51 protein-coding genes (2 of these 51 cut by a window edge) are annotated in these 56007 nt (G+C 72.9%); 17 read left to right on the top strand and 34 right to left on the bottom strand.

Going from position 1 to position 56007, the window contains the following annotated elements:
- Positions 1-828, top strand: partial view of a flavin-containing monooxygenase gene (locus tag ACIQMV_RS24130; RefSeq protein ID WP_402595408.1) — the 3' portion only. Its footprint begins 387 nt before the window's first position; the window shows 828 of its 1215 coding nt (coding positions 388-1215); its start codon lies beyond the left edge, outside the window; its stop codon occupies positions 826-828.
- Between the two features lie 41 nt (positions 829-869).
- Here the strand turns inward: ACIQMV_RS24130 and ACIQMV_RS24125 are convergent, their stop codons facing one another.
- Entirely contained in the window at positions 870-2183 is a 1314-nt protein-coding gene (locus ACIQMV_RS24125; RefSeq protein ID WP_402595406.1) for an MFS transporter, read from the bottom strand.
- A gap of 71 nt (positions 2184-2254) precedes the next feature.
- Between ACIQMV_RS24125 and ACIQMV_RS24120 the strand changes: the two genes are divergently transcribed.
- Positions 2255-3271: a GlxA family transcriptional regulator gene (locus ACIQMV_RS24120; RefSeq protein WP_402595404.1), complete on the top strand. Its 1017-nt coding sequence runs from the start codon at positions 2255-2257 to the stop codon at positions 3269-3271.
- Between the two features lie 381 nt (positions 3272-3652).
- Here ACIQMV_RS24120 and ACIQMV_RS24115 read toward each other — a convergent pair whose 3' ends face one another.
- From ACIQMV_RS24115 to ACIQMV_RS24105, 3 genes are all read right to left on the bottom strand, one after another.
- Entirely contained in the window at positions 3653-4162 is a 510-nt protein-coding gene (locus ACIQMV_RS24115) for an ATP-binding protein (protein ID WP_402595521.1), read from the bottom strand.
- A gap of 704 nt (positions 4163-4866) precedes the next feature.
- Entirely contained in the window at positions 4867-5379 is a 513-nt protein-coding gene (locus tag ACIQMV_RS24110; RefSeq protein ID WP_141360223.1) for an EF-hand domain-containing protein, read from the bottom strand.
- 143 nt (positions 5380-5522) lie between these two features.
- Positions 5523-5891, bottom strand: coding sequence for an STAS domain-containing protein (locus ACIQMV_RS24105; protein ID WP_401777469.1), 369 nt, complete (start codon positions 5889-5891; stop codon positions 5523-5525).
- Between the two features lie 416 nt (positions 5892-6307).
- On the opposite strand from ACIQMV_RS24105, the gene ACIQMV_RS24100 reads away from it, so the two are divergent.
- Positions 6308-6889 (top strand): RNA polymerase sigma factor, encoded by a 582-nt coding sequence (locus ACIQMV_RS24100; RefSeq protein WP_225074653.1) that lies wholly within the window; start codon positions 6308-6310, stop codon positions 6887-6889.
- Positions 6886-8049: a maleylpyruvate isomerase N-terminal domain-containing protein gene (locus tag ACIQMV_RS24095; protein ID WP_402595401.1), complete on the top strand. Its 1164-nt coding sequence runs from the start codon at positions 6886-6888 to the stop codon at positions 8047-8049. The genes ACIQMV_RS24100 and ACIQMV_RS24095 overlap by 4 nt, the downstream gene beginning before the upstream one ends.
- Before the next feature lie 43 nt (positions 8050-8092).
- Here ACIQMV_RS24095 and purU read toward each other — a convergent pair whose 3' ends face one another.
- On the bottom strand, positions 8093-8977 hold the full coding sequence (purU, locus tag ACIQMV_RS24090; RefSeq protein ID WP_402595399.1) for a formyltetrahydrofolate deformylase: 885 nt from the start codon (positions 8975-8977) through the stop codon (positions 8093-8095).
- Positions 8978-9023: 46 nt separating this feature from the next.
- A complete protein-coding gene (locus ACIQMV_RS24085) occupies positions 9024-9524 on the bottom strand; it encodes a hypothetical protein (RefSeq protein ID WP_141360218.1) in 501 nt (166 codons plus the stop codon).
- A gap of 117 nt (positions 9525-9641) precedes the next feature.
- On the opposite strand from ACIQMV_RS24085, the gene ACIQMV_RS24080 reads away from it, so the two are divergent.
- Positions 9642-10943, top strand: coding sequence for an ABC transporter substrate-binding protein (locus ACIQMV_RS24080; RefSeq protein WP_401777458.1), 1302 nt, complete (start codon positions 9642-9644; stop codon positions 10941-10943).
- Positions 10944-10965: 22 nt separating this feature from the next.
- On the opposite strand, the gene ACIQMV_RS24075 is transcribed toward ACIQMV_RS24080, so the two are convergent.
- A complete protein-coding gene (locus ACIQMV_RS24075; RefSeq protein ID WP_402595397.1) occupies positions 10966-12618 on the bottom strand; it encodes a hypothetical protein in 1653 nt (550 codons plus the stop codon).
- Between the two features lie 188 nt (positions 12619-12806).
- Positions 12807-14192: a transcriptional regulator gene (locus tag ACIQMV_RS24070; protein ID WP_402595396.1), complete on the bottom strand. Its 1386-nt coding sequence runs from the start codon at positions 14190-14192 to the stop codon at positions 12807-12809.
- A gap of 328 nt (positions 14193-14520) precedes the next feature.
- Here ACIQMV_RS24070 and ACIQMV_RS24065 point away from each other — a divergent pair, with 328 nt between their 5' ends.
- From ACIQMV_RS24065 to ACIQMV_RS24055, 3 genes are all read left to right on the top strand, one after another.
- Positions 14521-15195 (top strand): bifunctional DNA primase/polymerase, encoded by a 675-nt coding sequence (locus ACIQMV_RS24065; RefSeq protein WP_402595395.1) that lies wholly within the window; start codon positions 14521-14523, stop codon positions 15193-15195.
- Between the two features lie 128 nt (positions 15196-15323).
- A complete protein-coding gene (locus tag ACIQMV_RS24060) occupies positions 15324-16121 on the top strand; it encodes an ABC transporter ATP-binding protein (RefSeq protein ID WP_402595393.1) in 798 nt (265 codons plus the stop codon).
- Positions 16118-17728: a transporter gene (locus tag ACIQMV_RS24055; protein ID WP_253266135.1), complete on the top strand. Its 1611-nt coding sequence runs from the start codon at positions 16118-16120 to the stop codon at positions 17726-17728. The genes ACIQMV_RS24060 and ACIQMV_RS24055 overlap by 4 nt, the downstream gene beginning before the upstream one ends.
- A gap of 12 nt (positions 17729-17740) precedes the next feature.
- Here the strand turns inward: ACIQMV_RS24055 and ACIQMV_RS24050 are convergent, their stop codons facing one another.
- From ACIQMV_RS24050 to pdxH, 6 genes are all read right to left on the bottom strand, one after another.
- On the bottom strand, positions 17741-18586 hold the full coding sequence (locus ACIQMV_RS24050; RefSeq protein ID WP_402595391.1) for a class I SAM-dependent methyltransferase: 846 nt from the start codon (positions 18584-18586) through the stop codon (positions 17741-17743).
- The gene (locus ACIQMV_RS24045; protein ID WP_141360211.1) at positions 18583-19485 is read right to left on the bottom strand and encodes an alpha/beta fold hydrolase; all 903 of its coding nucleotides are present in this window, start codon (positions 19483-19485) and stop codon (positions 18583-18585) included. Before ACIQMV_RS24045 ends, ACIQMV_RS24050 begins: the two co-directional genes overlap by 4 nt.
- A gap of 455 nt (positions 19486-19940) precedes the next feature.
- Positions 19941-20633 (bottom strand): metal-dependent transcriptional regulator, encoded by a 693-nt coding sequence (locus tag ACIQMV_RS24040; protein WP_141360210.1) that lies wholly within the window; start codon positions 20631-20633, stop codon positions 19941-19943.
- Positions 20634-21052: 419 nt separating this feature from the next.
- A complete protein-coding gene (locus ACIQMV_RS24035; RefSeq protein WP_402595388.1) occupies positions 21053-22483 on the bottom strand; it encodes a PAS domain-containing protein in 1431 nt (476 codons plus the stop codon).
- 361 nt (positions 22484-22844) lie between these two features.
- Positions 22845-23600, bottom strand: coding sequence for an SIS domain-containing protein (locus ACIQMV_RS24030; RefSeq protein ID WP_402595386.1), 756 nt, complete (start codon positions 23598-23600; stop codon positions 22845-22847).
- A gap of 94 nt (positions 23601-23694) precedes the next feature.
- Positions 23695-24372, bottom strand: a complete 678-nt coding sequence (gene pdxH / locus ACIQMV_RS24025; RefSeq protein WP_402595384.1) for a pyridoxamine 5'-phosphate oxidase — start codon at positions 24370-24372, stop codon at positions 23695-23697.
- Positions 24373-24753: 381 nt separating this feature from the next.
- Between pdxH and ACIQMV_RS24020 the strand changes: the two genes are divergently transcribed.
- Positions 24754-25854 (top strand): citrate synthase 2, encoded by a 1101-nt coding sequence (locus ACIQMV_RS24020; RefSeq protein WP_141360206.1) that lies wholly within the window; start codon positions 24754-24756, stop codon positions 25852-25854.
- A gap of 49 nt (positions 25855-25903) precedes the next feature.
- Here ACIQMV_RS24020 and ACIQMV_RS24015 read toward each other — a convergent pair whose 3' ends face one another.
- The 11 genes from ACIQMV_RS24015 to ACIQMV_RS23965 all read right to left on the bottom strand — a co-directional run bounded on the left by ACIQMV_RS24015 (position 25904) and on the right by ACIQMV_RS23965 (position 41673).
- Positions 25904-26932 carry an isopenicillin N synthase family dioxygenase gene (locus tag ACIQMV_RS24015; RefSeq protein ID WP_402595382.1) on the bottom strand — a complete coding sequence of 343 codons (1029 nt, stop codon included), beginning with the start codon at positions 26930-26932 and terminating at the stop codon, positions 25904-25906.
- 247 nt (positions 26933-27179) lie between these two features.
- Complete coding sequence (locus ACIQMV_RS24010) at positions 27180-27809, bottom strand: TetR/AcrR family transcriptional regulator (RefSeq protein WP_398226090.1); 630 nt, start codon at positions 27807-27809, stop codon at positions 27180-27182.
- The gene (locus tag ACIQMV_RS24005; protein WP_141360203.1) at positions 27797-28531 is read right to left on the bottom strand and encodes an enoyl-CoA hydratase family protein; all 735 of its coding nucleotides are present in this window, start codon (positions 28529-28531) and stop codon (positions 27797-27799) included. The genes ACIQMV_RS24010 and ACIQMV_RS24005 overlap by 13 nt, the downstream gene beginning before the upstream one ends.
- Positions 28528-30129: a 4-coumarate--CoA ligase family protein gene (locus ACIQMV_RS24000; protein WP_402595379.1), complete on the bottom strand. Its 1602-nt coding sequence runs from the start codon at positions 30127-30129 to the stop codon at positions 28528-28530. The genes ACIQMV_RS24005 and ACIQMV_RS24000 overlap by 4 nt, the downstream gene beginning before the upstream one ends.
- Before the next feature lie 27 nt (positions 30130-30156).
- On the bottom strand, positions 30157-31347 hold the full coding sequence (locus tag ACIQMV_RS23995) for an acyl-CoA dehydrogenase family protein (protein WP_402595377.1): 1191 nt from the start codon (positions 31345-31347) through the stop codon (positions 30157-30159).
- A gap of 40 nt (positions 31348-31387) precedes the next feature.
- Complete coding sequence (locus tag ACIQMV_RS23990) at positions 31388-33280, bottom strand: acetyl/propionyl/methylcrotonyl-CoA carboxylase subunit alpha (protein WP_402595375.1); 1893 nt, start codon at positions 33278-33280, stop codon at positions 31388-31390.
- 8 nt (positions 33281-33288) lie between these two features.
- Positions 33289-34887, bottom strand: coding sequence for an acyl-CoA carboxylase subunit beta (locus tag ACIQMV_RS23985; RefSeq protein WP_402595373.1), 1599 nt, complete (start codon positions 34885-34887; stop codon positions 33289-33291).
- The gene (locus ACIQMV_RS23980; protein WP_402595371.1) at positions 34884-36602 is read right to left on the bottom strand and encodes an acyclic terpene utilization AtuA family protein; all 1719 of its coding nucleotides are present in this window, start codon (positions 36600-36602) and stop codon (positions 34884-34886) included. Before ACIQMV_RS23980 ends, ACIQMV_RS23985 begins: the two co-directional genes overlap by 4 nt.
- Positions 36599-37393, bottom strand: coding sequence for a TIGR03084 family metal-binding protein (locus ACIQMV_RS23975; RefSeq protein ID WP_402595369.1), 795 nt, complete (start codon positions 37391-37393; stop codon positions 36599-36601). The genes ACIQMV_RS23980 and ACIQMV_RS23975 overlap by 4 nt, the downstream gene beginning before the upstream one ends.
- Before the next feature lie 89 nt (positions 37394-37482).
- On the bottom strand, positions 37483-38439 hold the full coding sequence (locus ACIQMV_RS23970; RefSeq protein ID WP_402595368.1) for an EamA family transporter: 957 nt from the start codon (positions 38437-38439) through the stop codon (positions 37483-37485).
- Between the two features lie 309 nt (positions 38440-38748).
- Positions 38749-41673 carry an FAD-binding and (Fe-S)-binding domain-containing protein gene (locus tag ACIQMV_RS23965; protein ID WP_402595366.1) on the bottom strand — a complete coding sequence of 975 codons (2925 nt, stop codon included), beginning with the start codon at positions 41671-41673 and terminating at the stop codon, positions 38749-38751.
- Positions 41674-41763: 90 nt separating this feature from the next.
- Between ACIQMV_RS23965 and serC the strand changes: the two genes are divergently transcribed.
- Together serC and ACIQMV_RS23955 are read left to right on the top strand one after the other, a co-directional pair.
- On the top strand, positions 41764-42882 hold the full coding sequence (gene serC / locus ACIQMV_RS23960) for a phosphoserine transaminase (protein ID WP_402595365.1): 1119 nt from the start codon (positions 41764-41766) through the stop codon (positions 42880-42882).
- Between the two features lie 97 nt (positions 42883-42979).
- Positions 42980-43252, top strand: a complete 273-nt coding sequence (locus tag ACIQMV_RS23955) for a hypothetical protein (protein WP_402595364.1) — start codon at positions 42980-42982, stop codon at positions 43250-43252.
- Here the strand turns inward: ACIQMV_RS23955 and ACIQMV_RS23950 are convergent.
- The 3 genes from ACIQMV_RS23950 to ACIQMV_RS23940 all read right to left on the bottom strand — a co-directional run bounded on the left by ACIQMV_RS23950 (position 43235) and on the right by ACIQMV_RS23940 (position 47067).
- Complete coding sequence (locus tag ACIQMV_RS23950) at positions 43235-44152, bottom strand: endonuclease/exonuclease/phosphatase family protein (RefSeq protein WP_402595362.1); 918 nt, start codon at positions 44150-44152, stop codon at positions 43235-43237. The genes ACIQMV_RS23955 and ACIQMV_RS23950 overlap by 18 nt on opposite strands.
- A 310-nt stretch (positions 44153-44462) precedes the next feature.
- Positions 44463-45989: a cellulase family glycosylhydrolase gene (locus ACIQMV_RS23945; RefSeq protein ID WP_402595360.1), complete on the bottom strand. Its 1527-nt coding sequence runs from the start codon at positions 45987-45989 to the stop codon at positions 44463-44465.
- A 97-nt stretch (positions 45990-46086) separates the two neighbouring features.
- Positions 46087-47067 (bottom strand): WD40 repeat domain-containing protein, encoded by a 981-nt coding sequence (locus ACIQMV_RS23940; RefSeq protein ID WP_402595359.1) that lies wholly within the window; start codon positions 47065-47067, stop codon positions 46087-46089.
- Positions 47068-47155: 88 nt separating this feature from the next.
- On the opposite strand from ACIQMV_RS23940, the gene ACIQMV_RS23935 reads away from it, so the two are divergent.
- The 3 genes from ACIQMV_RS23935 to ACIQMV_RS23925 all read left to right on the top strand — a co-directional run bounded on the left by ACIQMV_RS23935 (position 47156) and on the right by ACIQMV_RS23925 (position 49101).
- A complete protein-coding gene (locus tag ACIQMV_RS23935; RefSeq protein ID WP_402595357.1) occupies positions 47156-47830 on the top strand; it encodes a GDSL-type esterase/lipase family protein in 675 nt (224 codons plus the stop codon).
- A gap of 67 nt (positions 47831-47897) precedes the next feature.
- Positions 47898-48035 (top strand): hypothetical protein, encoded by a 138-nt coding sequence (locus ACIQMV_RS23930; protein ID WP_402595356.1) that lies wholly within the window; start codon positions 47898-47900, stop codon positions 48033-48035.
- 70 nt (positions 48036-48105) lie between these two features.
- Entirely contained in the window at positions 48106-49101 is a 996-nt protein-coding gene (locus ACIQMV_RS23925) for an aldo/keto reductase (RefSeq protein ID WP_402595354.1), read from the top strand.
- Between the two features lie 154 nt (positions 49102-49255).
- Here the strand turns inward: ACIQMV_RS23925 and thpR are convergent, their stop codons facing one another.
- The gene (gene thpR / locus ACIQMV_RS23920; RefSeq protein ID WP_402595352.1) at positions 49256-49828 is read right to left on the bottom strand and encodes an RNA 2',3'-cyclic phosphodiesterase; all 573 of its coding nucleotides are present in this window, start codon (positions 49826-49828) and stop codon (positions 49256-49258) included.
- Positions 49829-49932: 104 nt separating this feature from the next.
- Here thpR and ACIQMV_RS23915 point away from each other — a divergent pair, with 104 nt between their 5' ends.
- Positions 49933-50520, top strand: coding sequence for a Uma2 family endonuclease (locus tag ACIQMV_RS23915; protein ID WP_402595350.1), 588 nt, complete (start codon positions 49933-49935; stop codon positions 50518-50520).
- A 12-nt stretch (positions 50521-50532) separates the two neighbouring features.
- Here the strand turns inward: ACIQMV_RS23915 and ACIQMV_RS23910 are convergent, their stop codons facing one another.
- Positions 50533-51894, bottom strand: a complete 1362-nt coding sequence (locus ACIQMV_RS23910) for an MFS transporter (protein WP_402595348.1) — start codon at positions 51892-51894, stop codon at positions 50533-50535.
- Positions 51895-51943: 49 nt separating this feature from the next.
- The gene (locus ACIQMV_RS23905) at positions 51944-52381 is read right to left on the bottom strand and encodes a MarR family winged helix-turn-helix transcriptional regulator (protein ID WP_100568981.1); all 438 of its coding nucleotides are present in this window, start codon (positions 52379-52381) and stop codon (positions 51944-51946) included.
- A 153-nt stretch (positions 52382-52534) separates the two neighbouring features.
- Between ACIQMV_RS23905 and ACIQMV_RS23900 the strand changes: the two genes are divergently transcribed.
- Complete coding sequence (locus ACIQMV_RS23900) at positions 52535-52717, top strand: ribbon-helix-helix protein, CopG family (protein ID WP_141360185.1); 183 nt, start codon at positions 52535-52537, stop codon at positions 52715-52717.
- A 22-nt stretch (positions 52718-52739) separates the two neighbouring features.
- Here the strand turns inward: ACIQMV_RS23900 and ACIQMV_RS23895 are convergent, their stop codons facing one another.
- Entirely contained in the window at positions 52740-54191 is a 1452-nt protein-coding gene (locus tag ACIQMV_RS23895) for an NCS2 family permease (protein WP_225074617.1), read from the bottom strand.
- A 249-nt stretch (positions 54192-54440) separates the two neighbouring features.
- Here ACIQMV_RS23895 and ACIQMV_RS23890 point away from each other — a divergent pair, with 249 nt between their 5' ends.
- Complete coding sequence (locus ACIQMV_RS23890; protein ID WP_401777382.1) at positions 54441-54725, top strand: DUF2530 domain-containing protein; 285 nt, start codon at positions 54441-54443, stop codon at positions 54723-54725.
- A 90-nt stretch (positions 54726-54815) separates the two neighbouring features.
- Here the strand turns inward: ACIQMV_RS23890 and ACIQMV_RS23885 are convergent, their stop codons facing one another.
- A complete protein-coding gene (locus ACIQMV_RS23885) occupies positions 54816-55757 on the bottom strand; it encodes a sugar kinase (RefSeq protein WP_402595519.1) in 942 nt (313 codons plus the stop codon).
- Between the two features lie 5 nt (positions 55758-55762).
- A protein-coding gene (locus tag ACIQMV_RS23880; RefSeq protein ID WP_402595345.1) for a bifunctional 4-hydroxy-2-oxoglutarate aldolase/2-dehydro-3-deoxy-phosphogluconate aldolase crosses the window boundary here: on the bottom strand, positions 55763-56007 show its end. It continues 406 nt past the right edge of the window; only the last 245 of its 651 coding nucleotides appear in the window; the start codon falls outside the window, past its right edge; it ends in the stop codon at positions 55763-55765.

Below are 56007 nucleotides of genomic sequence, written 5' to 3'. Positions count from 1 at the left end.
CGGGAGCTGACCGGCGGCGCGGTGGTCGTCGCCACCGGCCACAACCACACGCCCCGCGTGCCCGACTGGTCCGGCCGGGAGACGTACCAGGGCGGCCCCGGCGAACTCGTGCACGCCCGCGAGTACCGCAACGCCGAGCCGTACGCCGGGCGTGACGTGCTCGTCGTCGGCGTCGGCAACACCGGCGCCGAGATAGCCGTGGACCTGGTGGAGGGCGGGGCCTCGCGCGTACGGCTGTCGGTGCGCACCGCCCCGCACATCGTGCGCCGGTCGACCGCCGGGTGGGCCGCCCAGTACACCGGGGTGCTCGTACGGCGGCTGCCGGTCCGGCTCGTCGACGTGCTCGCGCGACCGCTCGCCAGGCTGAGCGTGCCGGACCTCTCCGCGCACGGCCTGCCCCGTCCCCGCACCGGCCTGTACTCGCGGGTCGAGGAGGGCTCGATCCCGGTCCAGGACGCCGGTCTCGTCGACGCGGTCCGCAAGGGCAGGGTCGAGATCGTGGCCGCCGTGGAGGGCTTCGAGAGCGGCAAGGTCCTCCTCGCCGACGGCACGCGCATCCAGCCGCACGCCGTCGTCGCCGCCACCGGCTACGTCCGCGCACTGGAAGGGCTGGTCGGCCATCTGGACGTGCTCGACTCCCGTGGCAGGCCGGTCGTCCGCGGCCGCCGCACGCCGAAGAACGCGCCCGGCCTGTACTTCACCGGCTTCACCAACCCCATCAGCGGCATGCTCCGCGAACTGGCGCTGGACGCCGAGAGGATCGCCGGGGCCATCGCGAAGGAGAGCGCCCGCAAGGGCGGCCGCCGGGTCTCCCGGCTGCCGGACTGACGATCCCCGACGCCCTGCCGGAAGCGTTGCCGCCGGACGCCTCACACGGCCGCGGGGCTCAAAACCGTCGGCCGCCGCCTGATCACCAGCGCCATCAGGGCCGCCGCGGCGCACAGCGCGCCCGAGGCGTACCAGACCACGTCGTAGGAGCCGAAGACGTCCCGCGCGAGACCGCCGAGGTAGGCGACCAGCGCCGCCCCGACCTGGTGGGAGGCGAGCACCCAGCCGAAGACGATCGCGCTGTCCTCGCCGTAGTGCTCCCGGCACAGGGCGAGGGTGGGCGGCACGGTGGCGACCCAGTCGAGGCCGTAGAAGACGATGAAGAAGATCATCGGCGGGTGCACGCTCGGCGCGAGCAGCATCGGCAGGAACAGCAGCGAGACACCGCGCAGCGCGTAGTACACGGCCAGCAGGCGGCGCGGTTCGAAGCGGTCGGTGAACCAGCCCGAGGCGATCGTGCCGGCCACGTCGAACACGCCGATGACCGCGAGCAGCGAGGCGGCCGCCGTGATGGGCATGCCGTGGTCGTGGGCGGCGGGCACGAAGTGGGTCTGGATCAGGCCGTTGGTGGAGGCGCCGCAGATGGCGAAGGTGCCGGCCAGCAGCCAGAAGGGGCCGGTGCGCACCGCCGAGGACAGGACGGCCAGGGTGCGGCGGGCGGCCCCGGGCACGGGCTCCGGCTTCGGTACGAACTCGTCGGCGCCGTACGGCTTGACGCCCACGTCCGCCGGATGGTCGCGCAGCAGCAGCCAGACGAAGGGGACGACGGCGAGGGCCGCGAGCGACACCGTGACCGCGGCCGGGCGCCAGCCGTGCGACTGGACGGTCCAGGACAGGAACGGCAGGAAGATCAGCTGGCCGGAGGCGGAGGCGGCGGTGAGGATGCCGGTGACCAGGCCGCGCCGCACGGTGAACCAGCGGTTGGTGACCGTCGCCGCGAAGGCGAGCGCCATCGAGCCGGTGCCGAGACCGACCAGCAGGCCCCAGCACAGCCACAGCTGCCAGGCGGCGGTCATCCACACGGTCAGGCCGGAGCCGACGGCGATCACCGTGAGCGCGGCGGCGACCACCCGGCGGATGCCGAAGCGGTCCATGAGCGCGGCGGCGAAGGGCGCGGTGAGCCCGTACAGCGCGAGGTTGATCGAGACCGCGGCGCCGATCGTGCCCCGCGACCAGCCGAACTCCTGGTGCAGCGGGTCGATGAGCAGGCCGGGCAGCGAGCGGAAGGCCGCGGCGCCGGTGATCGTGACGAAGGTGACGGCGGCGACGAACCACGCTCGGTGGACGCGGGCCGCACGGCGGGCGGACGGCGTCCGGGCCGCGGTGGCGGACGCGGGTTCGGTTGTCTGGGTCACGCCATAGAGCTTCCGGTACCGGCCGGATCTCCTCCACTGGCCCGAAGGACATCATTCGCTAGGATCGGGCCATGGACAGGCTCACGGAGTTCCGCGCGCACCGCGTCGTCGTCCTCGCCCTCGACGGGCTGCTGCCCTTCGAGCTGGGCATCCCGCACCGGATCTTCGGACGGCCCGTGGACGCCGCCGGACGGCATCTGTACGAGGTCGTCACCTGCTCGATCCGTCCTCCCGGGCCGGTGGACACGGACGCCGACTTCTCGATCCACGTACCGCACGGGCCGGAGATCCTGGCCACCGCCGACACCGTGATCGTCCCGGCCTCGTACGAACTCGGCCCGGTCTACGAGAAGGGGGTGCTGACCGAGGAGCTGGCCGCCGCCCTGACGCACATCCGGCCCGGCACCCGGCTCGCCTCCATCTGCACGGGCGTGTACGTGCTGGCCGCGGCGGGGCGTCTGGACGGGCGGCGCGCCACGACGCACTGGGCCGACGCCGATCGCTTCCAGCGGGTCTTCCCACAGGTCGAGGTGGACGCGGACGTGCTGTTCATCGACGATGGCGACGTGCTGACCTCGGCGGGCGTCGCGGCCGGGATCGACCTGTGCCTGCACATGGTGCGCCGCGACCACGGCACCGCGGTCGCCAACGAGGTGGCCCGGCGGACCGTCGTGCCGCCGCACCGCGACGGCGGTCAGGCGCAGTACATCCACCGGCCGGTGCCCGACCCGCAGTTGGCCACCACGACCACCGCGCGCGCATGGGCGCTGGGCCGCCTGCACGAGCCCATCCGGTTGCAGGACATGGCCGCGCGGGAGGCGATGTCGGTACGGACCTTCACCCGGCGCTTCCGTGAGGAGGCCGGGGTCAGTCCGGGGCAGTGGCTCACCCAGCAGCGCGTCGAACGGGCCCGGCACCTGCTGGAGTCCACGGACCTGTCCGTGGACCGGGTGGCCCGGGACGCCGGCTTCGGCACGGCCCAGTCGATGCGGCAGCATCTCCAGACGGCGCTCGGGGTGACGCCGACGACCTACCGGCGGACCTTCCGGGTGAGCGGCTCCGCCGCGCGGACCGGGGCGGAGGCCTGACACCCGGCGAGTTGTCCACAACCTGTGGACAGGCATCCGGGCGCTCCGGAGGGCAGGGCGAACCCGGCTGGCGGCGCGCCCCTGCCCGCCCCGAACACGGCGGCGCGCGCCGCCCTCCGATCCCGGCGCGCCGGCCCCACCCCCTCGGACCCTGAAGGGACCGGTCGGCGCCGACATCACGACCCGCACTCGTCGAGGACTTCCGGTGCCCCAGCCCTCGTCGTCCCCTCGCGGCGAATCGCTGCCCACCAGCGTGATCAAGCGGACACGCCGCGTCAACACCGCCTTGGCGATTTGCCCGTTATGCCCCATGACAATGGGATGCGCACAGAAGCATGTCCCGGCGCACGGCCCCGCCGCCGGGACACCGGGAAACCCGCCCTACACCGCCCCGTACGCCAGACCCCCGTAGGTCCTGTAGGCCCCGTAGGCCAGGCCCTCGTACGCCGGGGCCGTGCGGCCGCAGTTGCTCGCCGCCGCCGTCTCCGCCGCGTCCACCGCCGTGGCACAGCGGTCGAGTTCGCACCAGATGCGCTTGCCCACACCCTCCGGGCACCAGCCCCACCGGTCGGCGAGGCCGTCGACGAGGGCGAGGCCGCGACCGCCGGTCGACTCGTCGCCCGGGCAGCGCGGCACGGGAGCCCGGGTGCTGGCGTCGGCCACCTCCAGGCGCACGGTGGCCGCCCCGGCCGGTTCCCCGGACAGGAACAGCCGCAGCACGGCCGGGCAACCGGTGTGCACCACGGCGTTGGTGACCAGTTCGGAGACGAGCAGGACCAGGGTCTCGGCGAGCGGCTCGTCCGCCGCTATCCCCGACCCGGCGAGCCGGGAGCGGGCCCAACGCCGGGCCCGCCCCACCTCCGCGGGGTCGGGCCGGATCTCCAGCTGCACTTGAAGCACCTGCACCGCTCACACCATCCGAACCGGCGGACACACAGCCTCGCGCCTCACGAGGCCACGATCGTAGCCATTTTCTGCATGGCCAGAACAACAGCCAGAGCAAAGGGTCACGGAACGTGACTCCCTTGGGAGACAGCATGGTTGACGTACCGTCACCGCAACAAGCGCTTCGGGCATATTCCAGCGCGAAGGAGTACCCGTGCGGCATACTGTGCGACGCTCGTCATGGGATGGCTCGGGCTCGGAACCACTCGCATCCCACACAAGGTACCCGAGCACGACGGCGACTCCGGGACGTGACGAGTCGCGCGCGGGACACCACCCGACATCAACGCTCCGTGATGAAGCAGTGCCACGATCGGTGACATTCGCGCCCGGGAGACCACGTCGGCGGAGCCGTCCCGGACCGCCGATGCCACCGCACGCGGCACGACAGGCGGGCACGACACGCGGCGGTCCCGTGCGCGGGCGGCCGGGCCGCGTCGATGTCCGCGAGGCCCGCCGGCGGCCTGGGCCGCGGCCTGCCGCACGGCCCGGAAGGCACCGATCGGCGCTCCGAACTGCTCACGCGCCCGGGCGTGTTGCACAACCCGGCCGCTACGCACGCACGGCAACGGCCTCCGCGGCTTGAGGCGCCGCGAAGGGGGCTCAAGTACCGGCTGTTCGGGGGCTGTTCGGCTGTGGTGGGGGGAGTGTTACTCGGGGACGGTGAAGTAGCGGGCGAGGGCGGGCACGATCTCCTGCTCGCCCACCCTGCCGTCGCCGTCGGTGTCGAGCGCGGCGGCGATGGGCCGGGCGGCCCCCTCGGGCACGCCGAGCACCCGGAGCACACGCACGGTGTCCTCGATGGTGGCGGCGCCGTCGCCGTCGGCGTCCGCGACGGCCAGGGCGGCGTGCAGGAAGGGACGGGCGATCTCGGCGAACCGCTCGGGGTTGTCGCGCAGGCGCTTGACCGCGCCTGTCACGAACTCCTCCCGGGTGATGCGCTGGTCGCCGTCGCGGTCGGCGATCCCGGCCATGCCCTGCCAGAAGGCCTCCGCGCCCGCGTACAGGGCCTGGCCCTTGTCGGAGCGGGCGGCGGTGGCGAACTCGGCGAGCAGCGAGCGGGCCGCCACGATGAAGTCCTCGCGGTCGATGTAGCCGTTGCCGTCCTGGTCGAAGGTGGCGAACCGCGCCGCGATCCTGCGCTCGTACTCGCTGCTGACCATGTCTTACGGGCCGCCTTACGTGTGGGGTTGCGTCTGGCAGGGAGCGTACGACGGGAAGAGCGGCCCGGGGCACCAAAACCACGGTTGTGCCAAGACCGGGGGAATTCCGGGACAGCGGCGCTCGACTCGCGAGGGCCGGCCGGTCAGGCGGACAGCGGCTCGTCGTCCACCGCGGCCGCGACGTCCGGATAGACGTCGAAGAGGCGCCGGACACCGAGCGCGCCGAGGACCCGGTTGACGTGGGAGCCGTCGACCGCGCCGCGGGCCGGGAGTATCAGGCGCAGCCGGCCCTGGCAGGAGCGGATCAGACGGCGGGCGGCGATGAGCACGCCGACGCCGCTGGAATCGCAGAAGAAGACCTCGGAGAGGTCCAGGACGAGGTCGTGACGCCCCTGGGCCACCACCTCGTGCACTCTCTGGCGCAGCACCGGCGAGGTCACGAGGTCCAGTTCGCCGGCGACCCGGAGCACGCTCCACCCGCCCTGTTCGTCGTCGGTCACCTTGAACGCCACGGCCCGCCCTCCGTCAGCCGGAACTTCCCCGGAACCGCTCGGAAACGGAACCAGTCCCTACGCTTCTTTCCGCGCGGCTGCCCAGCGGCCGTTCCCTCAAACGCCGTGGAGCAAACCGAGACCGTTCGGTCAGGGGCTTGTTTCGGTCACCTTCGGTCGTGTTCGATCTGAGTTGACCTGAAAGCGAAAGACCAGGCGGGACAGAAGGGTCAAGTCACCTGACAAAGGTCATAACACTCCTGGCTTCCCCTACCACCAGCGGCTCTTCAGGGGGCGCGCATTGTCATAAAGGGGCGTGCGCTGTCGGGCATGCCGACTACATTCGGGGAGACCACGTCGGACACGCTGGACACACACGCCGGACGGGAACGAACCGGGACGCAGGTCGCGGCACGGCCGGGCGCGGAGGGGGCCGCATGGCGAAGAAGGACTCACCGCCCCACTGGGACCGCGGGATGCAGCAGCGGCTCGTGCGCGGAGAGGCGGCCGCCCTCGGTGAGCTCTACGACCGTTTCGCCTCGCTCGTGCACGGTCTGGCCCACCGGGTCCTGGGCGACGAGCGGGCCGCCGACCAGATCACCCGCGAGGTGTTCGCCCACGTCTGGGAGCACCCCGACGCCTACGACCCCCGGCAGGGCCCGCTGCGCGCCTGGGTGGCCGGGCTGACCCACCGGCTCGCCGTGCGGCGGCTGCGCACCACCGAGACCGCCGCGCTGGCCCGCGGCGGGCCGGGCTCCGCCGAGGAACTGGAGCACAGGGTGTGCCGCGCCTCCGCCGCCGCCCGCGCCGACTACATCGTCCACGCCATGCCGGCCCCACTGCGCGCCGCCCTGGAACTGGCCTACTTCCAGCGCCGCGACTACCGGCAGACCGCCGCCGACCTCGGCGTCACCGAGGACGAGGCCCGCCGCCGCCTCCGCCTGGGCCTCCAGCTCCTCTCCACCGCCCATCACACGGACACCCCCGACGCGCCCTCCGGCTACGGAGGCGCCGCATGACCTGGAACGACCCCCCGGAACCGGCGGAGCCGAAGGACCGGGGTGTGCTGGAACATCCCGTGCTGAAGTCGCTGCTCGGGGCATGGGCGCTGGCCGCGTGTTCGCCGGAGGAGACGGCGGCCGTGGAGGAGCACCTCGGCGAGTGCGGCGACTGCGCGGAGGAGGCGCTGGGGCTGCGGGAGGCGGTCGGGCTGCTGCACCGGCCCGACACCCTCGACCTGGACCCGGGGCTGCGCACACGGGTCCTGGAGAGCTGTCTCGAACGGCGGCCGCCGCACCTCCCGGTGCCCGGCTGGGCGGCGCCCTACGACGCGGAGACCGCGCGCCTGGACGCGCTGCTCCAGGACATAGGCGACTCCGAGTGGCACGCGCCGGTGCGGCTGCGCTGGTTCGAGGGCGAGGACGCCACCAGCCGGCACACCACCGTCGCCGGGGTCATCGCGCATCTGATGAGCGTCGACGGGCTGGTCGCGGTGGCACTCGGCCTGGACGACCCGCTCGGCGACGCGACCACCGCCGCGGACGGCCCCACCCCCGCGGAGCGCACCGAGGCGTACTGGCGGGCCGCGCACTCCCCGCCGGCACGTTCGGTGCGGACGCCGTGGCGGGAGCAGACGCACGCCCTGGTACGGACGGTCTCCTTCGCCGCGAACGGCGCGAAGGAACCTTCGGTGCCGTACGGCGCCTTCGAACTGCCGCTGCCCGACGCGATGCTGGACCGCGCCTTCGAGTGCTGGGTGCACGCCGAGGACATCGCGGAGGCGGTGGACTACCCGTACGACCCGCCGGCCCCGCGCCATCTGCACCGCATGATCGACCTCGCCGCCCGGATGCTGCCGGGTGTGCTGGCCGCCCGGCGGCGGGCCGGGCTCGCCTCCCCCGCCCGCGCCCGGCACCTGGTGACCGCGGGCGAACCCGGGCGCAGTCTGCGGTTGGAGGTCGAGGGGCTGGGCGGCGGCCAGTGGCTGATCCCGCTCGACTCGCCCGGAGCGATGGGATCCGCGGACCACGAGGTGGCCCATGTGGCGCTGGACGGCGTGGAGTTCTGCCGGCTGGCGGCGGGGCACGTGGCCCCGCGGGAGGCGGCGGCCGGTCAGGTCGGCGACCGTGAGGCGATCCGGGACGTGCTGTGCGCGGCGGCGGCGCTCAGCCGCATGTGAGACCGCCGCCGGCCGGCATCGCGGGCGGCCTCCCCGGGCCGCGCTACGCGAAGACCACCGTCCGGCGGCCGTTCAGCAGGATCCGGCGCTCCGCGTGCCACTTGACCGCGCGCGCCAGCGCCTGGCACTCCACGTCCCGGCCGATCGCGACCAGCTGGTCCGGGTCGACGTCGTGGCCCACCCGCTCGACCTCCTGCTCGATGATCGGGCCCTCGTCGAGGTCGGCGGTCACATAGTGCGCCGTCGCTCCGATCAGCTTCACGCCCCGGGCGTGCGCCTGGTGGTACGGCTTGGCGCCCTTGAAGCTCGGCAGGAAGGAGTGGTGGATGTTGATGATCCGGCCGCTGAGCTGCTTGCACAGGTCGTCGGAGAGGACCTGCATGTAACGGGCGAGGACGACCAGTTCGACCTTCTCCTCGCGCACGATCTCGAGCAGCCGTTCCTCGGCCTCGGACTTGGTCTCCCTGGTCATCGGGATGTGGTGGAAGGGGATGTCGTACGACCCCACCAGCTCGGCGAAGTCGGTGTGGTTGGACACCACCGCCGCGATCTCCACCGGCAGCGCGCCGATCCGGGCGCGGAAGAGCAGGTCGTTCAGGCAGTGCCCGAACCTGCTGACCATCAGCACGACGCGCATCTTCTCGTCGGCCCGGTGGATCTGCCAGTCCATTCCGAAGGAGTCGCCGATCGCCGCGAAGCTGGCGCGCAGCTTGTCCACCGTCACCGGCGCGTCGGCCGAGAAGTGGACCCGCATGAAGAACAGTCCCGTGTCGTGGTCGCCGAACTGCTGGCTGTCCTCGATGTTGCAACCCGTCATGAACAGGTAGCTGGACACCGCGTGCACGATGCCCTGCTTGTCCGGGCAGGAGAGGATGAGGACGTACTGTTCGGCCTGCGCCGCGGCGGCGCGGGAGGACTGCTCGCTCATGCGGGACAGGGTCTCACGTCCGGGCCCGTGCGGGGCCCGTCGTCCGCTAAGCGGACCGTGTCATGATCCGCAGCACCTCCAGGCTGCGGGGCGGCGTGTCCGGCTCGTCGCCGTCGCTCGCCGCGAGGCGCACATGCGCGTCACGGGCCGCCCGCACCGCCTCCGGCCAGGCGTGATGGTCGAGGTAGGCGGACACCGGCGCGTCCGGACCGACCTGGTGCATGATGCGCAGCACCCGCAGGACCGCGGTGTCGACGAGCGCCGCCTCCTGGGAGTCCCGGAAGATCGTGCCGATGTACTTCTCGGCGGACCAGTTGTCCAGCCAGGTGTCCTCGACCAGGCGGTAGACGGCGTCGGTCACGTCGCCGTACCCTTCGACGCCTGCCAGCCAGACGTCCCGCTGGAACACCGGGTCGGAGAGCATGTGCAGCGCGGAGCGCACATTGCTGCGCCAGCGCCACCACGGCATGTCGTTGAGTGGCATGCCGCCCATGGTGGAGGAGCGACGGCCGCGACGGGAAGAGTTCTCCGAACCTTGCACGGTCATCGATCGTACGTTCCCCGCCCCAGGGGCCCCACCTGCCCCCGTAATTCACCCATACGTCACCACTCATTGACCGAGAGTCATCAACGGGTTGGTGATGTGACGGAATCGTGCGTGAGCATGACCGGCAGGCGAAGCTCCCGTGGCACATTCCTCCCCACCCTCACCCGGTCCGTGAGAAGAACCCTGCTGCCGGCCTGGGCTCTCCTGGCGTGTGCCTCGCTCGCCGCCGGCTGCGGCATCGTCCCCGGTGCCACGGGGGGCTCCGGGGGCGGTTCCGTCACCGTGATGACGTGGGCGCCGGAGAACACCCGGGCGACCAACAAGCCCGGCATGCCCGCCATGGCCCGCGCCTACGCCCGCTGGGTGAACTCCCACGGCGGTATCGCCGGCCGCAAGCTCAAGGTCCTGACCTGCAACGAAGGCAACGACAGCGTGGCCGCGGCGAAGTGCGCCCGGCGCGCCGTCAAGGAGAACGCGGTCGCCGTCGTGGGCTCGTACAGCCAGTACAGCGACTCCTTCTTCCCGCCCCTGGAGAGCGCCGGCATCCCGTACATCGGCGGCTACGGCGTCACCACCACCGAGTTCACCCGCGCCCTGTCCTACCCCGTCAACGGCGGCCAGCCCGCCCTGCTGGCCGGTCTGGGCAAGGAGCTCGCCGCGCACTGCGGCCCGGTCACGCTGGTACGGCCCGACACCATCGCGGGCGACGAGCTGCCCGGACTGCTCAACGCGGGACTGCGGGCCGGCGGCCACGAACCGGCCCACGACCAGCGGGCCGCCGAGGACGCCACCGAGTACCTGGGCCAGGCCGATCTGGCACTGCGGCAGGCGAGCGCCGACCCGGCGCGGACGGGCTGCGTGATCCCCGCCCTCGGGGAGCGCACGAACATCTTCATGGACTCCTTCCGCCGCGCGCGCGACGCCTATCCGCAGGTGCGCACCGCCGCCGTGCTCGGCAGCGTCGACCAGACCGTGATCGACGCCGGCGGCGGGCGGTCCGGCCCGTACGAGGGGTCGTACCTCACCGGCTGGTACCCGGTGGCGAGCGACTCGCGTTGGGACGGAATGAAGAAGGTGATCAACGAGGCGGCCTTCGGCGACAACCGCGTCGATCCCCAGGACGCCGGAGTGCAGACCACGTGGATCGCCTACACGGTGCTCCGGGCCGTCCTCGAGCAGATCGGCGACGGGGAGGTGAGCGCCTCCTCCGTCCGGCGCGCCCTCGACGGCGGGCTGGAGGTCCGCACCGGCGGGCTGACCACGCCGCTGCGGTGGCGCCACTCCGACCTGCTCGCCGCCACCGGTCTCGCCCGCCTCACCAACGCCGACGTCTCCCTTCAGAGGGTGCGGCAGGGCCGGCTGGTGCCGGCCGCGAAGGGATTCGTCAACGTGGCGAAGACGCTCGAGGACGCCGGCTGAGCCGCACCGCGCCGGCCGGCTCCTACAGCTGGGTCGGCTGGCGCTGGGTGAGGCCGTACGTCTTCGCGATCGTGTTCCACAGCTGAGCGGCCTTGGCCTTCTCCGAGGTGGCGACGCCGCTCTCGCGGTTGCCGGCCCGGGTCTCACCCGTGTCCCGGGCGTGGCCCTTCTTGCACACCTTCTTGCCGTGGGCCTGGTCGGCCCAGGCCGCGTAGTGCAGGTCGGCCGACTCCGAGGCCTTCCAGGCCTTGTTGAGGGCCGCCGTCAGCTCGGCGTGGGCGGGGAGCTGGTCGACGGACAGCTGTCCCAGGCGGGTGACCAGGCCCTTGCGCTGCTCGGCCGCGTTGCGCAGGTCGGAGGCCGCCTGGCCGAGGTTGTCGCAGTTCCTGACGTCGGCCACCGCCTTGATCACGGAGGCGCGGCTGCTGCCGCTGTCGGCCAGCAGCTTGTCCAGCTCGACCGCCTGCGCCCGGGCCGGGTCGGCGGCGGGCGAGGGAGAGGCATCCTCAGTGACGGGCGCGGTGGCCGCGACGGTGGTGTTCTTGTCGCCGCTGTCGCCGTCCCCGTCGCCGCCGCTGAGCAGTGCCCCGGCGCCGATGCCGAGGACGGCGATCCCGACGCCCACGGCCGCGATCACCGGCACCCGCGAGCCGGTGCGGCGGCCTCCACGGCCGCCGTCGCCGTCGTACCCGCCGGGCGGGGCGGACGCGGGCCGGGCCTGGGGCTGGTCGGGCGGGCCCTGCTGGATCAGGGGCAGCTGCTGGGTCGCCGGGGCCGCGCCGCCGGCGTCGCTGCGGAAGAGGTTGTCGAACTCGGCGGGCGTCTGCCGCCCGCCCCCCTGGGCGTCCACGGGCGCGATGAACTGCGTCGCCTCGGCGTCGGGGTGGTGACCGGGCGCGGCGCCCTGGGGTATCTGGCCCGGGTACGGGGCCGGCCCGCCGCCGGACGCCTCCGGCGGCAGGGCACCCGGCCCCACCGGCGGGATGAACTGTGTCGCCCCCTCGTCCACCGCCGCGCCTGTCATGGGCGGCAGGAACTGGGTGGCTCCTTCGGCCGCGGATCCACCGGGAACCGGCGGGATGTACTGCGTCGCTCCCTCGTCGCCGCCCGGCATCCCGTGCGCCGCGCCCTGCGGTACGGAGTGGCCGGGGACGCCGTACGGGTCGGCGCCGGCGGGCGGCAGCCCGTGCGCGGGAGCGCCGTGCGATACGGAGTGGCCGGAGGCACCGTAGGGGTCGGCACCGGCGGGCGGCAGCCCGTGCCCGGGGTGCGCGGGGGCGCCGTAGGGATCGGCGCCGGGCTGCTGGTACGACGGGGTGCCGTGGGACGGGGCGTTCTCCGGGGGCAGGGGGCCCGCGCCCGGGTGCTGGGGGGCCTGGCCCTGCGCGTCCCACTGGCCCTGCTGCTGGTACGGCTCCGGAGAGCCCCAGCCCTGCTGCCAGCCCTGGTCCTGTTGCGGGGGCTGCTGCTGGTCGGGACCCCACGGCTGGCCCCAGGCCTGAGCGCCGGCCGGGGCCGCCGCCGGGGCCTGACCGCCCGGCCGCACTCCGGTCGGATGGCCGCCCGAACCGCCGGTCATGCCCGGCAGCAAGGGCTCACCGCCGTCGGAGGGCAGCACGATGCCTTCGTGCGCGGGTCGCGCCGAGGGCTCCTCGCCCTGTCCACTCTGCGTCACCGGGACTCCTACGAATGGGGGACCTTCGGAATCGTCGGCTCACGCTACCGGGTCCCCCGAGCCCCGTGCCACGCAGCAGGGGACGAGACCTCCTTCCCTGTGACGGCAGTAACAAAACCCGCCCGCGGCACGCTGTTGATGTCCCAGGTCTCACGAAGAACAGGAGAAGGGAGAACACGGACGCGCGGTCACGCCGCCACCCGCGTCTCCAGCCGTGCCCCGAACTCCCTTACCACCGGCTCGTCCCGGAACGGCTCCAGGCGCTGCTGGAAGTCCTCCAGGTACTCCGCGCCCCGGTTGGACCGCAGCGTCCGCAGCAGCTCCACCGCCTTCAGGCCGGTGCTGCAAGCCTGTTCGACCTCCCGCTGCTGCACCTGCGCTGTGGCGAGCAGCACATAGCCGATGGCCCGCCGCCGCGCCCGCGCCGCGGGATGCCCGGCCAGCGACTCCTCCGCCGCCCGCGCCGCCGCCTCCGCCTGCCCCAGGTCCCGGTGGCAGTGCGCCAACTCGTCGGCGAGATACGCCTCGTCGAAGTGCGCGATCCACGCCGGGTCGTCCCCGGAGTGCGGCCGGGCGGCCTCCAGCGCGCTCACCGCCCACCCGGCGGACAGCTGGGCCGCCCGCGTATCGCCCATGAGGGCGTGCCCCCGCGCCTCGGCCGCGTGGAACATCGCCTCCGCGCGCGGCGTCACACGACCGCGCGCGCCCTCCTGCGCCGCACGCGCCAACTGCGCGATCTCCCGCGGGTTGCCGAGCTGCGCGGCGAGATGGCTCATGGAGGCGGCCAGCACATAGCCGCCGTAGCCGCGGTCCCCGGCCGCCTGGGCGAGCCGCAGCGCCTGGATGTAGTACCGCTGGGCCAGGCCCGGTTGGCCGGTGTCGACGGCCATGTACCCGGCCAGCTCGGTGAGTCGGGCGACCTCGGCGAACAGATCGCGGCCCACCGCCTCCCGGTAGGAGCCGGCGAGCAGCCCGGAGACGACGCTGTTGAGGTAGTGCACGACCACCGGGCGTACATGCCCGCTGCCGTGACTGTGGTCCAGGTCGACCAGCGCCTGTGTCATGGCCCGTACGGCGGCCACGTCGGACTGGCCCACCCGCGACCCCGCCGCCCGCGCCACCTGCGGGTCCGGCGCGGAGATCAGCCAGTCACGGCTCGGCTCGACCAGCGCGGAGGCGGCGACGGCGGAGCCGGACAGGAAGTCCCGGCGGCCCACGTCGCTGCGCCACAGCTCGCAGACCTGCTCGATGGCTCCCAGCACCGTCGGCGAGAACTGGAGACCCACGCCCGAGGCAAGGTTCTTGCCGTTGGCCATGCCGATCTCGTCGATCGTGACCGTACGGCCGAGCTTGCGGCCGAGCGCCTCGGCGATGATCGCCGGTGCCCGGCCGCGCGGTTGCTGTCCGCGCAGCCAGCGTGCCACCGACGTCTTGTCGTAGCGCAGATCGAGACCGTGCTCGGCGCCGCACATGTTGACCCTGCGGGCCAGCCCGGCGTTCGAGCAGCCCGCTTCCTGGATGAGCGCCTGCAGCCGTTCGTTCGGCTGCCGCGCGACGAGAGGCCTGGCGGCCATGGCGTTAACCCCCTGAAGCTGCGGTGCCTGCCCGCGCACCGAGTTGACGGCTCTTGCGCGGCCGGACGCGATCCGCGCCCCGGCGGAAAACTCCGGCCGTGAAGATCGATGCCCCGTGGACAAACCGAAAATGCGGGACATGTGAGGATTGCCGGGGTGAAGGCGAATACCGCCCCCCACCGAACTACCCAGCGACCGCCGCAGATCCTCCTGCGCGCCCCCACCCATGCACCCATGCGCCCCGGGCACCGAGGGGGTGCTCCTCCCCGGCGCGTCCGACCACCAGACCCGCCCGTAACTCCAGGTGGGCGCGGCAGTTGAGTGGGGCGTGGAAGAGAAGATCGCGGGCGCGGAAGCCGCACAGAGCGCCGGTCTGGTGGCCGGTCACATTCCCCAGCAGCGCGGGGAGTCGCTGCTGGAGACAGCCGTTCGCTACACCGAGGAACGCCACTGGGACGTGTTCCCCGGCACCTGGCTGGTGGCGGTCGGCGGGGTGCAGCGCTGCTCCTGCGGGGACCCGCGGTGCACTGCGCCCGGCGCGCATCCGGTGCACGAGGGATGGGCGTCCCTGGCGACCGGCAGCGCGAGCACGGCGCGCCGGATGTGGGAGCAGCAGCCGACGGCGTCGGTCCTGCTGCCCACGGGCCGTACGTTCGACGCGGTCTCCGTGCCGGAGACGGCCGGGTTCCTCGCGCTGGCCCGGCTGGAGCGGATGCGGTCGGCGCTGGGCCCGGTGATCCTGACCCCCGAGCGGCGGATGCAGTTCTTCGTGCTGCCGGGCACGTCCGTGAAACTGCCGGACCTCGTACGGAAGCTGGGCTGGTCGCCGGCCTCGCTCGACCTGGCCGCCCTCGGAGAGGGCGCCTACGTGGTGGCGCCGCCCACGCGGTGCGGCTCGCGGGCGGTGCAGTGGGCCTGCCGGCCGACACCGGCCAATCGCTGGCTGCCGGACGTCGGGGAACTGGTCCCACCGCTGGCGTACGCGTGCGGCAGGGACCGTTAGCCGTTCCGGTACGCGCTCCCCGGCATCCGCCGGTCCCGCGTGGCGGCCCGCCCTGGACCCTGGCCCGGCGGAGCCGCAGATCAGCGCGGTCCCGCACCCCTCGGGCAGGGTGTTCCCCCGTAGGGTTCATGCTGACGGAGGGAGCAGTCGCAGTGGGTACAAGCGCCGTACGCGTGCAGGGGCTCTGGAAGCGGTTCGGGCAGCAGGTCGCCGTCGCCGGGATCGATCTCGAACTGCCCGCCGGGAAGTTCATCGGGCTGGTCGGGCCCAACGGGGCCGGGAAGACCACCACGCTCTCCATGGTGACCGGACTGCTCCGGCCCGACCAGGGCACCGTCGAGGTCGTCGGGCACGACGTGTGGCGGGACCCGGTGGCGGTGAAGGCGCGGATCGGCGTGCTGCCCGAGGGGCTGCGGCTCTTCGAGCGGCTGTCGGGCCGCGAACTGCTGTCGTACTCCGGGCGGTTGCGCGGGCTGCCGGGGGACGAGGTGGACCGGCGGGCCACGCAGTTGCTGGACGTGCTGGACCTCGCCGGCGCCCAGCACAAGCTCGTCGTCGACTACTCGACCGGCATGCGCAAGAAGATAGGGCTCGCCTCCGCTCTTCTCCACAACCCGGAAGTCCTCTTCCTCGACGAGCCGTTCGAGGGCGTCGACCCGGTGTCCGCGCAGACCATCCGCGGCGTCCTGGAGCGGTACACCGGCTCCGGCGCCACCGTCGTGTTCTCCTCGCACGTCATGGAACTGGTCGAGTCCCTGTGCGACTGGGTGGCCGTGATGGCCGCCGGCCGCATCCGAGCCCAGGGCACCCTCGCCGAGGTGCGCGGCGACGCTCCCACCCTTCAGCAGGCCTTCCTCGAACTCGTCGGCGCGCGGAGCCGGGACGCCGGTTCCGACCTGGACTGGCTGGGCGGCGGTTCCCGGTGAGCGCCGGCACCCGGGCCCCGTCGATCACGCCCGTCGTCGTACGCCTGAAGCTGTCGCTGCTGCGCAACGGGCTCAGGCAGTCCGCCGGGCGGCGTGCCGCGTTCATCGCCTCGGCCGTCGTCGCGCTGCTGTTCGCCGCGTTGCAGATGACCGGCCTGATCGCGCTGCGCGGCCACGCGCACATCGCCTCCGTGGCCGTCCTGGGCGTGGCCGTGCTGGCGCTGGGCTGGGCCGTGATGCCGCTGTTCTTCCCGAGCGGCGACGAGACCCTCGACCCGACCCGCCTGGTGATGCTGCCGCTGCGGCCGCGGCCGCTGGTCGGCGCGCTGCTCGCGGCGTCCCTGGTCGGCATCGGGCCGCTGTTCACGGTGCTGCTGCTGGTGGGATGTGTGATCTCGGTGGCGCGCGGGGCGGCCGCGTCCGTCGTCGCTGTCTTCGCCCTCGTCCTCACGCTGCTGGTGTGCGTGGCCCTCGCGCGGGCCGTGGCGACCGCCAACATCCGGCTGCTGACCAGCCGCAAGGGACGGGACCTCGCGGTGCTCAGCGGACTGGTCATCGCGATCGGGGCGCAGGTCGTCAACTTCGGCATGCAGCGCCTGGGCTCGGCGGGCCTGGGCCGGCTCGACCCGGTGGCGGACGTGCTGCGGTGGCTGCCGCCCGCCTCGGCGGTGGGCGCGGTGGACTCGGCGAGCAAGGGCTCCTACGGCGTCGCGGTGGCCCAGCTCGCGCTGACCGCGGCCGCCCTGGCCGCCCTGCTGGCGGTGTGGGCGCGCAGCCTGACCGGGCTGATGACCTCGCCCGACTCCTCGACCCTGCAAGCCGTCGACGCTCCCGCGCGCGGCCGGGCCCGGGTGGGCGGCGGCCTGGCGCGGTGGCTGCCGGCCGGCCGCACCGGCACCGTCATGGAGCGCAGCCTGCGCTACGTCTGGCGCGATCCGAAGACCAAGGCGGCCTGGGTGACCTCGCTGGCCATCGGGCTGATCGTGCCGGTGTTCAACGCGGTCCAGGGCACCGGTTCGCCGTACTTCGCCTGCTTCGCCGCGGGCATGCTCGGCATCCAGATGTACAACCAGTTCGGCCAGGACACCTCCGCGTTCTGGCTGGTCGCGCTGACGATCTCGGCCCCGCGGGACGCCTACGTCGAGCTGCGCGCGCGGGCGCTGGCCCTGCTGCTGATCACCCTGCCGTACGCCACCCTGGTCACGGTGCTGACGGCGGGCCTGCTCGGCGAGTGGCGCCGGCTGCCGGAGGTGCTCGGCCTGTCCTTCGCCCTGCTCGGCGCGATGCTGGCGACCGGGGCGTGGACGTCGGCCCGCTTCCCGTACTCCATCCCGCAGGAGGGCCACAAGAACGTGGCCCCCGGTCAGGCCGGTCTCGCCTTCGTCTCCATCTTCGGCGGCATGGTCGCGGCGGCCCTGCTGTGCGCGCCGTTCATCGTCCTCGTCATCTGGTCGAACGTCAGCGCCACCGGCGACAGCTGGAGCCGGCTGCTGCTGCCGGTGGGCGCGGCGTACGGGGCGGCGATCACCCTGCTGGGCCTGCGCCTGGCGGCTCCGCGCACGGCGGCCCGGCTGCCGGAGATCCTCACGGCGGTCAGCAAGGGCTGAGGCGCGGGCCGCTCAGCGCAGGCGGGCGGTCACCACGTGGACGGTGAAGCCGCACGGGACCCGCCCGTCCGGCCCGGCGAGCCCGGCCGCCTCCCGCACGAAGCTCTCCCGCAGCCGGGAGACGGCGGCCGGGTCGAGCGGTCCGACGTCGTAAATGCCGGAAAGCGCCGCCCAGACCTGGTCCACCGGTCCGCTCAGGTCGATCGGGACGGTCTCCCGGTCCGGAGCGCCGAATCCGGCCGGCTCCAGGATCGCGCCGAGCCCCTCGTGGCTGCGGGTCCTGCGGTCTCCCAGCGGCGGAATGCGCTGCTCGGCGGGCGCCCGCTGGACGGCGGCCTTCAGCAGGCCGCTGAACAGCTCGTACGCCTCCCCGCCGAGAGGACCGCCGCCGACCACGCAGGCCAGGACACCGCCGGGCGACAGCACCCGGGCCGTCTCCGCCGCGACCCGGTCGACGTCGCCCATCAGCATCAGCGCCATGTGGCAGACGCAGGCGTCGAAGGCCCCGCCGGCGAAGGGCAACTCCTGTGCCCTGGCCTGGGCCAGCGCGGTGGCACGCAGGGACGGGCGGTGCCGCGCCAGGGCCAGCGCCTCCGGCGAGAGGTCCACACCGGCGAGCCGCCGCCCCTCGGTGCGGGCCAGCAGGTCCAGCAGTACGCCATCGCCGCAGCCGAGGTCCAGAACCCGCCGGGCTCCGGCCACCCGGTCGCTCAGGATCTCGTAGCTGGAGCGCCCGTCGGGCGCCCGCCCGGCGAGGAAGGCGTCCGCGGTGACCGCCGGGCGCTCGGCGTGGAAGGCCTTCAGGAACGCCTCCTGGACGGCCGTCGGCACGGCGAGGGGCGTGGGAGCGGCACTCATCCCGTGAGCACCGCCTCCAGAAACGGCTCGATGGCCGTGCGCCAGGCCTCCGGCTGGTCGTAGTGGACGAGGTGACCGGCGTCGGCCACCTCCGCGTACTCCCCGCGCGGCAGGACACGGACCATCTCCTGGGCCTCGGCCCGGCCGAGTTCGCCGTCCAGGCCCCGGACCACGAGGGCCGGGCAGCGGACCTGGGCCAGCTCCTCCCAGTGGGCGTCGTACACCCAGGCCTCGCGGGAGGTCAGCATCTGCTGCGGTTCGAAGACGGGACGCCAGCCGTCCGCGCTCTCGTGCATGACCTCGGCGTAGAACGCGCCGCGTGCCGGGTTCGGGCGTTCCACCCAGGGATCGTCCTCGCCGAACCACTTCCGTACGTCGGCGAGGGCGGCGAACGGCACCGGCCAGGCCCGGAACCAGTCCTCCCACTCCCGCTGGGAGGCGGCGCCGAGTGCGGAGGCCCGCATGTCGCAGATGATCACGGCGCGCACCAGGTCGGGGCGGCGGGCGGCGAGCTGCCAGGCGGTCAGCGCGCCCATCGCGTGCCCGATGACGACGGCCGGGCCGAGCCCGAGCTGTTCGAGGGCGGCCTCGGCGTCGTCCACGTAGGCCTCGCGGCCGTAGGCGGCCTGCGGCAGCTTCTCGCTCTGGCCGTGCCCGCGCTGGTCGAGGGCGACGGCGCGATGCCGCCCGGAGAGCCAGCGGGCGGTGGCGGCCCAGTGCGAGGCACGGCCCATGAGACCGTGCAGTAACAGCACTCCGTCGGTCCGGTCGGGTCCGGCGCCGGACCCGACCGGTGTCCGCTCCCTCACCTGCCCCGGCACGGCCTTCGGGGGCTCGGCGAACTCCCAGGCAGCGAGCCGTACACCGCCCGACCCGGTCACGTCGATGCGCCGCACCATTGGTCCTGGCACCCCCCTGGAACCGTGTTCAGCTTCCGTATGCCGTCGTGCACATTCTGGAGCGCGGGCCCCGGGGCCCTGATGCGCAGACACTCAGGCTATCGAATACTTATTCGAAAGTGGTGACTCCGTCACCAACACCCCTCGTTCGAGTGACACCTGGCCAGGATTGATCGCCGCCCCCCTGGGGAGATCTTCAACGGGAGGCGGACCACTCGGGGAAAAGGGGTCCGAGGGGGACGACCCTGAGAGCTCGGGGCTCCGGGTCGTCGAAGGGGAGGACAGGCCCCGGCGCCGCACGGCGCCGGGGCTCTCCCCACATCTCCGCCACATTCTCCCCCACCCCTTCAAGCCCTATGCCTCTCGCGACAGCCTCGCACGCCCGGCGCCCACGCGCTGCCCTTCGACGCGCTGAACCACGGACGGGGGACGGCCGGCCCGGACGGGCGGGCCGCTCAGCGCTTGGCGACGAAGACGTGGGAGGCGACCTCCGTGTCCAGCTCCGCCGCCTCGCCGCTGCTGCCGACCAGCACACCGCCCGCCGACTCCGTCACGCTGACCACCGAGCCGGGCTGCACGCCCGCGCGGCGGAGCGTGTACATCAGCTGCGCGTCCGTCTGGATCGGCTCGCCGATCCGGCGGACGACCACCGTCTTGCCGTCGGCCCCCGGGTCCAGGTCGGCCAGCGACACCATCCCCTCGTCCAGGAACGGGTCGGCGCCGTCCTTCTCGCCCAGCTCCTCCAGGCCCGGGATCGGGTTGCCGTACGGCGACTCGGTCGGGTGCCGCAGCAGCTCCAGCACCCTGCGCTCGACGGCCTCGCTCATCACGTGCTCCCAGCGGCAGGCCTCGGCGTGCACCTGCTCCCACTCCAGGCCGATCACGTCGACCAGCAGGCACTCGGCGAGCCGGTGCTTGCGCATCACGCGCGTGGCCAGCCGGCGGCCCTCGCCCGTGAGCTCCAGATGCCGGTCGCTGGCCACCGAGACAAGTCCGTCGCGCTCCATCCGCGCGACCGTCTGGCTCACCGTCGGCCCGCTCTGGTCCAGGCGCTCCGCGATCCGGGCGCGCATGGGGACGACGCCTTCCTCCTCCAGCTCGAGGATGGTGCGGAGATACATCTCCGTGGTGTCGATCAGTCCGGACATACGTGCCCCTCGATTACCTCGGCCGGAGGCCCGGCGGCTCCCCGGCGCGTGCGCTGGCCCTGGAGTCAATTCTGACGCATCCCACTGACAACCGGGCGGCCCGCGCGAAACGCAGACGACCCGCGAGCTGGGTCCCTCCGCCTCGGCGGAGGAGCCGGCCGGACGTACCGGCAGCTCGCGGGTCGGGTGACTGCTTGAAATTGGGCCGGCCGCACGTCTCTGTCACGCGCTGGTCCGGCACCGCACAGGGTGGGGTGACGGGCCGCTAGCCCGCAGCCACCTCACGCGTCCGGGTCTCACTCATCTACCGGATCACCTCCCTTCGTGTGTGCACAACACCTTAGGAAGCGGACCGGCGATACTCAACAGGTTTTTTCGCGGGACGCGCGTGCCGTCGCGGCAAGGCCGCCCCCGTGCGGTCAGGCGCGGCCGTCCCTCGCCAGGAGCGCCAGGTCCAGGCCCGCGGCGATGCGTGCGGCCACGTCCTCGGCGTAGGCCGCGTCGGCGCGCTCGAAGGGGGTGCGGCCGGAGCCGCGCAGGAAGGTCACGACGCCGAGGGTGCGGCCGCGGCTGCGCAGCACCGCGCATAGGGCGTGCACGGCGTCGCCCGGCCACTGCCGGGCCTCGGCCCACTCACGCGCCCGGTCGGCGGGTACGGCCCCGACGGAGGCCCGTACGGAGCCGATGCGGTCGACGCACTGGAGGGCGGGGTGTCCCGTGCCGTAGCGGACCGGCAGCCCGGCCTGCCCGGTCAGCAGGCTGGGCCCGGGGCCGCCGGAGGGGGTGGCCGCGACGCGGACCAACCGGACCGGGGCCGCCGTCTCGTGGTCGGCCGGGGCGGTGCCGCCCGCCACACGGTCGATCAGGGCGTGGTCGGCGAAACCGGCGAGGGCGAAGTCGAGGTGGACGGTGGCGGCCTCGGCCGGGTCCTCGCACTCGGCGGCGGCGTGGGCGGCCCGGTGCAGCTGGTTGGTGCGGAACCGCAGCAGCGCGGCCTCCTGCTCGCCCTGCTTGGCCTCGGTGACGTCGGCGAAGAGCCAGGCGACGCCGAGCGGTACCGGTTCCTCGGCGAGCGGGGAGGAGAGCCGGACGAATCCGCTGCGCCAGCAGCGCCGCCGGTCGCCCTCCGGGGTGCGTACGCCCACCCAGAACTCGGCGGGGGCGGGCGGGGCGCCCTCGGCCAGGACGTGGGTGAGCGCGCTCTCCAGTTCCTCCAGGCCCTGGGTGAGCAGTTCGCCGAGCGGCCGGCCCAGGGCGGCGGTGCGGCCGGTGCCGAGGGCCTGGGCGGCGTAGGCGTTGACGACGGCGGGCCGCAGGTCGGCGTCGACGAGGACGACCCCCCAGAAGGCGTCCTCGAACAGGGCCTCGCTGAGCGCGATGGAGCGCTCCAGGTCGATCTGCGCGTGCACCTCGCTGAAGGCGCAGTACAGGCCGGCGGGCTTGCCGTCGGGTCCGTGCACGGCCGCGGACTGGGTCCGCACCAGGACGCGGCCGCCGTCCTTGGTGAGCAGCGCGAACTCGTGCACCTGGCGTCCGGGGGCGTGCATGGCGGACATCAGCCGCCCCTCGACCTCCTCGGCGTCCGCGCTGCGCACGGCCCAGCCGGCGAAGCCGTGCCGCCCGACGGCCTCGGCGGCGGTCCAGCCCAGGATGCGCTCGGCCTCGCGGTTCCAGTGGGTGAGGACGCCGTCGGCGTCGAAGGCGCACAGGGCCGCGTCCATGCCGTCGAGGAGGGCGGCCAGCAGGTCGGAGCCGCCGTGGGTGTCAAAGCCTCGCGGACCGTCCCGCTCCGGCTCGGGCTCGTCCGGCCCCAGCTCGTCGGTGGTCCCACTACGCCGGGAAGCACTCACCTGGACCCCCTGCAGGCTGCGTCCGCACGTACGGCGCGTCGTTTCGCTCACTGCCCATCATTCAACTGGAACGTGACCCAGCACACACCGGGTTCCCAGAACATTGAAGGAATTGCCGTCCGGGGAAATTCCCGTGTGCCGGGATCGACGCCGTGGACGCGCGCGTGCGGTCCGGGCCGGCCGAAGGCCGGGTCGGGCCGGGCCAGCCCGATCGGTACACGGCGCGCAGTCCAGGTCAGGCGGGCCGGACCGATCCGTACACGGCGCGCAGTCCATGTCAGGCGGGCCGGACCGATCCGTACACGGCGCGCAGTCCAGGTCAGGCGGGCCGGACCGATCCGTACACGGCGCGCGGTCCAGGTCAGTGCCGGTAGAAGATCCGGTCGGCGTACCGGTCGAAGATCCGGCCGTTCCACTCGTGGCCGCCGTCGACGTTGCCGGAGCGCAGCAGCGGGGGTTCGATGCCCCGGTCGGCGAGGACGCCGGCGGTGGTGGCCATGACCGCCTGGAGGAGGGCGGAGGTGACGACGGTGGAGGCGGGGGCGAAGGGGGCCGCGACGGTGTCGAGGGTGAGTTCGGCGTCGCCGACCGCGATCTTGGAGTCGAGGACGATGTCGCAGTGGTCCTTCAGGAACGTCCCCGAGGCGTGCCGGGAGGTGGTCCCGGTCGCGTAGGCCACCGAGGTCACGCCGATGACCCGCACGCCGAGGGCGCGGGCGTGCGCGGCCATCTCCACGGGCAGGGCGTTGCGCCCGGACAGCGAGATGACGATCAGGGCGTCGCCGGAGCGGAGGGGGGAGCTGTCCAGGACCACGGTGGCGAGGCCGTCGACGCGTTCCAGGGCGGAGCCGAGGGTCGCGGGCACGACGTCCACGCCGACGGTGCCGGGAACGGCGAGCAGGTTCATCAGGGCCAGGCCGCCGGCGCGGTAGACGAGGTCCTGGGCGGCGAGGGAGGAGTGGCCGGCGCCGAAGGCGAACAGGCGGCCGCCGGCGGCCACGGTGTCGGCGAGGAGCGTCCCGGCGGCCGCGATCTGCTCGGCCTCCTCGTCCCGGACCCGCTGGAGCAGGCCGATGGCGGCGTCGAGGAACTGGCCGGCCGGCGTGCGGTCGCTCATGCGAGGTCCGTCCCTTCGGGGCGACTGTGTGTCGCGGATCACGGTGAGGTCTGGACCAGAGCCGTGTCAATACGGCGCCCGCGACCGGGGTGCGTCAGGGGCTCAGCCGCTCCACGCGCCAGCCGCCGTCCGGCTCGGCGACGTACCGCAGGCGGTCGTGCAGGCGGTTCTCGCGGCCCTGCCAGAACTCCACCGACCGCGGGGCGACCCGGAAGCCGCCCCAGTGCGGCGGTACGGGCACCTGCTCGCCCTCGGGGTAGCGGGCGGCCAGGTCGGCGTAGGAGGCGTCGAGTTCCGCGCGGCCGGCGATCACCGTGGACTGGGCACTGGCCCAGGCGCCGAGCTGGGAGCCGTGCGGGCGGGTGCGGAAGTAGGCGGCGGTCTCGTCGCGGCCGGTGCGGCGGGCCACGCCCTGGACGATGACCTGGCGGGCCATGGGGTGCCAGGGGAAGAGCAGGGAGACGTACGGATTCCCGGCGAGGTCGCGGCCCTTGCGGGAGTCGTAGTTGGTGTAGAAGACGAAACCCTGCTCGTCGAAGGACTTCAGCAGCACCGTGCGGGAGCTGGGCCGGCCGTTGGTGTCCGCGGTGGAGACGATCATGGCGTTGGGCTCGAACAGCCGGGCCTCGGTCGCGGCCTGCTGGAACCAGTGGGCGAACTGGGCGACGGGGGTGGCGGCCAGGTCGGCCTCGGTCAGCCCCTCGGCCCGGTAGTGCATGCGCATCGAGGCGAGGTCGAAGGGGGCGGTTTCACCGGCTTCTCGGTCGGTCACGCGGTCATCTTGCCGTATCCACCGGGCACGTTCGCGGGGTACCCTCGCCCTCCACCACGGCCCCGGTTGGCACTGAGTGCCGCTCCACTCCCCTTTTGTGGCACTCGGGGTTATGGTGCTGCTGTCGCTCCGATGGGGTGACAGCCGGCCGCACGGGGCATCACAGGGATGCCCACAGGGATGCCCGCCATGGACCGCGAGTCACGGGACGCGACCGTGGATCCGCCGGCGGACGGCCCGATTCCCCACGTCCCGCGCCTGATCGCCCTCCCAGTCGCCCCCTCGTCACAGCCGTCACACCTTCACAGTCGTCACACCGTCCCAGTAGCCCCAGTCGTCCCTGTCGCACCCTCTGTCGCACAGACCACAAGGAGCCGCCTGATGTCCGACTTCGTACCCGGTCTCGAAGGAGTCGTCGCGTTCGAGACGGAGATCGCCGAACCGGACAAGGAGGGCGGCGCCCTTCGGTACCGGGGTGTCGACATCGAGGAACTCGTCGGTCAGGTCTCCTTCGGCAATGTCTGGGGGCTGCTGGTCGACGGCGCCTTCGATCCGGGCCTGCCGCCCGCCGAGCCGTTCCCGATCCCCGTGCACTCCGGGGACATCCGCGTGGACGTCCAGTCGGCGCTGGCCATGCTCGCCCCGGTGTGGGGCCTGAAACCGCTGCTGGACATCGACGTGGAGCAGGCGCGCGACAATCTGGCGCGGGCCGCCGTCATGGCGCTGTCGTACGTCGCCCAGTCGGCGCGCGGGCAGGGCGTACCCATGGTGCCGCAGCGGGAGATCGACAAGGCCCGCTCCATCACCGAGCGGTTCATGATCCGCTGGCGGGGCGAGCCGGATCCCAAGCACGTGGCGGCCGTCGACGCGTACTGGACGTCCGCCGCCGAGCACGGCATGAACGCCTCCACGTTCACCGCCCGCGTCATCGCCTCCACCGGCGCCGACGTGGCGGCCGCCCTGTCGGGCGCGGTGGGCGCCATGTCCGGCCCGCTGCACGGCGGCGCGCCCTCCCGGGTCCTGGGCATGATCGAGGAGATCGAGCGGACCGGGGACGCGGAGGGCTACGTCAAGAACGCCCTGGACCGCGGTGAGCGGCTGATGGGGTTCGGCCACCGGGTGTACCGGGCCGAGGACCCACGCGCGCGCGTGCTGCGCCGTACCGCCCGGGAGCTCGGCGCCCCGCGGTACGAGGTCGCCGAGGCCCTGGAGAAGGCCGCCCTGGAGGAGCTGCACAGCCGCCGCCCGGACCGGGTGCTGGCCACGAACGTCGAGTTCTGGGCGGCGATCATGCTGGACTTCGCCCAGGTGCCGGCGCACATGTTCACGTCGATGTTCACGTGCGCGCGTACCGCGGGCTGGTCCGCGCACATCCTGGAGCAGAAGCGCACCGGCCGGCTGGTGCGCCCCTCCGCCCGTTACGTCGGTCCCGGTCCGCGCAGCCCGCGGGAGATCGCGGGCTACGACGGCATCGCGCGCTGACCGAGCGCTTCACCGCACCCGGTCGGCGCATCCGGCGTCACAACCGGCGTCACGCGGGGCTCAGCAGCTCCGCGTGATGCCGCTGGGCGACCAGCGGGTGGGCGCGCAGCTTGCCCTTGAGCTCGTTCAACCCGTACTCCGCGAACAGCGGGTTGCCCGGGTCGTCCGTGACGCCGGGCGCGGTGGGGGCGTACGGGAAGGGCAGCGGGGCGACGCGGGCGTCCAGGCGCGGGTTGTAGAAGAAGGGCACCGAGAACCGCTCGGTGGCACCGGGCGGGGAGACGACCCGGTGGTTGGTGGCCACGAGGTAGCCGTTGGTGGCGACCTCCAGCAGCTCTCCCAGGTTGACGACGAACGCGCCCTCGATCGGCGGCACGTCGTGGAAGAGCCCGTCCGCGCGCTGCACCTGGAGCCCGCCGATCCGGTCCTGGAGCAGCAGGGTGAGGAAGCCGTAGTCCTTGTGGGCGCCGACGCCCTGGTCGGTGCCGTCGCCGGCGCTGCCGGGGTAGCGGACGAGCTTGAGGTGCGGGTGGGCGTGCGCGCCGAAGACCGGGTCGTAGAAGTCGGCGGGCGCGCCGATGGCGGTGAGCAGTTCGTGCAGCAGCCTGCGGGCGACGGCGCCGAGCCGGTCGATCCAGGCGAGCGCGGCGGTGCGCAGCTCGGGCAGGGCGGCCGGCCACTGGTTGGGGCCCTGGAGCCACCAGTACGCGGGCTCGCCCGGCCCGGGGACGCGGGCCGGCCGCTCGGCGCCTATGTCGAGTTGGTCGCGCCAGTCCCGGGCGCCGCCGGTGAGCTCGTCCCCGGTGCGCGTGTAGCCGCGGAAGTGGGGCGAGTTGACGTTGTCCAGGGCGAGGCGGTCGGCCTCGGGGAGCCGGAAGAAGGCGTGCATCGCGTCGAGCAGCGCGTCGGTCTCGGCCCGGGTGACGCCGTGCCCGACGAGCTGGAAGAAGCCCACGTCGTGGGCGGCGCCGTGCAACTGCCCGTGCAGCAGCGCCCGTTCACGCGGGCCGCGGTCGGCCGCGGCGAGGTCGATGATGGGGAGCTGGTCGTACGACGGGGTCGTCGCCGTGTTCGTCATGGGTCACGTCCGCAGGGTGTACGGGTCCCGGGCCGCAGCCATGGGTGGGCGCGCGGCGCGGGTGCCGGATGAGAGGAACCGGGTGAGAGGTGCGGGCGATCGGGTCGCCGCGGAAAGGGCCGGGGTCAGGCGGAGCGCCGACAGCCCATGCTCGTGACGCGCACGTAGTCCACGTGGCGGCGTCGCACGAGCAGCAGAAGCATGCGCACAGGGTACTGCGGGGCGGGCGATACGGGTGTGGTCCGGTTCACGCGGTCGCCGGGCCGCGGCCCAGTGCCTCCTCCAGCAGGGCCGCCCACTGGGCCACCACGCGTTCGCGGCGGGCGGTGTCGTCGGTGAGGAGGTTGGCGAGGCCGAGACCGCGGGCCATGTCGAGGAAGCCCTGGACGGTTTCGCGGGTGCCGGGGCGGGCCTCGTCCGCGCCCAGCAGCTCGACCGCTATGCGGTGCGTCTCGCGGCCCACATGGGCCTCCAACTCGGTGACGCGGGGGCGCAGTTGGTCCTCGTTGGAGGCGGCCACCCACAGATGGAGCGCGGCCCGGAAGAGTGGCCCGGTGAAGAGGTCGACGAGGGCGCCGACCACGGCTCGCCGGTCGCCGGCCGCGCCCTCGGGGAACAGGGCGCGCAGGGCGGTGGAGCGTTCCTCGGCCACGTACTCGACGGCGGCGGTGAACAGGTCCTCGCGGGTGGGGAAGTGGTGCTGGGCGGCGCCGCGGGAGACACCGGCGCGTTCGGCGACCACCGAGACCGTGGACCCGGCCCAGCCGTGTTCGGCGAGGCAGGCCACGGCGGCCTGGAGGAGCCGCTGCCGGGTGGCCCGGCTGCGGTCCTGCTTGGGGGCGCGTTCCGCGCGGTCGTGTGTGGTCACACCGCCCATTCCGGATCCCGTCGTTCGAGGAAGGCCGTCATGCCCTCGCGCGCCTGCGCGGAGGAGAACAGCCGGGCCGAGAGCGCGGTCAGGCCGGCCGCGTCCCGGTCGAAGGCTTCCAGCACCCTAGCCGTGAGCAGCCGTTTCGTCTCGGCCAGAGCCTGGGGGGAGGAGCGGCGCAGACCGTCGAGGATCGGCTCCAGTACGGCGTCGGCGTCGTCCCCGGCCGCCGTCACCAGCCCGGCCCGGACCGCCTCGGCCGCGTCGAACCGTTCCCCGGTGAGGCAGTGGCGGGCCAGCGCGCGCGGGTCGGCTCGGGGCAGCAGCGGCAGCGAGATGACCGCGGGGGCCACCCCGATGCGCACCTCGGTGAACGCGAAGGTGGCCCGGTGCGAGGCGACGGCGATGTCGCAGGCCGCGAGCAGACCGAGGCCGCCCGCGCGGACGTGTCCGGTGACGCGGGCGACGACCGGCTTGGGCAGTTCGACGATCTGCCGCAGCAGGGCGACCAGCGCGTCGGGCCGGGGAGGGTCGCGCAGGTCGGCGCCCGCGCTGAAGGTGTTGCCGGTGTGGGTGAGGACGACGGCGCGCACGGCGGCGTCCTCGGCGCAGTCGGCGAGAGCGGCGGCGAGTTCCCCGACGAGCGCCGCCGACAGGGCGTTGCGGTTGCCCGGCGAGTCGAGGCTGAGGGCTTCGACTGCACGCGCGCGCGTGCGTGCGATCGTCGTCACGGCCGCTCCCCCGCTTCCCGCGGCTGGTCGGGCCCCTGGTCCCGCAGCCGCCGCCGCAGGATCTTCCCGGAGGCGGCGCGGGGCACCGCGTCGAGGAAGGTGACGTGCCGGACGCGCTTGTAGGGGGCGACGCGTTCGGCGACGTACAGCATCACCTCCGCTTCCGACGGGCCGTCGGCGGACGGGCGGCGCACCACGTACGCGTGCGGTGTCTCGTTGCCGTCGGCGTCGTGCACACCGATGACGGCGGCGTCGGCTATGCCCGGGTGGGTGAGCAGCAGGGCCTCCAGCTCGGCGGGCGCCACCTGGAAGCCCTTGTACTTGATCAGTTCCTTGACCCGGTCGACGACGAACAGCCAGCCGTCGCCGTCCACGTACCCGACGTCGCCGGTGTGCAGCCAGCCGTCGGGGTCGATCATCGCGGCGGTGGCGTCGGGCCGGTCCAGGTAGCCCTTCATCACCTGGGGCCCGCGGATCAGGATCTCGCCCGGCTCGCCGATGCCGAGGTCCTTGTCCGGGTCGGCGAGGGAGACGACGCGCATCTCGGTGCCGGCGATGAGCCGGCCGACCGTGCCGGGGGGCGCGTCGTGCATGGCGTCCAGGGGGACGACGTGGGTGCCCGGGGACAGTTCGGTCATGCCGTAGGCCTGGCCCACCGGTGGCAGGCCGAGCCGACGGGAGCAGGCCGCCGCCAGCCGGGCGTCGAGCGGGGCCGCCGCGCTGACGACGTACTTCAGCGACGACAGGTCGTAGCCCGCCACGGCCGGGTGCTTGGCGAGGGCGAGCACGATCGGCGGGGCCACGTACAGGCCGGTGATGCGGTGGTCCTGGATGGCCGCGAGGAAGGTCTCCAGCTCGAAGCGGGGCAGCACGACGACGGTGGCGCCCTGGCGCAGGGGCGCGTTCATCAGGGCGGTGAGCCCGTAGATGTGGAAGAAGGGCAGCACGGCGAGGATCCGGTCGCCGGGCCCGGCCGTGATCGCCGGTTCGAGCTGGGCGAGGTTGGTGGCGATCTGCCGGTGGGTGAGCATCACGCCCTTGGGGGTGCCGGTCGTCCCCGACGAGTACGGCAGCGCCGCGACGTCCTCGGCCGGGTCGATGTCCACGGCCGGTTCGGGAGCGGCGCCCGCGAGCATGCCGGGGAGCGAACGGTGCCCGGGGGCGCTGTCGCAGACGAATATCTCCTCCACCCCGCCCGCCAGTTCGGCCGCCCGCCGGGCCGCCGCGAGCAGCGGTGAGACGGTGACGATCCAGCGGGCCGCCGAGTCCTTCAGCTGCTTGGCGAACTCCTCCGGCGTGGCGAGCGGGTGGGAGGTGGTGACCGAGGCACCCGCGCGCGTGGCGGCGTAGAAGGCCACGGGGAACAGGACCGTGTTCGGGCTGTGCAGGGCGAGGACGTCGCCCTTGCGCACGCCGGCCTCGGCGAACGCGGCGGCGACCCGCCGGTGGAAGCGGTCCACCTGGTCGTACGTGAGCGTGGTGCCGTCCGTGCCGTCGATCAGCGCGGGGGCCCCGCCGAACCGGGCGGCTCGGCCCAGGACGGCCTCGTGGATGGGCAGTTCTACGGCCGGGACGTCTGCGTACTCGCTGCGGAACACGGTTCCTCCTCGCACACGGCGGGCGGGTCAGTACGACTTGGGCAGGCCCAGGGTCTGGTGGGAGACGTAGTTGAGAATCATCTCCCGGCTCACCGGGGCGATACGAGCCACGCGCGCGGCCGTTATCAGCGAGGCGAGCCCGAACTCGCGCGTGAGGCCGTTGCCGCCGAGGGTGTGCACGGCCTGGTCGACGGCCCGCACACAGGCCTCACCGGCGGCGTACTTGGCCATGTTGGCGGCCTCTCCCGCGCCCACGTCGTCGCCCGCGTCGTACAGGTGGGCCGCCTTCCCCGTCATCAGGCGGGCGAGTTCCAGGTCGATGTGGGCCTGGGCGAGCGGGTGGGCGATGGCCTGGTGGGAGCCGATGGGGGCCTTCCAGACGGTGCGCTCGCGCGCGTACTCCACGGCCCGGGCGAGCGCGTGACGCCCCATACCGATCGCGAAGGCGGCCGTCATGATGCGCTCGGGGTTGAGTCCGGCGAACAGTTGCAGCAGGCCCGCGTCCTCTCCCCCACTGCCGGGAGCGTGGGAGGCGCTGCCGCCGACGAGCGCGTCGGCGGGCAGCCGCACATCGTCCATGACCAGCTCGAACTGCTTCTCGGCGGCGGCGAGTTCCATGTCGATGGGATGCCGCTGGAAGCCGTCCGCGTCCGGCGGGACGATGAACAGGCAGGGCTTGAGGCGGCCGGTGCGCGCGTCCTCGGTGCGGCCGACGACCAGGACGGCGTCGGCGATGTCGACACCGGAGATGAACACCTTGCGGCCGGTGAGCACCCAGTCGCCGCCGTCGCGGCGGGCGGTGGTGGTGATGCGGTGGGAGTTGGAGCCGGCGTCGGGTTCGGTGATGCCGAAGGCCATGGTGCGGGTGCCGTTCGCCAGCGAGGGCAGCCACGCCCGCTTCTGCTCCTCCGTGCCGAACCGGGCGATGACGGTGCCGCAGATGGCGGGCGAGACGACCATCATCAGCAAGGGGCAGCCGGCCGCACCCAACTCCTCCAGCACGATGGACAGTTCGGTGATGCCACCGCCTCCCCCGCCGTACGCCTCCGGCAGGTTGACGCCGAGGTAGCCGAGTCGGCCCGCCTCGGACCAGAGTTCGGTGGGGTGGCGTCCCTCGGCGACGGTCCGGGTGAGGTAGTCGCGGCCGTAGCGTTTGCCGAGGGCCGCCACGGCGGCTCGCAGGTCCCTGTGTTCTTCGGATTCGGTGACGGGGGTCATTGTCGTCTCCCGGGTGCGAGTGATGTGTGGTTGCTCGCGCTCACGCGGCGGGGCCGCACGTCGATGCCGCCCCGCGCCCCTGGGTTGCCTGCACCACCGCCAGCAGCGTGCCGGGCTCGACCTGTTGTCCGGGGGTCGCGTGCAGGGCCGTGAGGGTGCCCGTGGCCGGGGCCTCGATCCTGTGCTCCATCTTCATCGCCTCCAGCCACAGCAGCGGCTGTCCGGCCCGTACGGCGGCGCCCACGGCCAGTCCGTCGGCGACGCGCACGACGGTGCCGGGCATGGGCGCCAGCAGTGAGCCGGGGAGACCCTGGGCGACGGGATCGGGGAAGCGGGGCAGGGCGGTGAGCGCGGTCGGTCCGGCGTACACCCGCTCGCCGTACCGGGCGATCTCGTACCGGCGCCGGATGCCGCCGGCTTCGAGGACGACCAGGCACGCGTCCGCGTGCACCACCCGCACCCCTACGGCGTCGGCGGCCAGACCCGCGCGGGTGTGCCGGTAGCGCACCTCGTGCTCCTCGCCCGCCATCAGGTACCGCTTGACCTGCGGCTGCGAGGGCACGTTGCGCCAGCCGCCGAAGCGGGAGCGGCCGTGCGCGTCGGCGAGCGCGGCGGCCAGGGGCGCGTACGGGTCGGGGGCGGGCGCGGTCAGTTCGGCGAGATGGCGGTCGTAGAAGCCGGTGTCCATACGGCCGCGTCCGAACTCCTCGTGCCGCAGGGACCGCACGAGCAGGTCGCGGTTGGTGACCGGGCCGTGGACGGCGGCCCGCTCCAGCGCGCCGGCGAGCTTGCGCAGCGCCTCCGCGCGCGTGGGGGCGTGGGCGACGGCCTTGGCGAGCAGCGGGTCGTAGTGGACGCCGATCGTGTCCCCGTCGCCGTAGCCGGTGTCCAGGCGGACGCCGGGGACGGACAGTCGGTGCAGGGTGCCGGTCTGCGGGGCCCAGTCGCGGGCCGGGTCCTCGGCGTACAGGCGGGCCTCGACCGCGTGCCCGCGCGCGGGGGGCGGTTCGGCGTCCAGGGCGTGGCCCTCGGCGACACGGATCTGCAGGGCGACCAGGTCCACGCCGAACACGGCCTCCGTGACCGGGTGTTCCACCTGGAGGCGCGTGTTCATCTCCAGGAAGTGCGCCCTGCCGTCGGCCACCAGGAACTCGACGGTCCCCGCGCCGGTGTAGTCGACGGCCCGCGCGGCCCGTACGGCCAGCTCGTGCAACTCCCGCTCGGTGTCCGCGGGAAGCCCGGGCGCCGGGGCCTCCTCGACGACCTTCTGGTGGCGCCGCTGGAGGGAGCAGTCACGCGTGCCCAGCGTCCACACGGTGCCGTGGGTGTCGGCGAGGACCTGCACCTCCACGTGCCGCCCGCCCGCCTCGCCCCCGAGGTACGGCTCGACGAACACCTCGCCGTCACCGAAGGCGCTCAGCGCCTCCGCGCGCGCGGCCGCCAGTTCGGCGTCCAGGTCCCCGAGCCGCCGTACGATCCTCATCCCGCGCCCGCCGCCGCCCGCGGCGGCCTTCACGAGGACCGGCAGATCGGCCTCGGTGACCTCACGCAGGGGCCGCACGCTCATCAGCTCCTTGGCGCGGGTCTTGGACGCCATCGCCTCGACGGCCCGCGGGGACGGCCCGATCCAGACCAGGCCCGCGTCCAGGACGGCCCGCGCGAAGCCGGCGTTCTCGGCGAGGAAGCCGTAGCCCGGGTGCACGGCGTCCGCGCCGGCCGCCACCGCCGCCTTCACGATCAGGTCGCCGCGCAGATACGTCTCGGCGGGCGTCACGCCCGGCAGGCGCACCGCAGTGTCGGCCACGCGCGTGTGGAGGGCGTTCTCATCGGCGTCCGAGTGCACGGCGACCGTCCGGATGCCCAGCTCGGCGCAGGTGCGGAAGACACGGCAGGCGATCTCGCCCCGGTTGGCGACGAGCAGAGAAGAAATCAAGGGATCCCTCACATCCGGAAGACGCCGAAGCCGCCGCGCGCGCCCTCGAAGGGCGCGGTGTGGACGGCCGACAGGCACAGGCCGAGGACGGTGCGGGTGTCGCGCGGGTCGATGACGCCGTCGTCGTACAGCCGCCCGGACAGGAACACCGGCAGCGACTCGGACTCGATCTGCCGCTCCACCATCGTCCGCAGCGCGGCGTCCGCCTCCTCGTCGTACGGCTGCCCCTTGGCGGCCGCCGACTGCCGGGCCACGATCGACAGCACGCCCGCGAGCTGCTGCGGCCCCATGACGGCGGACTTGGCGCTGGGCCAGGCGAACAGGAAGCGGGGGTCGTAGGCCCGTCCGCACATGCCGTAGTGCCCGGCGCCGTAGGACGCCCCCATGAGGACGGACAGGTGCGGGACGCGCGAGTTGGACACCGCGTTGATCATCATCGCGCCGTGCTTGACGATGCCGCCCTGCTCGTACTCCCGGCCGACCATGTAGCCGGTGGTGTTGTGCAGGAACAGCAGCGGTACGTCCCGCTGGTTGGCGAGCTGGATGAACTGGGCCGCCTTCTGCGACTCCTCGCTGAACAGCACGCCCTGGGCGTTGGCGAGGACGCCGACGGGGTAGCCGTGCAGGGTGGCCCAGCCGGTGGCCAGGCTCGTCCCGTACAGCGGCTTGAACTCGTCGAAGTCGGAGGCGTCGACGATCCGGGCGATGACCTCGCGCGGGTCGAAGGGGATCCGCAGATCGCCGGGAACGATGCCCAGAAGCTCCTCCGCGTCGTACTCGGGTGGCGCCGCGGCGGGCGGATCGGGGTACGCCTTGCGGTGGTTGAGCCGGGCGACGACCCGGCGGGCCTGGCGGAGGGCGTCCGGCTCGTCGAGGGCGAAGTGGTCGGCGAGACCGGACACACGCGCGTGCATCTCGGCGCCGCCCAGGGACTCGTCGTCGCTCTCCTCGCCGGTGGCCATCTTCACCAGCGGCGGGCCGCCGAGGAACACCTTGGCCCGTTCCTTGACCATGATCACGTGGTCGGACAGGCCGGGGATGTACGCGCCCCCGGCGGTCGAGTTGCCGAACACGACGGCGACGGTCGGGATGCCGGCCGCCGACAGCCGGGTCAGGTCCCGGAAGACGGCGCCTCCGGGGATGAAGATCTCCTTCTGGGACGGCAGATCGGCGCCCCCGGACTCGACGAGGCTGACGCAGGGCAGCCGGTTGGCGAGCGCGATGTCGTTGGCCCGCAGCGCCTTCCTCAGGCTCCACGGATTGCTGGCGCCGCCGCGCACGGTCGGGTCGTTGGCGGTGATCACGCATTCCACGCCCTCGACGACCCCGATCCCGGTGACCAGCGAGGCGCCCACGGTGTAGTCGCTGCCCCACCCGGCCAGCGGCGACAGCTCCAGGAACGGCGTGTCGGGGTCGAGCAGCAGCTCGATCCGTTCACGGGCGAGCAGTTTGCCGCGCCGCCGGTGCCGCTCGACGTACTTTGTGCCGCCGCCCGCGAGCGCCTTGGCGTGCTCGGCGTCGAGTGCGGCGAGCTTGCCGAGCATGGTCTCGCGGTGGGCCCTGTACTCGGCGGAGCCGGTGTCCAGGGCGGAGGAAAGGACCGTCACAGCAGGGCCTCCGGTATGTCCAGGTGGCGGGAACGCAGCCATTCGCCCAGTGCCTTGGCCTGCGGGTCGAAGCGGTGCTGGGCGGCGGCGCCCTCGCCGAGGATCCCGCGGACGACGAAGTTGAGGGCGCGCAGATCGGGCAGTGCGTGCCGTTCCACGGCCAGCGTCCGGCTCTCCGGGACCAACTGCCGGAACGTCTCGGTCGTCAGCGCGTGCGCGAGCCACCGCCAGCCCTGTTCCGAGCGCGCCCACACGCCGACGTTGGCGTCGCCGCCCTTGTCCCCGCTGCGCGCCCCGGCGACGAGTCCGAGCGGGGCCCGCCGCATGGGACCGTCCGGGAGGGGGTCCGGCAGCGGCGGCCGCTCCACGTCCTCAAGGGCGTGCGTCTCCTCGGGCGGTGGCACGGCGACACGGCGGCCGTCGTGGAGGACGGCCACCTGCTCGACGGCGTCCTGGGGGACGTACACGGCCTCGAAGACGCCGTAGGGCGCGCCCTTCCCGGGAGGCGCCGGCATGTGGAAGCCGGGGTATCCGGCGAGCGCCAGCTCCACGGCGGACCCGCTGAACACCCGCCCCACCGCCCGCGGGTCCCGGTCCCGTACGACCAGCCGGAGCAGGGCGCTCGCCGTCTCCTCGGTACCGGCGTCGGCCCGGTCGGTCCGCACCAGGTCCCAGCGCACCTCGCCGGGAGGTGACCCGGCGGACCCGAGCGCGTCCCGCATCTGCTGCCGCACCAGCTCGGCCTTGCGCTCGATGTCGAGTCCGGTGAGGACGAAGGTGACCTCGTTGCGGAAGCCGCCGAGGCGGTTGAGACCCACCTTGAGGGCGGGCGGCGGAGCCTCCCCGCGCACGCCCTCGACGCGCACCCGGTCGGGTCCGTCCTGACCGAGCCGTACGGTGTCCAGCCGCGTGGTGACATCGGGCCCGGCGTACCGGGCGCCGCCCGTCTCGTACAGCAGTTGGGCCGTCACCGTGCCGACGTCCACCACCCCGCCGCTGCCGGGATGCTTGGTGATCACGCAGCTGCCGTCCTCGTGGATCTCGGCGAGCGGGAAACCGGGGTGGCGCAGCCGGTCGAGGGCGTGGTCGGCGAAGAAGGCGTAGTTGCCGCCGGTGGCCTGGGCGCCGCACTCCAGCACGTGCCCGGCGACGACGGCGCCCGCCAGCCGGTCGTACTCCTCCGGCCGCCAGCCGAAGTGGGCGGCGGCGGGCCCGGTGACCAGGGCGGCGTCCGTGACCCGCCCGGTGACCACGACGTCGGCGCCCGCGCGCAGGCAGGCGGCGATCCCGAAGCCGCCGAGGTAGACGTGGGCGGCGAGGGGGGCGCCTCCCTCGGGGGCGGAGCCGAGAACCCGGGGGAGGTCGGCGGTGAGGTCGTCGCCCTCGACATGGGCGACGCGCAGTGGGATCCCGAGCCGCTCGGCCAGTTCCCGCACCCGGTCGGCGAGCCCGGCCGGATTGAGCCCGCCCGCGTTGGTCACGATCTTCACCGACCGCTCGTGGGCGAGTCCGAGGCACTCCTCCAGCTGCCGCAGAAAGCTGCGGGCGTAGCCGGCTGCCGGGTCCTTGAGCCGGTCCCGGGCCAGGATCAGCATGGTCAGCTCGGCGAGGTAGTCGCCGGTGAGGACGTCCAGTTCACCGCCGGTGAGCATCTCGCGCATGGCGTCGAACCGGTCGCCGTAGAAACCGGAGGCGTTGCCGATGCGCAGGATCATCCGGCCGCCCCCTGGGGTGCCCGGCCGGCGCCGGGCGGGCCGGCGAAGGCCTGGGCGATGTCCAGCCAGCGGTCGGCGTCCGGACCCTCGGCGCGTACCGCGAGGTCGGCGCGGTGGGCGCGCTGGGTGACGAGGAGGCAGAAGTCGAGGGCGGGCCCGGTGACACGCTGCCCGGCGTCCTCGGGACCGTACGTCCACAGCTCCCCGGAGGGACCACGGACCTCCACCCGGAACTCCTCCTCGGGCACGGGCAGCCCCCGCACCCCGAAGGCGAAGTTCCGCGCCCGCACCCCGATGCGCACCACATGCTTGAGCCGGTCGGTCGGTGTGCGCACCACACCGAGCGCATCGGCCACGTCCTGCCCGTGCGCCCAGGTCTCCATCAGCCGCCCGGTCGCCATGGAGGCGGCCGACATGGGCGGCCCGTACCAGGGGAAACGGGAGCCGGGCGACGCAGCTCGCAACGCCCGGTCGAGCGCGGCCCGCCTCTCCCGCCAGCGTTCCAGCAGCATGCCGGGGGCCAGCCGCGCGCCTTCCGCGGCCCCCTCGTCCACGAACGAACCGGGTGCGGCCAGCGCCCGGTCCACGAGTTCCCGGAAGGCGGCGGAGTCGGTGACGGCGAGGAGGGCGGACCGGTCGGTCCAGGCGAGATGGGCGATCTGATGCGCGATGCTCCATCCGGGCGCCGGCGTCGGGCGCCCCCAGTCCCCGGGGCCCAGCCCGGCGACACGCCGATCCAGTTCGTCACTCTCGGCACGCAGATCGTCGAACACCAGCGTCGGGTCGGACATGCGTGGAGCATGGCAGCGACCCCTGAAACAAACAAGCATGCTTGCATGAATTCATGGTCCCGCCGTGCGGCGCCGACAACCCGCACCGGTCAGGGGTGCGCCTCCGGAAGCGGCGCCTTGCTCCGCGCCACCTGGGTCCGCACCGCCCCCATGCTCGCCGCGATGACCAGGACGATCGCCACGGTCTGGAGGGCGGTGAGGGACTGGCCGAGGATGAGGAAGCCGGCCGTGGCGGCGAGGGCCGGCTCCAGGCTCATGAGGACGGCGAAGGTGGAGGCGGGCAGCCGCCGCAGGGCGAGCAGTTCGAGGGTGTACGGCAGGACGGAGGAGAGCACCGCCACCCCCGCGCCCAGGGCGAATGTCGTCGGGACGACGAGCTTCGACCCGGACTCGGCGATCCCCAGCGGCAGGAACAGCAGCGCGCCGACCGCCATCGCCAGGGCCAGCCCGTCGGCCTGCGGGAAGCGCCGGCCGGTACGGGCGCTGAAGACGATGTACGCCGCCCACATCACGCCCGCGCTCAGCGCGAAGCCGACACCGGCGGGGTCGAGGCTGTCGAAACTCCCGCCGCCGAGCAGGAAGACACCGGCCAGGGCCAGGGCGGCCCACACGAAGTTGATCGCGCGGCGCGAGGCCAGCACCGACAGGGCGAGCGGGCCGAGCACTTCGAGGGTGACGGCGGGGCCGAGCGGGATGCGGGCGGCCGCCTGGTAGAAGAGGCCGTTCATCCCGGCCATCGCGATGCCGAAGACGACGACCGTGCCCCAGTCGGCGCGCGAGTGCCCGCGCAGCCGGGGCCGGCAGACCAGCAGCAGCACGATCGCGGCCACCAGCAGCCGCAGGGTCACCACGCCGAGCGCGCCCGCCCGCGGCATCAGCGTCACGGCCACCGCGGCGCCGAACTGCACCGAGATGCCCCCGGCCAGGACCAGCCCGACCGGGCCGAGCGAGCCGAAACGGCCCGGGGATCCGGGCGGGGGCGCGGTGGCCGGCGCGGAGGCGACCGGAGACGGTGAGGAAGGGGTGGCGGCGCTGGGCGTGGTCACGGGGCGGTCCAGTTACGGGGCTAGGGGTTTGTTCATCGCGATGTACTGATGGGTCCAGGGTAGTGGACGCGGTCAGGGGCGTGAACCCGTACACCACTGTCCACGGTGCCCCGCCCGTCCCCACGGTTCACTCGCCGCGTACCCCCAGGCCCGCGGGGACACCGCACGCCCTCCGGCCCCCGGTCACGCGTCCCGGTGTCCCTCCAGCCCTCGGCGGCCTCACGGTCACGAGCCGCCGCGCCCCTCCAGCCCTCGGCGGCCCCACGGTCACGAGCCGCCGCGCCCCTCCAGCCCTCGGCGGCCCCACGGTCACGAGCCGCCGCGCCCCTCCGGTCCCGCCGGCCCCTCAAGTCCCTCCGCCAGCACCTCCGCCAGATGGCGTCCCCGTACTCCGGCCAGCTGGTCCAGCTGAGTGCGGCAGGAGAAGCCGTCCGCGAGGACCACCGCGCCGGCCGGAGCCCACCGTACCGACGGCAGGAGCTGTTCCTCGGCGCAGGCGGCCGACACCTCCCAATGGCCCTTCTCGAAGCCGAAGTTCCCGGCCAGGCCGCAGCAGCCGCCGGACAGCTCGCCGGTCAGGCCGGCCGCCTCGCGCAGGCGCCGGTCGGCCGCGTCGCCCAGCACGGCGTGCTGGTGGCAGTGGGTCTGGCCGGCGACCGGGCGGTCCAAACGGGGCGGGGTCCAGCCGGGGGCGTGACGCCGCAGGGCCTCGGCGAAGGTCAGCACGCGGTCGGACAGGCGGCGGGCCCGCGGGTCGCCGGGCAGCAGCTCCGGCAGGTCGGTGCGCAGGGCGGCGGCGCAGCTCGGTTCCAGGACGACGACCGGCGCGTCGGTCTCCAGCACCGGTTCCATCAGGTCCAGGGTGCGGCGCAGCACCGCGCGGGCACGCTCCAGCTGGCCGGTGGAGACGTACGTCAGGCCGCAGCAGACGCGGCCCCGGCCCCGCAGGACGGACACGGGGTTCAGCAGCGCCGAGCTTCCGTCGCCCACCGGAGGGCGGCGCAGACGCAGGGTCGGCGGGAGCGCCACCCGCAACCCGGCCGCCTCCAGCACGCGTACGGCCGCCCGGCCCACGGACGGCGACAGGTGCTCGGTGAAGGTGTCCGGCCACAGGACGACCAGATCGCCCGTCCCCTCCCCGCCGTCCACCCGTGCGTCCGTCCGCGTGCGCCACCATCGGGTGAACGGCTCGCGCGCCAGACGCGGGATCCCTCGTTCGGGTGTGATTCCACCGAGCCGTTTCACGGCCGACGCGAGCGGCCGCAGGGCGGCGAGCGCGTTCAGCAGTGGCGCCGTGCGCGTACGGGCGGCCCAGCGCAGCCACACCGGAAGCCGGCCCAGCGCGTAGTGGGCGGCCGGGCGGCGCCGTCCGGCGTAGTGGTGGTGCAGGAACTCCGCCTTGTACGTGGCCATGTCCACCCCGACCGGGCAGTCGGACCGGCACCCCTTGCACGACAGGCACAGGTCGAGCGCGTCGCGGACCTCGGCCGACCGCCAGCCGTCGGTCACCAGCTCACCGGCGAGCATCTCGTGCAGCAGCCGGGCACGCCCGCGCGTGGAGTGCTCCTCCTCTCCCGTGACCCGGAAGGAGGGGCACATGACCGCGGCGCCCGACACCTCGGTCGTACGGCACTTCGCGACCCCGACGCACCGGCGCACCGCCGCCGAGAAGTCCCCTCGGTCGGCCGTGTAGCCGAAGGCCACGTCGACCGGGCGGCGCGGCAGCACGGCGAAGCGCAGGTTCGCATCCAGGGGCGCGGGACGGACCAGCATCCCGGGATTGAGCAGGTCGTCGGGGTCCCACAGTCCCTTGACCCGCTCGAAGAGGGCCACCGTCCGCTCGCCGTACATCGTCGGCAGCAGCTCGGCGCGGGCCTGCCCGTCCCCGTGCTCCCCGGACAGCGAACCGCCGTGCGCCACCACCAGCTCGGCCAGCTCCTGCGAGAACCGCCGGAACCGGCCGATCCCGGCCGGGGTCAGCAGGTCGAAGTCGATACGGACGTGGATGCAGCCGTCCCCGAAGTGCCCGTACGGGGCACCCCGCAGCCCGTGGGCGGCCAGCAGCTCCCGGAACCGCCGCAGATACGCGCCCAGCCGCTCCGGCGGCACCGCGCAGTCCTCCCACCCCGGCCATGCCTCCGTGCCGTCCGGCATCCGGGTCGCCGTACCGCTCGCGTCCTCCCGGATCCGCCACAGCGCGCGCTGCGCGGCCGGATCCTCGACGATCGCGGCGTCCACGGCGTCCGCCGCCCGCGCGATCGCCTCCGCACGCGCGCGTGCCTGCCCCGCCGTCTCCCCGCCCGTCTCCACGAACAGCCAGGCGTCCCCGCGCGGCAGCCCCGCCGCCGCGGACGGGACCAGGTCCCGCGCCATCCCCTCCACCGTCAGCGGCCGGTACCGCAGCAGTCCGGCCGCGGCGTCGGCGGCGGCGCCCTCGTCGGCGTACCCCAGCACGGCCAGCACGCGCGCGGGAGGCGTCTCGACGAGCCGTACGACCGCCTCCGTCAGCACGCCGAGAGTGCCCTCCGAGCCGCAGAAGGAACGCGCCACGTCCGCGCCGTTCTCGGGCAGCAGCGCGTCCAGGGCGTACCCGGAGATACGGCGGGGCAGCCGCGGGAAGCCGGTCCGCAGCCGGGCGAGTTCGCTCTCCACCAGCTCCTGCAGCCCGTCCGGCGCCCCGGCCCACTCGCGCCCCAGCCGCAGTGGCCGCCCGCGCGCGGTGAGCACCGACAGCTCCCGCACGCTGTCCGCGGTCGTCCCCCAGGCCACCGAGTGGGAGCCGCACGCGTTGTTGCCGATCATCCCGCCGAGCGTGCACCGGCTGTGCGTGGAGGGGTCGGGACCGAAGCGCAGCCCGTGCGGCGCGGCGGCCTCCTGGAGCCGGTCCAGGACCACGCCCGGCTGGACCACCGCGGTCCGCTCCCCGGGGTCGAGCGCCAGCACCCGGTTCATGTGCCGGGTGAAGTCCAGCACCACCCCCGTCCCGGTCGCCTGGCCCGCGATCGACGTCCCGCCGCCCCGCGCGACCACCGGCACTCCGCGCGCCCGGCAGACCTCCAGCACCGCCGCCACGTCGCCGGCGTCCCGCGGAGCCACCACACCCAGCGGAACCCGCCGGTAGTTGGACGCGTCCATGGTGACCAGCGCCCGGGAGGTGACGTCGAACGCCACCTCCCCGCGCACGGCCCGGCGCAGCTCCGCCCGAAGCTCCGAAAGATCCGCGAGATCGGTCATGCGTCCAGCATGCACGCGATCGATTCGACGGCCGTCTCACCCGGCGGAATGTGTTTCACCCGGATTTCTCCGAGCGCTACTCTCCCGTTCGTGGCTGAGATCCGGATTCCCTCTGACATCAAGCCCGCGGACGGACGTTTCGGCGCGGGACCCTCCAAGGTGCGGACGGAGGCGCTGGACGCCCTCGCCGCCACCGGCGCATCCCTCATGGGCACCTCCCACCGCCAGGCCCCGGTGAAGAACCTGGTCGGCCAGGTGCGCGAAGGCATCCGCGAGCTGTTCCAACTTCCCGACGGCTACGAGGTCGTGCTCGGCAACGGCGGCTCCACGGCGTTCTGGGACATCGCGACCCACGGACTGATCGAGAACAAGTCGCAGCACCTCACCTTCGGCGAGTTCAGCTCGAAGTTCGCCAAGGCCGCCAAGCTCGCCCCGTGGCTCGCCGAGCCCACCGTCGTCTCCTCCGACCCCGGCACGCACCCGGAGGCCCGGGCCGAGGCGGGTGCCGACGTCTACGCCTTCACCCACAACGAGACCTCCACCGGTGTCGCCATGCCCATCAGGCGCGTGGCCGGCGCCGACGAGGGCGCCCTGGTCCTGGTGGACGCCACCTCCGGCGCCGGCGGCCTCCCGGTCGACATCGCCGAGACCGACGTCTACTACTTCGCCCCGCAGAAGTCCTTCGCCTCCGACGGCGGCCTGTGGATCGGCGTGTTCTCCCCGGCCGCACTCGAACGCGCCGAGCGGGTCCACGGCTCCGGCCGCCACATCCCGGAGTTCTTCTCGCTGCCCACGGCGATCGACAACTCCCGCAAGAACCAGACGTACAACACCCCGGCGCTGGCCACCCTCTTCCTGCTCAACCAGCAGCTGGAGTGGCTCAACGGCCAGGGCGGCCTCGCCTGGTCCACGGCCCGCACCAAGGACTCCTCCTCCCGGCTCTACGCCTGGGCGGACGAATCCAAGTACGCGACCCCGTTCGTCACGGACCCGGCCAAGCGCTCCCAGGTCATCGGCACGATCGACTTCTCCGACGAGATCGACGCCGCCGCCGTCGCCAAAGTCCTGCGCGCCAACGGCATCGTCGACACCGAGCCCTACCGCAAGCTCGGCCGCAACCAGCTCCGCGTCGCGATGTTCCCGGCCATCGACCCGTCGGACGTCGAGGCCCTGACGAAGTGCGTCGACCACGTGATCGAGAAGCTGTAGCGTCTCCCGCGCACAGCGGCGAAGGGCGCCCGGCGAACAGCGGGGCGCCCGTGGTCACGCGGCAGGGCGGGCTTTCCTGCCGTCGGGGGAGGGTCCGATGAGTTTCCTCGCGTGGTTCATCCTGTTCGTCTGCGCCTGGACGGCTCGTTCGGTGTGGGGCATGCGCCGCCTGCCCGTGTGGCGACGCGGGCTGCCGGCGCTGCTGCTCGTCACCGGCGCGGCGGGCATCGTCCTCGTCTCCGAGTACGGCTCCCCCTCACCTGCGGCCCGGATCACCGAGGCCGCATGCGTCCTCCTGATCCTCACGTCATGGGCACTGAGCCTGCGGGAACGGCGCAGCAGGCCCGCCCCCTCAGCGACGGGCGCCTGACAGTGTGATCCGGGCGGCGACCGGCAGGTGGTCGCTGCCGGTGGCGGGCAGGGTGCGGATGTGGGCGACGGCCGCCGAGCGGGCCATGACCTGGTCGATCCGGGTCAGCGGGAAGGCGGCGGGGAAGCTGAGGGCGAAGCCCCGTTCCGCCACGTTCATCCGCGAGGTCAGCGGCGCCAGCCCGCGGTCCTCGACCGTGCCGTTGAGGTCGCCCAGCAGGATCACCGTGCTCAGCTCCTCGGCGGCGACGGCCTCGCCCAGCAGCACGGCGCTCTCGTCACGCCGGCCGGACGCGAGTCCACTCGCCCGGACGCGGAGCGAGGGCAGGTGCGCCACGTACGCCGCGATCCGGCCGTGCGGCGTGTGGACCACGGTCCGCAGCCCGCGGCTCCAGGCCTCCGTGATCCCCCGGGGTTTGATGTCGAGGAGCCGGGTGCCGCTGAGCGGATGCCTCGACCAGAGTCCGACGGTGCCCCGGACCTCGTGGTAGGGGTAGCCGGCGGCGAGGGCCTTCTCGTAGACCGGCAGCGCCGGGGGCACCAGTTCCTCCAGCGCGATGAGGTCGGGCCCGGCGTCGGCCAGGGCGCGGGCCGTGCCCGCCGGATCGGCGTTCTCGTCGCTGACGTTGTGCTGCACCACGACCAGTTGGCGCGCGCCGGGCGCCGGCACCGGCAGGAGCAGCCCGCCGAAGAGGTACGTCCAGGCCGCCACCGGCAGCAGCAGAGCCACCAGCGCCACGGCCGAACGGCGCAGCAGCGCGAGGGCGAACAGCACCACGGCCACCAGGCCGAGCCACGGCAGGAACGCCTCCAGCAGACTGCCGGAACGGCCCACGGAGTTGGGCACGGCACGGTGGAACGCCAGCAGTCCGGCCGTCAGCGCCGCGAGCACGGCGAGCACCCGCCCCCGCCGCCACGCCGACCGGTGCCCCGTGTCCCCCTGCGCCTCCCGGCCAGGGGCACGCCGCCCCGCCCGGCGCCGCACCCACGGGGGCACCACCGCCCTCACCGCCGCTGCCGCACCGCCGCCCGCCCGTTCCCGACCCACCCTGGCTTCCCATCCACTCGGCCTCGCCATCCAAGACGATCCTCCGGGTGGATCAGTTTCCGCCATCCGCGCGTGGGCGCCGGAACGACCGGACGCCGTCCGCTCCGACGACGCGCCACAGCCGCGAGGCGCCCGGCGTCGGCCACCGGGCGCCTCGCGGTCGTCAGGACGCCGTGCAGCTCACGCTCGGCACACCCCCGCCCCCGGGCGCGCCCCCGAAGCCGAAGGCGGTGGAACCATTGGCCGCGATCGCCCCGTTGTGGGCGGCGTTGACCGCCGTCACGGTCGCCCCGCTCTGGGTGTACGACGCGTTCCACATGGTGGTGACCTTCTGGGACCCGCTCCAGGTCCAGGTCACCTTCCAGGACTTGATCGCGGTGGGGCCCGTGTTGGTCACCGTCACATCGGCGTTGAAGCCGCCGCCCCAGTCGCTGCTGACGACGTAGGTGGCCCGGCAGGCGGCCTTGCCGCCGCCGTCACCGCCACCACCGTTGTCACCGCCCCCGGTGCTCGGGAAGCCCGGTGCCTTGACGGTCGCCAGGTACCCGTCCTTCACCGTGTCCACGGTCTGCCAGTCGTCCTTCAGGATCCCGCCGGTGTCACCGGAGTTGGGGTTCCAGGACCAGAAGGTCCAGTGGAAGGAGTCACCGCCGTACGTCGAGGTCGGACGCAGGTAACTCACCAGCGCCGCCAGCCACTTCTGGTCCACCGTGGACTGGAGCGTGGTGCCGAACTCGCCGACCCAGACGGGGGCGATGTTCTGCTTGAAGATGTAGCCCCAGTACTTGTCCCAGATGTCCGGCATGTTGTTGGGGAAGGACGGGTCACTGAACCAGCTCTGCTGGGCGACGCTGGTGGCATAGTCGTGGGCGGAGTACACGACCCGGTTGGCCACATTGAGGCGCACCGGGTACTGGCCGACGCCCATCAGGTTGCCGCCCCACCAGCCGGAGACGCCGTTGAAGGTCTGGATGCCCTCGACGAAGATCAGCAGGTCGGGGTTGGCGGAGAGGACCGCGTTGCCGGCCCGCTCGGCGGCCAGCCGCCAGTCGGTCGCCTGGTCCCCGCAGCCCCAGCAGGCCGGGTCGTGGGGCTCGTTGTGCAGGTCGATGCCGATGACCGCGGCGTTGCCCTTGTAACGGGTCGCCAGCGACTTGAGGTTGGCGATCCACGTCGACTCGGGGACGGACGCGGTGTACCAGAGGGCCGACTGGCCGCCCGAGTCCGGCCGGTGGCGGTCGAGGATGACCTTCAGCCCGTCCTGGCCGGCGTACGCGACGATCTTGTCGATGACCTGAAGGGAGGTCAGCCCTTGCAGGTCGGCGTTCTTGCCGGCGGAGAAGTCGATGCTCGAGGGCATCGCGCCGGACTTGAGGATGTCGTCGCTGTAGGGCAGCCGGATGGTGTTGTAGCCCAGCGACTTCATCTGGTCGATCATGCTCTTGTAGTCGCGGGACCACAGGCCGTGGACGACCTGGTTGCTGGTCTCGAAGCCGAACCAGTTGATGCCGGCGATCCGGACGGACTGCCCGGACGCGTCCAGGATCTGGCGTCCGCTGGTGTGCCAGTAGCCGGCGCCGCCCGCGGCGGGGGCCGCGTGCGCGGTGGCCGGCAGGCCGAGTCCCAGGCCCAGCGGTAACAGGAGCGCCGCCGCGGCAGCGCAGAGCGCTCTTCGCAAGGTGCGGAACATGGTGCTGCTTCCTCCCGAGGGGGCCGCGGGACCGGAACGAGTGGGAGCGCTCCCACACACCCGCGCCTCCCAGTGGAAGGCAGGCGGCGACCGCCCGTCAAGAGCGTCGACGCAACAAACGCCTCAGCCCCCACACCGCGGCCACCACGCCGGCCACCACGGCGACGGTGCCCGCGCCGAAGCGGCCGCCCCCGTCCGGACCGGCCCCGACTGAGTTCGAACCGCCCTGCGGGGAGGGCGACTTGGCGGACCCGTCGGCCTCCGGCGCATCGCGCACCTGCACCGGGCTGTCGGAGCCCTCGCTGCCGTACAGCAGCTTGGTGCCGTCCACGCTGTAGGTGACGGACTCCCCCTGCCTCTGGAGCGGCACGTCGAGCTGGCCCGCGCGCTTGATCCTGCCGCCGTTCCAGTCGTAGTGGATGCCGCCGAAGTAGCCGCGCACGGCGAGGTGCGTGCCGTCCGGGGAGAGGGCGGCGTCGGTGGCCCACAGGTCGACGGGGGCGATCGGCTTGAAGACGTTCGTGCCCGAGGGGGACAGTTCGGCCGGGCCCTCGTAGAGGTGACCGCCGTCCTCCTTCTTGTCGATGATGTAGACGCGGCCCGTCTTCGGGTGCACGACCATCGACTCGGCGTTGCGCGGACCGTCCGAGTACTTCACGACGTACTGCGTGGCCCGGATCGTCTGGTCCTTCAGCTCCTTCGGCTCGGGCAGCCGGTAGATCCACACGTACGGCCAGGAGCCGTCGAGGTTGTCCCCGATGTCGCCGAGGTAGATCTGGTTGCCGGGACCGATGGAGATGGCCTCCGCGTCGCGGGGTTTGCCGATGCCGCTGAGGGTGATGGTGGCGACGGTCTCGCCGGTCCTGCCGTCCACGGCGTAGATCTGCGGGCCGTAGCCGCTGTCGTTGTGGGTCCAGTAGACGCCCGGATGCAGGTGCGAGGCCGCGAGGCCGCTGGACTCCTTGATCCGCGGGTCCTTGATCGTGAACCCGTCGTCGCCGTCGGCGGCAAGGGCGGCGGGCGCGGCGAGCGCACCCACGAGAAGGGCCCCGGCGAGCAGGGCGAACGGTCGGCGCATCCCCCAAGCCTGCCATCCCGCACGGATGTTCACACTGCGTGGCGGGCCTCACATCGCACCGCCGACGCCCGTCGTCCATGATGAGCGGATGCTCAGGTTCATGCCCGTCGGCGACTCCATGACGATCGGCAGCGCGGGCGAGCACACCTGGCGTTACCGTCTGTGGCGGCACCTGTGCGCGACGTACGGCGGCCCCTTCACCCTCGTCGGCCCGCGCGAGACGCTCTACGACACGTCGGCGGACGCGCCGGTCTCCCTCGCCTACGCCGATCCGGACTTCCCCCGCGCCCATCTGGCCGGCTGGGGCGAGGGCTGGGGGCACATGGCCCCGCTCGTCGGCGACGCGGTGCGCGAGTGCCGCGCGGATGTGCTGCTGGTCTCGCTCGGCCTGATCGACCTGGGCTTCTACACGAACGCCGAGCAGACGGCGGTGCACGTGGAGGCCTTCGTGGCACAGGCGCGGGCCGCCAACGCGCGTATCCGCGCGGTCCTGCTCCCGGTGATCACGAACATCCGCGCCGAGGCCGACCCGCTCTTCGCCCCGGAGGTGGACCGCTTCAACGAGCTGCTGGCCGAGGCGGTGGCCGGCCTGGACGAACCCGGCTCACCGCTGCTCCTGGCGCCCCCGCCGCCGACGTACGACATCCACACGGACACCTACGACGGCACCCACCCGAACGAGAGCGGCGAGCACAAGATCGCGGCAGCGTTCGCGGGGGCGCTGCACCAGGGGTGGGGGTGGGGTGCAGATTACGGAGGGTGAGCGCCCACTGGCATATGCACGCCGCCCCGTGGCCCGGACGCGGCACCTGCCCTGGTAGGGGTCGGCGATGAGATGCACGGGGACACCGGCGAGCGCGGAGGACCCCTGCACCTGCGAGCTGCGTGTCGACTACGGAACCGCCGTCGACATGAGCACCACCCCCCTCGGCCTCGTCCTCAGGACCGACGAGTTCCCCCGCGACTGACCACCGCCGTCCCGCCCCGTCCACAACCCCCCTTGCATCGAGCGCACTCCAAGACGTTGGCTTGTGGACCATGAGGTACACACAGCTCGGACGCACAGGACTCAAGGTCAGCCGACTGGTGCTCGGCACGATGAACTTCGGTCCGCAGACCGACGAGGCGGACAGCCACACGATCATGGACGCGGCGCTGGACGCGGGGATCAACTTCGTCGACACGGCCAACGTCTACGGCTGGGGCGAGAACAAGGGCCGCACCGAGTCGATCATCGGCAACTGGTTCGCCAAGGGCGGGGACCGGCGCGACAAGGTCGTCCTGGCCACCAAGGTCTACGGGAACATGTCCCCGGACAACTCCACCGTCTGGCCCAACCACGACAAGCTCTCCGCCCTGAACATCCGGCGGGCCGTCGACGCCAGCCTCAAGCGGCTGCAGACCGACCACATCGACGTCTACCAGTTCCACCACATCGACCGGGACACCCCCTTCGAGGAGATCTGGCAGGCCGTCGACGTACTGATCCAGCAGGGCAAGATCCTCTACGTCGGTTCCTCCAACTTCCCCGGCTACAAGATCGCCCAGGCCAACGAGATCGCCGCGCGGCGCTCCGGCACCATCGGGCTCGTCAGCGAGCAGTGCCTGTACAACCTCGCCGAGCGGCGCGCCGAGATGGAGGTGATCCCGGCCGCGCGGGACTACGGCCTCGGAGTCATCCCCTGGTCGCCGCTGCACGGCGGGCTGCTGGGCGGTGTGATCAAGAAGCAGGTCGAGGGCGGCCGGCGCGCTTCCGGCCGGTCCGCCGACGCGCTCGCCGACACCGCCGTGCGCGACCGGATCCAGGCGTACGAGGACCTGCTCGACAAGCACGGTCTGGAGCCCGGCGAGGTCGCGCTGGCCTGGCTGCTCACCCGGCCCGGCGTGACCGGCCCGATCGTCGGTCCGCGCACCGCCGAGCAGCTCGCGTCGGCGCTGCGGGCGGTCGAGTTGGAGCTGAGCGAGGAACTGCTGGCCGGACTCGACGAGATCTTCCCGGGACCGGGTCCGTCGCCGGAGGCCTTCGCCTGGTAGGCACCTCCCGCGCCGCCCGAGCGGCCGTACCGGCCCTGGCGTCCGTGCTCCGCGTCACCTGCCGAGCGCGGACGCCAGGGCGACGACGGCGAGCATCAGCACAAGCGCACCGGCCATGATCCGGTTCCGGGTTTTCGGGTCCACGTACTCGAGACTAACCGGCCGCCCGCAGTGGCCAGCGGCCGACCGGCTCGTAGCGGGGCCGCTCACCCAGCACCCCGGACCTCGGCAGCAGGCTGCGCACGAGGACCAGCTCCTCCACGGTCCACGCATCGCTCGCGAAGTCCCGCAACGCCTGGACGTACGGCCGCACGTCCAGGCCGTCCCGGCCGCGCGCCACCGTCAGGTGGGCCTGGTAGGGGCGGTGCTCCTTCATCGGCACACCCGCCTTCCGCGCCGCCGCCTCCGCGCGGTCGGCCAGCAGCCGCAGGGTCGCGAGGTCGCCCTCCGCCCCCGTCCACAGCGCCTTGCCGCGCCCGAACTGTCCTCCCCCGCGCAGGGCGAGCGAGAAGGCCCCGGTCCGGTGTGCGGCCTTCTCCAGGCGGGCCGACAGCTCAGGTACAACCTCCTCGCCGACCTCGCCGTAGAAGGCGAGCGTGAAGTGCCAGGCGGGCCGCTGCGTCCACCGCAGCCGGTCCGCGCCCGGCAGCTTCCGCAACCCGGCGATCTCGGCCGCGAGCGCGCCGAGCACGTCCCGCGGGGGCAGTACGGCGGCGAACAGTCTCATGGGCCCAGTGTCCCGCCGCGCTCCCGGACGTGACCTGGTCACCGTGCGTATCGTTGTACCGCGCGGCTGCATGCGACCAGGCAGCAGCGGGGAGGAGCGGCACAGTGACTGTTCTGGCAGACAGGATCGAGATGGCCGACCACAGCGACGAGCCCACTCTCGACGAGATGTTCGAGTGGCTGGAGCAGATGCACGTCCCCGAAGGTTTCAAGACCGAGATCGTCGAGGGGGGCATCTTCGTGACGCCGCAGCGGGACACCCACTGGGAGATCATCCTGGACATCGTCGAGCAGTTGCGCGCCACGTACCCGCGCAAGCGCGTGAAGTCCGACGTCCGCATCGACTACCCCGGACACCTCAACGGCTTCGCCTCCGACGTCGTCGCCCTCGCGGAGGGTGCCCGGAAGGACGAGAAGGGTCACTGGCGTCCCGGGGACGTCGAGCTCGTCGCCGAGGTGATCTCCCAGGGCACGGCCCGGAACGACTACGGCCCGAAGAAGGACGCCTTCGCGGCCGCCGGAGTGCCGGTGTACCTGATCGTGGACCCGTACACCGGCACATGGCACCTGCACACCCTGCCCAAGGACGGCGAGTACCGCGGTGTCCTCAGCCTCGACTTCGGTGACGAGATCGACCTCAACGACACTCCGGTGGGCCTCGTCCTCAAGACCGACGAGTTCCCCCGCGACTGACCCGCACCCGGCCTACGCCGCGGCGGCCAGCTCCTTCCGGTGCTCACGGGGGACCAGGTCCACGCGGGGGTGTCCGCGGTTCCAGCCGAACGACAGGCGCAGTCCGCCGACGCGGGCCAGGACCAGGCCGATGGTGGCGGCCGCGGCGAGCGAGACGACACCGCCCGCGGCGAAGCCGACCCGGGCACCGTAGGCGTCGGTTATCCAGCCGACGAGGGGCGCGCCCAGCGGCGTACCCCCCATGAAGACCATCATGAACAGGGCCATCACCCGGCCGCGCATGGCCGGGTCGGTACCCATCTGCACCGCGGTGTTCGCCGTGACGTTGACCGTCAGGCCGAAGATCCCGATGGGCGCCATCAGCAGTGCGAACAGCCAGTACGACGGGGCCAGCGCGGCGACGATCTCCAGCGCGCCGAAGGCCGCGGCGGCCGCGATGAGCACGCGCAGCCGGGCGGTGCCACGGCGGGCCGCGAGCAGGGCGCCGATCAGGGAGCCGACCGCCATCACGGTGTTGAAGAGACTGTAGGCGCCGGCTCCGGCGTGGAAGACCTGCTCGGCGTAGGCCGACAGCCACACCGGGAAGTTGAAGCCGAAGGTGCCGATGAAGCCGACCAGGACGATCGGCCAGATCAGCTCGGGGCGGCCGGCGACGTAGCGCAGGCCCTCGCGGAGCTGGCCCTTGCCGCGCGGCGCGCGCTCGACGACGTGCAGTTCACGGGTGCGCATCAGCAGCAGGCCGACGATGGGGGCGACGAAGGACAGGCCGTTGGCGAGGAACGCCCAGCCGGTGCCCACGCCGGTGATCATCAAGCCCGCGACGGCGGGGCCGATCAGACGGGCGGACTGGAAGTTCGCGGAGTTCAGGCTGACCGCGTTCTGGAGCTGCTTCGGGCCGACCATCTCCGAGACGAAGGACTGGCGGGCCGGGTTGTCGACGACCGTGGCGAGGCCCACCGCGAACGCGGCGAGGTAGACGTGCCACACCTGGACCTGGCCGGTGAGGGTGAGCACGGCGAGCGCGAGGCCGGTGACGGCCATGGCCGACTGGGTGACGAGCAGCGTGGGCCGCTTGGGCAGGCGGTCGACGAGGACGCCGCCGTAGAGGCCGAAGAGCAGCATCGGCAGGAACTGGAGCGCCGTGGTGATGCCGACGGCGGCCGAGGAGCCGGTGAGGCTCAGGACCAGCCAGTCCTGCGCGATGCGCTGCATCCAGGTGCCGGTGTTGGAGACGACCTGGCCGAGGAAGAACAGGCGGTAGTTCCTGACCCTCAGCGAGCTGAACATCGAGGACTTGCGGGGGGTGTCGGGGGCGGTTCGGGAATCGTGGGTGGTCGGTGCGGGGGCGGAGTCTGCTCCGGATCCCGTACTCAAAGGGGTTCGCCTCCTTGCCCGGCTGCTCACTCGCCGAGTGGTACGTGTTTTACAGGTGTGCGAGCTTCTCCAGTACGGGGGCGGCGGCGCTCAGTTTGGCCCACTCGTCCTCGTCCAGACCCTCGACCAGACCGGCCAGGAAGGCGTTCCGCTTGCGGCGGCTCTCCTCCAGCATGGTTTCGGCCTGGGCGGTCCTCGTGACCACCTTCTGACGCCGGTCCTCGGGGTGCGGCTCCAGGCTGACCAGCCCCTTGGCCTCCAGCAGCGCCACGATGCGGGTCATCGACGGCGGCTGCACGTGCTCCTTGCGGGCGAGTTCGCCCGGTGTGGCGCTCCCGCAGTTGGACAGGGTGCCCAGCACCGACATCTCGGTGGGGCTCAGCGACTCGTCGACGCGCTGGTGCTTGAGCCGACGGGACAACCGCATCACGGCGGAGCGCAGGGAGTTCACGGCGGCAGCGTCATCGCCATGGGTGAGGTCCGGCATGTTCTTTAGCGTAACTCATTACTCTCGCTAAATACCACCGCGAACACGCCCTGCGCCCGTGACTCCCGCCACTGAAGATCACATCACTCTTTCGGGTGATCCACGCACGGAACAGGACACCTCGCACGGAAGAATCCCGCGACCCTCGTGTCCATGGGGACCAGTGTGCTCAGCCTGCGCATGGACCACGAGCTGCTCGAACGGCTCAGGTGCCACGCAGCGAAAAGAGGAATGAGCGTCCAGGACTATGTCGTCCGGACGCTCATTCGGGATGACTTCGACGAGCGGTTCCAGGCCGCCGTCGAGGAGACGGAGAGGTTCTACGGGGTCACATGACCCGCGCCGGACCCGGTTCGGATCAGGTCAGGCCGAGGGCCGGCATCAGGTAGTAGAAGGCGAAGACCGCCGCCACCACGTACATCGCCACCGGGATGTCCTTGCCGCGGCCGGCCGCCAGGCGCAGCACCACGAAGGTGATGAAGCCCATGCCGATGCCGTTGGTGATCGAGTAGGTGAACGGCATCATCACCATCGTCACGAAGGCCGGGATGGCAATCGTGTAGTCCGCCCAGTCGATCTCCTTGACCGAACCGGACAGGATCAGGAAGCCCACCGCGAGCAGGGCCGGGGTGGCCGCCTGGGACGGCACCATGGTCGCGATCGGGGTCAGGAACAGCGCCACGGCGAACAGGGCACCGGTGACGACGTTGGCGAAGCCGGTCCTGGCGCCCTCGCCGACGCCCGCCGTCGACTCCACGAAGCAGGTGGTGGCGGAGGAGGAGCTGGCGCCACCGGCGGCGACCGCGATGCCGTCGACGAAGAGGACCTTGTTGATGCCGGGCATCTGCCCCTGGGCGTCGGTCAGCTTCGCCTCGTCGCTGATGCCCATGATCGTGCCCATGGCGTCGAAGAAGGTCGACAGCAGCACGGTGAAGACGAAGAGGACGCCGGTGAGCACGCCGACCTTCTCGAAGCCGCCGAACAGGCTGACCTTGCCCAGCAGGCCGAAGTCGGGGGTGGACACCGGGCTGCCCGGCCACTTCGGGGTGGTCAGACCCCAGGACGGCACCTTGGCTACGGAGTTGATCACGACCGCGAGGACGGTCATCGCGATGATCGAGATCAGGATCGCGCCGGGCACCTTGCGCAGGATCAGCGCCAGCGTGAGCAGCGCGCCCAGGATGAAGACGAGAACCGGCCAGCCGTTGAGGTGACCGTCGGCGCCGAGCTGGAGCGGGACGGTGGTGTGGGCGGCGTCCGGGATACGGGAGACGAAACCGGAGTCGACGAGCCCGATCAGCATGATGAACAGGCCGATACCGATGGCGATGCCCTTGCGCAGGCCGAGCGGCACGGCGTTCATCACGCGCTCGCGCAGTCCGGTGGCGACCAGCAGCATCACCACGAAGCCGGCGAGGACGACCATGCCCATGGCGTCCGGCCACGACATGCGCGGCGCCAGCTGGAGCGCGACGACCGTGTTGACGCCGAGCCCGGCGGCGAGCGCGATCGGCACATTGCCGATGACACCCATGAGGAGCGTGGTGAACGCGGCGGTCACGACGGTGGCGGTGACCAGCTGGCCGTTGTCGAGCTGGTGCCCGTACATGTCCTTCGCGCTGCCCAGGATGATCGGGTTCAGCACGATGATGTAGGCCATCGCGAAGAAGGTGGCGAAACCGCCGCGGACCTCCCGGGACAGGGTGCTGCCCCGCTCGGAGATCTTGAAGTAGCGGTCGAGAGCGCCGTACGGGGGCGGCGTTCCCGGCTGCTCGGGGGCGGAAGCCTTGGCGGTGGCCGAGGTGGACATGCGGGTGACCTCAAGGGTGCGGGTGGGTACGGAGTTCCGAGCCGGACCGAGGACCGAACCAAACCGACGACCAACAGGTTCCCCCAGGTCCCTGTCGCGACCCTGTTTGTCGATTCCTACGAAGAGAAGCGGCCAGACTCGAACTGTTTCAGTATGAACATATGAAGCCGAAAAGACCATCTCCGCGCGTAGACCACGGCCCTGCCTGGGGCGGGACGCTTCTCACCCGGGCCCCGTAAGCTGAACCCCATGGCGAAGTGGACCCCCAAGCACGAGGCGCCGGAGCCCCTGGAGGGCCCCGTGGTCGCCACCATCACCGGCGGCACGATCGTGTGGTTCGTCCTCTTCCTGGTCCAGCTCCCCTTCTACGGCTGGTTCCACGACCACGGCCACACCTGGTGGCTGTGGACCTGTCTGGCCGGCGGCGGCCTGGGCCTGATCGGCATCTGGTACGTCCGCAAGCGGGACGCCGCCATCAAGCGGGCGGCGGCGGAGCGGGCGGGGCTGCCGCAGCAGCCGACGTCCGCGGAATAGGCGCCCCCCGCACACCCGACGTGAGCGGGGGCGGACCGGGGCAGGGTGCGCCTGCCCCGGCCGAAGGCCCCCGGACCGGGGCCGACCGCGTCAGCGGACGACGTCGGTGTCGTGGGCGGCGTCGTCGATCTCGGCCGCGAACGGAGCGCCCTCCCAGTCACCGGCGACGGTGACGGCACGGGCTCCGCACAGACCGGCGATCCGAAGGCGCTCGGCCGCGTCCTCCCCGGCGAGCACCGCGCTGAGGTAGCCGGCGGCGAACGCGTCTCCGGCGCCCACCGGGTCGACCACGGCGACCGGCTGGGGCCGCTGCCGGTGGAGGACCCCGTCGACGCACGCGACGCTGCCGGCGGAGCCGAGCTTGATCACGACCTGGCCGGGACCGAGTCCGGCGATGGCCCTGGCCTGCCCCTCGGGGTCCTTCTCGTCGGTGAACAGCAGGGCTTCCTCGGTGGTCGCGAAGAAGATCTCGGCCTTGCCCAGCAGCTGGCCCAGGACCGGGCGGGCCCGGTCCTGCGGCCACAGCCGGGAGCGGAAGTTGACGTCGAACGAGACGGTGACACCGTGCTCCTCGGCGAGGGTGACGGCCCTGCGCACCGCGTCGAACGCGGACGCGCTCAAGGCCGGTGTGATGCCGGTGACATGCAGGATCCTCGCGCCGGCGATCACGGCCTCGTCGAGATCGGCGGGCGCGAGACGGGAACCGGCGCTGTGCGTGCGGTAGTAGCCGACCTGCACCCGGCCCGAGGCCTGGCGGGTCTTCAGCATCAGGCCGGTCGGCGCGGGATCGCGCACGATCGAGGTCGAGACGGCCTCGGCGCGCAGTTCCCGGGCGATGAGCTCGCCGACCTCGTCCGTGCCCAGCCGGCCGATCCAGTGCGCGGCGCGGCCGAGCCGGGCCAGCCCTATGGCCACATTGCTCTCGGCGCCGCCGAAGCCGAGCCGCAGGGTCGGCTGCCGGATCAGCGGCACGTTCGCCGGCTGGGTGAGCAGCCCGAGGGACTCGCCCAGGGTGACGACTTCGGGACCCATCGCGCTCACACCGCCTCCTCGATCGACTTGAACAGGGTGGCCGCGCGCCGGTCCAGCACCGATACGTCGCCGTCGCGCAGCGCGCTGCCGGTGAGCGCGCCGCCCAGGCTGACCGCGACCGCCCCGGCGGCCACATACGAGCCGGCCGTCTCCACGGTGACCCCTCCCGACGGGACGAACGGGATGCCGGGGAACGGTTCGCGCAGGCTGCGCAGGTGGCCGGGGCCGCCGGTCGCGGCGGGGAAGATCT

This window comes from Streptomyces sp. NPDC091412 (assembly GCF_044756885.1).
Taxonomy (GTDB): Bacteria; Actinomycetota; Actinomycetes; order Streptomycetales; family Streptomycetaceae; genus Streptomyces.
This window is presented reverse-complemented; position numbering and strand designations above follow the sequence as displayed.

Bases quoted from the DNA above. Each gene is read 5' to 3' on its own strand.
- ACIQMV_RS24120 (WP_402595404.1), top strand. From the start codon at position 2,255: ATGGACAGGCTCACGGAGTTCCGCGCGCACCGCGTCGTCGTCCTCGCC.
- ACIQMV_RS24110 (WP_141360223.1), bottom strand. From the start codon at position 5,379: ATGGTCAGCAGCGAGTACGAGCGCAGGATCGCGGCGCGGTTCGCCACC.
- ACIQMV_RS24100 (WP_225074653.1), top strand. From the start codon at position 6,308: ATGGCGAAGAAGGACTCACCGCCCCACTGGGACCGCGGGATGCAGCAG.
- ACIQMV_RS24095 (WP_402595401.1), top strand. From the start codon at position 6,886: ATGACCTGGAACGACCCCCCGGAACCGGCGGAGCCGAAGGACCGGGGT.
- purU (WP_402595399.1), bottom strand. From the start codon at position 8,977: ATGAGCGAGCAGTCCTCCCGCGCCGCCGCGGCGCAGGCCGAACAGTAC.
- ACIQMV_RS24085 (WP_141360218.1), bottom strand. From the start codon at position 9,524: ATGACCGTGCAAGGTTCGGAGAACTCTTCCCGTCGCGGCCGTCGCTCC.
- ACIQMV_RS24080 (WP_401777458.1), top strand. From the start codon at position 9,642: ATGACCGGCAGGCGAAGCTCCCGTGGCACATTCCTCCCCACCCTCACC.
- ACIQMV_RS24070 (WP_402595396.1), bottom strand. From the start codon at position 14,192: ATGGCCGCCAGGCCTCTCGTCGCGCGGCAGCCGAACGAACGGCTGCAG.
- ACIQMV_RS24060 (WP_402595393.1), top strand. From the start codon at position 15,324: ATGCTGACGGAGGGAGCAGTCGCAGTGGGTACAAGCGCCGTACGCGTG.
- ACIQMV_RS24050 (WP_402595391.1), bottom strand. From the start codon at position 18,586: ATGAGTGCCGCTCCCACGCCCCTCGCCGTGCCGACGGCCGTCCAGGAG.
- ACIQMV_RS24045 (WP_141360211.1), bottom strand. From the start codon at position 19,485: ATGGTGCGGCGCATCGACGTGACCGGGTCGGGCGGTGTACGGCTCGCT.
- ACIQMV_RS24040 (WP_141360210.1), bottom strand. From the start codon at position 20,633: ATGTCCGGACTGATCGACACCACGGAGATGTATCTCCGCACCATCCTC.
- ACIQMV_RS24030 (WP_402595386.1), bottom strand. From the start codon at position 23,600: ATGAGCGACCGCACGCCGGCCGGCCAGTTCCTCGACGCCGCCATCGGC.
- ACIQMV_RS24020 (WP_141360206.1), top strand. From the start codon at position 24,754: ATGTCCGACTTCGTACCCGGTCTCGAAGGAGTCGTCGCGTTCGAGACG.
- ACIQMV_RS24015 (WP_402595382.1), bottom strand. From the start codon at position 26,932: ATGACGAACACGGCGACGACCCCGTCGTACGACCAGCTCCCCATCATC.
- ACIQMV_RS24010 (WP_398226090.1), bottom strand. From the start codon at position 27,809: ATGGGCGGTGTGACCACACACGACCGCGCGGAACGCGCCCCCAAGCAG.
- ACIQMV_RS23995 (WP_402595377.1), bottom strand. From the start codon at position 31,347: ATGACCCCCGTCACCGAATCCGAAGAACACAGGGACCTGCGAGCCGCC.
- ACIQMV_RS23980 (WP_402595371.1), bottom strand. From the start codon at position 36,602: ATGATCCTGCGCATCGGCAACGCCTCCGGTTTCTACGGCGACCGGTTC.
- ACIQMV_RS23975 (WP_402595369.1), bottom strand. From the start codon at position 37,393: ATGTCCGACCCGACGCTGGTGTTCGACGATCTGCGTGCCGAGAGTGAC.
- ACIQMV_RS23965 (WP_402595366.1), bottom strand. From the start codon at position 41,673: ATGACCGATCTCGCGGATCTTTCGGAGCTTCGGGCGGAGCTGCGCCGG.
- ACIQMV_RS23955 (WP_402595364.1), top strand. From the start codon at position 42,980: ATGAGTTTCCTCGCGTGGTTCATCCTGTTCGTCTGCGCCTGGACGGCT.
- ACIQMV_RS23945 (WP_402595360.1), bottom strand. From the start codon at position 45,989: ATGTTCCGCACCTTGCGAAGAGCGCTCTGCGCTGCCGCGGCGGCGCTC.
- ACIQMV_RS23940 (WP_402595359.1), bottom strand. From the start codon at position 47,067: ATGCGCCGACCGTTCGCCCTGCTCGCCGGGGCCCTTCTCGTGGGTGCG.
- ACIQMV_RS23935 (WP_402595357.1), top strand. From the start codon at position 47,156: ATGCTCAGGTTCATGCCCGTCGGCGACTCCATGACGATCGGCAGCGCG.
- ACIQMV_RS23930 (WP_402595356.1), top strand. From the start codon at position 47,898: ATGAGATGCACGGGGACACCGGCGAGCGCGGAGGACCCCTGCACCTGC.
- ACIQMV_RS23925 (WP_402595354.1), top strand. From the start codon at position 48,106: ATGAGGTACACACAGCTCGGACGCACAGGACTCAAGGTCAGCCGACTG.
- thpR (WP_402595352.1), bottom strand. From the start codon at position 49,828: ATGAGACTGTTCGCCGCCGTACTGCCCCCGCGGGACGTGCTCGGCGCG.
- ACIQMV_RS23905 (WP_100568981.1), bottom strand. From the start codon at position 52,381: ATGCCGGACCTCACCCATGGCGATGACGCTGCCGCCGTGAACTCCCTG.
- ACIQMV_RS23900 (WP_141360185.1), top strand. From the start codon at position 52,535: ATGGGGACCAGTGTGCTCAGCCTGCGCATGGACCACGAGCTGCTCGAA.
- ACIQMV_RS23895 (WP_225074617.1), bottom strand. From the start codon at position 54,191: ATGTCCACCTCGGCCACCGCCAAGGCTTCCGCCCCCGAGCAGCCGGGA.
- ACIQMV_RS23890 (WP_401777382.1), top strand. From the start codon at position 54,441: ATGGCGAAGTGGACCCCCAAGCACGAGGCGCCGGAGCCCCTGGAGGGC.
- ACIQMV_RS23885 (WP_402595519.1), bottom strand. From the start codon at position 55,757: ATGGGTCCCGAAGTCGTCACCCTGGGCGAGTCCCTCGGGCTGCTCACC.